Source organism: Methylobacterium frigidaeris, assembly GCF_022179185.1.
GTDB lineage: Bacteria > Pseudomonadota > Alphaproteobacteria > Rhizobiales > Beijerinckiaceae > Methylobacterium > Methylobacterium frigidaeris.
Window position 1 is genome coordinate 1 of record NZ_BPQJ01000046.1, and the last position, 53,191, is coordinate 53,191.

A 53,191-nucleotide genomic window follows, 5' to 3' on the forward strand; every position below is an offset into this window, starting at 1 on the left:
GGCCACGCGACATGGCGCACCTCCATCAGGAAGCACCCGACGATCCGCCCACCCGGATAAACTGTCAAACCTCTTCTAACTCAGACCACTAGGGCCGGCTGCTCCACGTCGCGGCCGAACCAGCCGCGATCGACGAGCTCCGCTCCAGCATTGCGGACGAGTTCCCCGCCGATGGCATAGGCCGCGTCTACCGCCATGCCACCCAGCGACTTCGACAATTTGAACGCCACGCCGCTCGCGGTTGCCATAGTGCCGAGAAATGAGCCGCTGGGTTTTTCGGTTGAAGCCACTCCGTTGTTCATTTCTAATTAATAAATCAATATTCGAGTGTTTCGGTTATGATCAAGATTATCATATGCTTGTTACATTGCAAAAAGAAATCGATTCTGGTGAGCGTCACTCGGGCGCAGCTACCTTTTTTGCAGAAGAGATTTCCTATGGATTTGTCGCAATTTCGCGTGCCACTGCAAGATATATTCTCGCTCGAGCATGCAACAATGGGGACGAAGATCCTCAGCGGCAGCGGATCGAAAAAGAGCTCGACGTCGGCTCGGCTGCTGGCCGAGACGAATGGCTTCGGCGGCATCGTGCTGTGCGCTAAGCCGGAGGAGCGCGCCATCTGGATCGAGCGGGCCAAAAACGCAGCTGGCTCCAATCGGCTGTCGTCTTCGACAATTCCGGCAAGCAGCGCTCCAAGTTTATGATATACACTTATCAGGACCCACACCATGGCAACCTCCCGCGTTCCGCAAAACGGGGGAGTATGCCATTCCTACTTGCCTCAGGTAAGATATTTTAAATTCGTACCTACAACCCTCTTTCGCATAAGAGCCTGTTTGCTTATGAGTATCTGTATTGGTGTCGCTCATAGGCCTGCATGAGCCTGTGGCAATTGGCGATACTGATGCTGTCCTCGGCCGCCGCTGGGCTTTGCTCCCAGTGGCGGGTCAGGCGGCGGTAGCGCGTCGAGAGCGTGCCGAACGTCGCCTCGATGCGCCAGCGCAGCGGAACCGGCTGGACGCCCTTGGCCTGCGCCTCACGGGTGGAGATCTGCACCTCGACGCCGTGACGGGCAGCCGCCTCGTCCATCCGTGCGCCGGTGTAGATCCCATCCGCCTTCACTCGCACTGGCGCCCAGCCCGCATCAGCCGCGCGGTCCAGCACCCAGCCTGCCGCCTGCGTGTCGTGGACGTTGGCGGCCGTCACCACCGCGGCCAGGACAAAGCCGCGCGAACACGTCAGCACGTGGCGTTTGATGCCCCGCACCTTCTTCTTGCCGTCGGTGCCGCGGATCCCCGCCTGCGGGCCCGACACGACGCTCTGCGAGTCCAGGATCACCGTCGAGGGCTCGGCGGGCCGGCCTCGTTGGGGACGCACCGCCCGCGTCAGCAGGGCAGCGACCTCCAACCAGATCCCGTCGGCGCGGAACCGGTCGTGCCAGGTGCGCACCGTCGCCCAGGGCCCGAAGTCGCTCGGCAGGTAGCGCCACGGACAGCCGGTCTTCTCCAGGTACAGGCAGGCGTTGACCATCTCGCGCAGATCGACTTTGAGCGGATCATAGCCCGACAGCATCGGCGCGATCAGCGCCCATTGCGCCTCCGTCAGGTCGCTCAGATAGCGACGCCCGTCGTCCTTGTAGAGATCGCGATCAGCTTGCGTCCACATCGGCTCCTCCTGCCGACCTCAACGCGCAACTGCGCCAGTCAGTCAAACAGGCTCTGAGTGGATTTTCTCAGAGAAGTTCGACTCGCCGGTCCCCAGGTGCAGCTTCCGACGAACCGGATACCGGTCGTCGAATGAGTGGCGGAGCTGAACCGGGCGCGCAATCGTCGACGGACTCACGCCTCTTCGAAGGCGGCGCGGGCCTCCGGCAGGTCCCAGATCCGCCCGATCGCCGCCGCGCCCTCGCGGATGATCGCTGCCTCGTCTCCCGCCAGATAGCGGCCCTGATCGACGAGGAGCCTCCCGTCCACCATCACCTGGACGATGTCGGCGCGGTTGGCCAGCGCGATCAGGGCGCGCAACGGATCGTGAAGCGGCTGCAGGTGCGGCTGGGTCATGTCCACCACCGTCAGGTCGGCGGCCGCGCCGGGCGCGATCACGCCGAGATCCGGGCGCCGGATCGCCGCGGCGGCCTGTCTCGTCACGGCATCGACGAGGGCGGCGGAGTCCGCGACCTCGGCCCGGCCGGCGGCGATCTTCGAGATCAGCGAGGCGGCGTTCAGCTCTCCCAGCAGGTCCATGTTGTAGCCGTCGGTGCCCACCAGGGTGCGGATGCCATGGGCGGCGAAGCGGCCGAAGGCGGCGGTGCGGCCGGCCCGGGCGAAAACCCGCGGGCAGTTCAGCACCGTGGCGCCCCGCGCCGCCATCAGGCGCAGATCGTCGTCGCTGCTGGCGATGCAGTGGGCCGCGAGCAGGTCCGGCGCCAGCAGGCCGAGCCAGTCGAGGTACTCGGCGGGGCTCCGCCCGTCGTGGCGCGCCCGGATGGTCGCGACCTCGTCGTCGCTCTGGGCGAGATGGGTGGTGATAGGCACGCCGAGCTCCCGCGCCCGGGCGGCGCAGGCGCGCAGCAGGTCCGGGCCGCAGGTGTCGGTGGCGTGCGGGCTCATGGCGAGGCGGATGCGCCCGTCCGCCCTGCCCTCCCAGCGGGCGTGGAGCGCGTCCCACGCGGCAAGGTCGGCCTCGCCGTCGTCGCCCCTGTAGGTGACGCGCCCGTCCGGGCCGGCCTTGGCGTCGGCGGTGGAGAACAGGTAGGGCGCGCCGTAGAAGCGCGGGCCCATCTCCTCGGCGGCCTCGAACATCTCGGGGATGCCGTTCCGGAACGGCTCCATCACCGTCGTCGCGCCCCCCTTGAGGAGTTGCAGGATGCCGAGCCGCGCGGCGGCCAGGCGCTCCTGCGGCGACAAAACCATCAACGCCGTCTTCGAGAGCGGCAGCAGCACCGTGTAGACGATGCTCTTCCCGCCTGTCCGCCCCCTTCCGTCCTCGGTGTGCGAACGGGCGATCGCCTCGCTGAAGCAATGGTTGTGCAGGTTGAGGAGGCCCGGCAGCACGAGGCGGCCCGGCCGGTCGTAGGTCTCGTCGGCCGCCGGCCGGTCCGGCGTGACCGCGGCGATGCGGCCGCCCTCGATCAGCACCCAGCGGTCGCGCTCGATGCGCGGCGCGCCGTCCCGGCGGGTCAGGAGCCAGGAGCCGAAGATCGCGACCGTGGTCACGCCGCCCTCTCTTGGTGCAGGAAGTTCCCGGCGATCGCCTCGCCGGTGGTGATCCAGAGGTCGGGGCATTCCTTGGCATAGGTCAGGAACTCGCGCAGCAGGCGCAGGCGCATCGGCCGGCCGCTGCACTGGGGATGCAGCACCGTCGTCACCATCGCACCCCAGTCGCGCACCTCGTCGAGCTCGTCCTTCCACAGCGAGAGGACGTGCTCCTTGGGAAAGATCGAGCGCGGGCTGAACCGGGTCGAGAGGCCGTGCATCCAGTCGTCGTAGCTCGCCGTCACCGGCAATTCGATCGGTCCGGGGGTGCCGTCGCGAAGGACGTGGCGATAGGGGCGCACGTCGTCGCGGAACGACGAGGTGTAGACGATGCCGTGCTTCACCAGGGTCCGCCGCAGGCCTTCCGTGAACTCGCCGTAGGGCGCGCGGTAGCCCGTCGGCACCACGCCGAGGCGGCGCTTCAGGGTCTCGAAGCCGCGCTCGATCTCCTCCTCCATGAAGGGCGCACCGGGATCGGGCATCAGGTGGTGGTAACCGTGATGGCCGATCTCGTGGCCAGCCCGCACGATCGCCTCGGCCATCGCCGGATAGGCATCGACCGCCCAGCCGGTGATGAAGAAGGTGCCCTTGAGGCCGAGCTGATCGAGGAGCTCGAGGAGCTTCGGCGTACCGACCCGGGCCTCGTAGGCGCCGTAGCTCATGGTGACCAGACGCTCGGCGTGACCCGCATCCTTGCTGGTCCAGGCGCTCTCGGCATCGACGTCGAAGGAGAGGAACATGGCCGAGCGGTACGGTGCCGGCCAGGGGTAGTCCGGAGCCGGCGGGGCGAGGTTGGCGGGCGTGAGCGGGATGCTGTCGAGGGCGGCGCGGTTCATGGGAGGTCTCGTGTGGGTGGCTTGCTTTAAGGGCTCTGGACACGGATTCCGGGGCGCCGGCTCGAAGGCGGTCGCGCCCGCTTTCCCGTTTGGCAGAGCTATACGGGGATAGAGGAGGCGCGGGATTGCTCCTCTCCCCGCGGGCGGAAGAGGGGATCCCGCGCTTTATGCTGTGCTGGATGTCCGACGATTGTCGGTTGACTACTTCGCCCCGTTGATCAGCGCCTTGTCGATGCCGTTCGCGGTGAGCTTCCACTTCTCCAGGAGCGCCTTGTACGTCCCGTCGGCGATCAGCGCGTCGAGGGCGCCGGCCATGGCTTGCTGCAGGCTGGTCTCCTTCACCGGGAGCGCGATGCCGGTGTACTGGAGGGCGATCGGGGTGCCGAGGGGCATGTAGGTGTTCGGCTCGAGCCCCATCACGTAGGGCAGCGTCTCGTTGCCCTGGACGGCGGCGTCGATGCGGCCCTGCTTGAGCTGGGTTCGGGCATCGGCCGAGCCCTCGGTTCCGACGAACACCACCGGGTTGTCCTTGCAGTTCTTATCGCTCCAGGCCGCGATCTCGCGCGGGAACGAGGTCCGCCGGCTCGCCCCGGCCTTCTTGCCGCAGAGCGAGTCCATGCTGGTGAACTCAGCCTCGCGGGCCTTGCGGACGAAGAATTGCGGCCCGCTGCGCAGGTAATCGACGAAGGTCGCGGTGTCGTGCCGGGTCGCGAGGTCGGTCATGCCGGAGAGGATCGCGTCGACCCGGCCGGTGGCGAGGGCCGGCATCATCTGGTCGAAGCTCGTCTCCTGCCAGGCGAGCTTGATCCCGAGCTTTTTCGCCAGGGCGTCGCCGAGATCGACGTCGAAGCCGGTGAGCTGGCCGGTCTCGGGGTTCTTGAACTCCATCGGCGGATAGTTCGGCACGATCGCGACCTTGAGCGTGCCGCTCTTGACCACCTCCGGCGGCAGGGCGGCTTTGGGCGCATCCTGCGCGGCGGCCACCGTGGCGGACAGGCTCATGAGACCAATCGCGATCAGGCGCTTCACCAAAACCTCCTCGTGAACTCTTGGAAAAACTCTCAGCCGATCACCGCCGAGAGGAAGCTGCGGGTGCGGGCCTCGCGCGGTCCGCCCAGAACCTCTGCCGGCGTGCCCGCCTCGACGATGCCGCCCTGGTCCATGTACACCACGGTGTCGGCGACCTCGCGGGCGAAGCCCAGCTCGTGGGTGACGACCATCATGGTCATCCCGGAGCGCGCGAGTTCGCGCATCACCGCCAGCACCTCGCCGACGAGCTCGGGATCGAGGGCCGAGGTCGGCTCGTCGAACAGCATCAGCTGCGGCTTCATGGCGAGCGCCCGCGCGATGGCGACGCGCTGCTGCTGCCCGCCGGAGAGCTGGGTCGGATAGTTGCCCGCCTTGGCGGCGAGGCCGACGCGGGCCAGCAGCGCCACCGCCTCGTCCCGCACCTCCGCCGGCCGGCGGCCCTGGACGTGGACCGGGCCCTCGACGACGTTCTCGAGCGCGGTCTTGTGCGGGAAGAGGTTGAAGCGCTGGAAGACCATGCCGGTCTTGAGGCGCTGGCGCGCCACTTCGCGCTCGCTCAAGGCGTGGAGCCGCCCGCCGGCTTCGCGCATGCCCAAGAGCTCGCCGTCGAGCCAGATGCCGCCGGCATCGATCCGGGTGAGCTGGTTGACGCAGCGGAGCAGCGTCGTCTTGCCCGAGCCGGAGGCACCGATCAGACACATCACCTCGCCCGCATGGACGTCGAGGGAGACGTCATCGAGGGCCTTGAAGGTGCCGAAGCTCTTCGAGACGCGGCGGAAGGCGACGAGGGGCGGCGCGCTCATCGGGTGATCCTCGCGGTGCCGCGGGAAAAGCGCCGCTCGAGCAGCATCTGCAAGGGCGTCAGGATCGAGACCACCAGTAGGTACCAGAGACCGGCGACGATCAGCAGCTCGATGACCCGGGAATTGGCGTAGTAGATGTTCTCGGCGGCGTGCAGCACCTCCGGGTACTGGATCACGCTGGCGAGCGAGGTCGCCTTGACCATCCCGATGAACTCGTTGCCGAGCGGCGGCAGCACCACCCGCATCGCTTGGGGCAGGATGATGCGGTAGAGCGCCTTCAGCCGGCCCATGCCGATCGCCTGCGCGGCCTCGTACTGCCCTGTATCGACCGACAGCAGGCCGGCGCGCATCACCTCCGAGGTGTAGGCGCCCTGGTTGATGCCGAGGCCCAGGAGCGCGGCGAGGAACGGCGTCATCACCTCGACCGACTTCGCCGACCACAGGCCCGGGATCCCGATCACCGGAAAGACCAGGGCCAGGTTGAACCAGAGCAGCAATTGCAGGATCAGCGGCGTGCCGCGAAACAGCCAGGTGTAGCCGGCGGCCACCCCCTTCAGCACCGGGTTGGGCGAGAGCCGCATGACCGCGACGACGAGGCCGAGCACGATGCCGAGGCTCATCGCCAGCACCGCCATCACCAGGGTGTTGACGATGCCGTGCAGGATCACCGGCACGGTGAAGAAGCGGCCGACGTAAGACCACTCGATCTGGCCTTCCGCGAAGGCGCGCCCGATCAACGCCAGGACGACGAGGATCAGGCCGGCGGCGGTCCAGCGGCCCCAGTGGGTTCGCCGGGCGGTGGGCAGGCCGGTGAGATCAGGAAAGCCCTCGGCCAGGGCGCGTCCGCTGCTCATTGGTCGCTCGCGTTCAGGAGGGGCTCGGGCACGGCATTGGCCGACAGGCCGTATCTGGCCAGAATCGTGCCGTAGGTTCCGTCCGCGATCATCGCCCGCAGGGTCGCGGTCAGGGTCTCGCGCAGGGCGGCATCCTCCTTGCGCACCATGATGCCCTGATAGCCATTGGTGAACGGCGCTCCGACCACCCGGTAGCGTCCCGCCTCAAGCCCTTGCGCGTAGGGCAGCGTCTCGCTGCCCTGGACCGCGGCGTCGATGCGGCCCTGCTTGAGCTGGTTGCGCACGTCGATGCTGTTCTCGCCCGGCGCGACGATCGCCGGTGGCCTGCCCGCGGTCGCGCAGGTCTTGGCGCTCCATTCCTCGATCTGGGCCGGGAACGAGGTGCTACGGGTGGTGCCGATCCGCTTGCCGCAGAGATCCGCCGGGACTTGCGCCGGGCTGCCGGCGAGGACGAAAAACTGGGCGCCGGTCGTCAGATAGTCGATGAAATCGGCCTTGTCCCGGCGCGAGGCGCGGTCCGAGATGCCGCTGATGACGAAGTCGGACCGGCCCGATTGCAGCGACAGGATCAGCTCGGCAAACGGCACCTCGCTCCAGGCGATGCCCACCCCGAGACGCTTCGCCATCTCGGCCGCGAGGTCGATGTCGAGGCCTTTGAGCGTGTTGGTCTCGGGGTCGCGGTACTCCATCGGTGCGTAGGTGGCGTTGACGGCGAGCCGCAGGGTACCGCGCGGGCGGATCTCCTCCGGCAGGGCGGCGGCGCGGCTCGCCGCGAGGGCAAGGCAGGCGATGAGGAGGGCGCGCCGCATCGCCGTCACTCCGCCGCGAGCGGCGCCGGCTCGACCACGCCGGCCCGCTCGGTGATCGGACCGTACTGCGCCGGCTGGCGGTGCTGGCCGAAGTTGAACATCTTGTCCTTGCCCTGGCGGCAGCTTTCGAGGTCGCACTCGGCCACCACCACCTCGTCGCCGAGGGTCTTGGCCTGGGCGACGATCCGCCCGTCCGGATCGACGATGCAGGAGCCGCCGATCAGGCCCGACCCGTCTTCATCTCCGGCCTTTGCCACCGCCACCGCCCAGGTGGCGTTCATGTAGGCGTTGGCCTGGGCGACCAGCGTCGAGTGGAAGGTGCGCAAGGCCGCGTCCTCGCTCGTGCCGCCATTGGGATCGTAGGCCGCCGAGTTGTAGCCGACGCAGACGAGCTCGGCCCCCTGCAACCCGAGCACCCGCCAAGCCTCGGGCCAGCGCCGGTCGTTGCAGATCATCATGCCCATGATCGCGCCGGCCCAGGCCTCGCCGGCCCGGAAGGCCGGGAAACCCGTGTTGCCGTAGGAGAAGTAGCGCTTCTCGAGCTGCTGAAAGCGTGCACCTGCTCGCGGCTCGACCGAGCCCGGCAGGTGGACCTTGCGGTAGCGCCCGAGGATCGACCCGTCCGGCTGGACCAGCACCGTGCTGTTGAAGCGTTCGCCCTCCGGCGTCAGCTCGGCGTAGCCGATGTTGAAGCCGACACCCAGCTCCCGGGCGCGATCGAACAGCGGCTGGACCGCAGGATTGGGCATCGCGCGCTCGAAATACCGGTCGAGCTCCTCGCCTTCGAGGAGCCAGCGCGGGAAGAACGTCGTGAAGGCGAGCTCGGGGAAGACCACGAGCGTCGCGCCGCGGGCTGCTGCGTCCTCGAGCAGGCGGATCAGCCGGTCGAGGGTGTGGGCACGGGAATCGGCGCGCTGGGTCGGCCCCATCTGGGCCGCGGCGACGGTGACGATACGAGACATCATGACCTCTGAGTGGGCATCATGCTTAAGCCACAAGCATTACGCTGTATTGGCCCACGTCCATGCCCCGATCATGCATATCCCTTACGCCTTCACAATCCTGACGCCTATGATAAATTCCACCTGACTATAAGATGGAGTGATAGTGAACCTGCGGCAGCTCGAGATCTTGCGGGCGGTGGTCCGGCATCGCACCACCCTGGCGGCGGCCGAGGAACTGGCCGTGTCGCAGCCGGCGGTGAGCAACGCCCTCAAGGCGATGGAGGCGCAGGTCGGCTTTCCGCTGTTCGACCGCATCAACAACCGGCTGTTTCCCACCGCCGAGGCGATGACGCTCTACCGGGAGAGCGAGGCGATCTTCGCGCTCCACGCCAAGCTCGAAGGCCGCGTGCGCGACCTGCGCGAGAACCGGCACGGGCACCTCGCCATCATGGCGACACCGCCGCTGGCCTACGGCCTGCTGCCACGGGCGCTCGCCGCCTTCGTGCGCCAGCGGCCGCAGACGCGGCTGTTCTTCGACGTGCGCCGCTACGAGGGGGTGATCGAGGGCGTGAGCAGCCGGGTCGCGGAGCTCGGCTTCGCGCTCGGCCTGTCGAACCACGTCGGCATCGCCCACGAGGTGGTGCACCGGGGCGAGATGGTCTGCGTCATGGCTCCCGACCATCCCCTGAGCCTGAGGGCGAGCATCACGCCGTCGGATCTCGCCCGCCACCCCTTTATCGGGCTGGAGCGCGGCACGCGCCTCGGCGAGGCTGTGCGGGATGCTTTCGCGCGGGCGGGCGTGCCGTTCGACGCCTCCGTGGAGGTGCGCTACTGCAACACCGCCTGCGTGCTCGCCGGGGCCGGCGTCGGCGTCGCGGTGGTCGACCCGTTCTCGCCCTCGCAGGGCGGTGCGCATCCGGTGGTGGTACGTCCCTTCGCACCGCGCACCCCGGTCGAGGCCTTCATGCTGTGGTCGGAGGCCGAGCCGCTGTCGCGCCTGGCGCGGGCGTTCCTGGCGGAGGTCCGGGCGGCGCGGGCCTCACCCTGACCCCGATGGCCGACGCCTTCACGCATTCCGGGGGGCCCGGGCTCGGAGCGCGAGCGGCGCCTTGAGTCCGCATGCGATCGCGCCGTTTTTCGCGGGATCCGAACGGAGATCGCGGCCTCAGCGTGACCCTTGGTGATCGGTGGGCCGGCGCGACGCGGCCGATCCGCGGCGCTTGCCGGAGGGCCGATCGGTATCCTGGGTGGCCAGTTGCTCCAGCGCCGCGTCGCGCGCGTGCTCCACGGAGGCCTTCATCAGCGCGCCGGCGCGGGCGCCGTCGCGGCCGCGCACGGCGTCGAGGATGGCGCCGATCTCCTCGAGGCTCGCGGCGATCCGCCCCGGCTTCGCCATGGCCCGGATGCGCAGGAAGTTGATCCGGGCGTTGAGCTGCCGGAGCAGGTCGCGGGCCACGTCGTGCCGGACCACGTCGACGAGGTGGTCGTTGAAGCGCAGCATCAGCGCGACGATCTCCGAGACCGCGTCGGTCGCGGCGGCCGCCCTCACCTGCGCGAAGATGCGCTCGAGATGCGCGATCTCGTCCCCGCTCGCGACCGCGGTGAAGCGCTCGATCAGCAAGGCCTCCAACAGGGCGCGGACCTCGTAGATCTCGGCCGCGTCCTTGCGGGTGAGCGCCATCACGGTCGGCCCCTTGCGGGGCTCGACCGAGACGAGGCGCTCCGCCTCCAGCCGGCGGATCATCTCGCGCACCGAGGCCCGGCTGATGCCGAGCGCTGCGCAGAGCTCGCGCTCGATGAGCCGCGCGCCGGGCGCGATCCGGCCCGCGATGATCGCGTCCCGCACCTCCTCGAAGGCGCGCTCGCGCACCAGCTGCGGCGGCGCGAGCGTGTCCAGCGCTCCGGCGATCATGCCCCCTCCTCGACCTGTGTCACGCGATAGCATGTCGGCGCGGCGCACGGCCATGCGCCACGAAACAGGCCCTCGACAGCCAGGGCGCTCTGCGCAATCTTGTCTGACAAGGAGACAAAAAGGCAGCATCTGCCGCTTCCCGCGGCAGGCCAGCCAGGCCCAACGAGACGGCTCCCCTGCAGGCGGTGCGTGTTCGCGCTTGGTGCACGGCTTGCAGAACCAGGGCGCTTGCCCGCCGGGGCCGGCCTGACAGCGGAGGAAGAGATGTCGCGAACGGCCATCAGCGCGCCGGCGGCCCGGCCGGTGCAGAAACCCGTATCCGTATCCGGGTCCGAGCTGACTTCCGATCACGCCCGCATCCGGCGCCGGGCGATCGTGTCCTGCGCCGTCGGCAACTTCGTGGAGCTGTTCGATTTCCTGATCTTCGGCCTGTTCGCGGCCCAGATCGGCGCCAACTTCTTTCCCGCCGGCGATCCCGTCGTGTCGCTGCTGTCGACCTTCGCCACCTACGGCGTCGGGTTCGTGATGCGGCCGGTCGGCGCGATCGTGATCGGGGCCTACGGCGACCAGCGCGGCCGCAAGGCGGCCCTGATCCTGACCGTCGGCCTGATGGCGACCGCGACGGCGCTGACGGGCCTGATCCCGTCCTACGCCACGATCGGCATCGCGGCGCCGCTCCTCCTCGTCGCCTGCCGCCTGGTCCAGGGCTTCTCGACCGGCGGCGAGTGGGGCGGGGCGGCCGCGTTCCTGGTCGAGTACGCCCCTCCGGGCCGGCGCGGCCTGATCGGCAGCATGCAGCAATTCAGCGTCGGCCTCGCGCTCATCGCCGGGACGCTGATGGCCGCGATCCTCAACTCGACCCTCGACCCCGCCGCCATGACGTCGTGGGGCTGGCGCATCCCCTTCATCTGCGGCTTCGTGCTGGCGCCGATCGGCCTCTATCTGCGCTCGAAGGTGTCCGAGACGCCCGCGTTCGACCGCGCGGTCGCGCAGGACGCGGTGGCCTCCCACCCGGTCCGCGACGCGCTGACGGTCTATCGCCGGCCGGTGCTGGCAGCCTTCGGCCTGTCGATCGTCGGCACGGTCGGCAACTACACCTTCAACATCTTCATGCCGAGCTTCGCCTCCGGGCAGCTCGGCATCGCGCCCGGCACCGCCTACACCTCCTCGGCCGTCGCGGCGGTCGTGCTGACGCTGTTCACGCCGGTGATGGGCCACCTCTCGGACCGGATCGGCCGCAAGGCGGTGCTGCTGATCTCGGCCCTCGGCTACGTCGTCCTCGGCTACCCGCTCTTCTCCCTCGTGGTGAGCCATCCGACCGGCCTCGGCCTCGTGCTGACGCAGTCGATCGCGGCCTTCCTGCTCGCGATGTATGCCGGCCCGCTCTGCGCCGTCCTGGCCGAGCTGTTCCCGACCCGGGTCCGGTTCACCGCGCTCTCGATCGGCTACAGCTTGGCGGTCACGATCTTCGGCGGATTCGCGCCCTTCATCGCCACCTTCCTGATCCGCGAGACCGGCAGCCCGCTCTCGCCGGCGCTCTTCGTCGTCGCCTCCGCGCTGATCAGCGCCGTGACGCTCCTCCTCATCAAGGATCCGACCAATGCTCCGCTCGATTGAGGCCGCGCCGGCGCATGAGGGCCGCTGCGATCCCGTCACGCTCGAGATCGTGCGCGGTGCCGTGCGGGCCGCCCAGTCCGAGATGGAGGCCCTGATCGAGCGCACCGCGATCTCGGCCTTCATCCGCGAGAAGAAGGACTTCTACACCGGCCTGTTCGACGCGGACGGCGTCATGGCGGTCGGCTCGAACGTGCCGATCTTCGGCGACATCACGAGCCCGGTCTTCCGCGACTTCCCGCCCGAGACGATGCGGGCGGGCGACCTGTACTGGTACAACGACTGCTACGGCTCGCGCGGCGCCGTCTCGCACTCGAACGACCAGGTGCTGCTCGCCCCCGTCTTCCGCGGCGGCCGGCTCTGCGCCTTCGTGATGGCCTGGGCGCATTTCGCCGATATCGGGGGCCTGCGCGCGGGCTCGATCAGCCCGGACGCGACCGACATCTTCCAGGAGGGCATCATCGTGCCTCCGACGAAGCTGATCGACGGCGGCCGGACCAACGAGGCGGCGCTGGCGATCTTCCACCGCAACTCCCGTTTCCCGGCCCAGAGCCTCGGCGACATGCGGGCCCTGATGGCGAGCGTCGATCTCGGCGTGCGGCGCGTCGGCGAGATCCTCGATCGATTCGGGCCGGACGTCGTGGCCGACGCACTCGCCCAGCTGCTGGCCCGCACCCGGGACCGCGTGCGCGAGAAGCTGGCCGCGACCTTCGCCTACGGCACTCACCGCTTCACCGACGCGATCGATTCCGACGGCCATGGCGGCGGTCCCTACCGGATGCGCTTCTCCCTCACCCGCGCCCAAGCCGAGGACGGCGAGGACCGCTTCGTCTTCGATGCCACCGAGACCGACGACCAGGCGCCGGGGCCGGTGAACTTCCTGATGAATCCCGGCGTCCCCGGCATGGCGCTCGGGCTCTACTATCTCGGCGGCGATCCGGCCCAGGTCTGCAACGCCGGCGGGCCGCAGGCGCTCGACGAGGTGCGCCTGCGCGAGGGCTCGCTGCTCTGGCCGCGCTTCCCGGCACCGCTCGGCATGCGGGGGCTCACGATGATGCGCGTGCTCGCCGGGCTGAACGGCCTCGTCAACGTCGCCGGCGGCGGGGCACCGGCGGCGCACTCGGCCTACGTCATCATCCTGATGCGCGGCACGTCCCGGACCGAGGCCGGGGAGCCCGAGCCGTTCCTGCTCTCGGACGGGATCGGCGTCGGCTACGGCGCGCGTCCTCACGCCGACGGGATCGACGCGGTCTACTTCGTCGCGCAGGAGAACTATCCCGTAGAGTTCCTAGAGACCGGCTACCCGGTCCGGCTGCGCGCCTACGGCATCGTGACGGATTCCGGCGGGGCGGGGCGCCACCGCGGCGGCTGCGGCATCGTGCGGGATTACGAGATCCTGGCCGACGAGGCGGTGCTGGCCCTGCGCATCGACGGCGTCGAGAACCCGCCCTGGGGGATCGGCGGCGGCATGGCGGGCGGCGTCGGCCGCGCCGTCGTCAATGCCGGCACGCCGCAGGAGCGTGTGCTCGCCCCGCTCTCGGACGGCAACCGGCTCAAGCGCGGCGATACTTTGCGCATCGAGACCGGCGGCGGCGGGGGTCACGGCCATCCGTTCGACCGGCCGGCCGAGGCCGTCCTGCAGGACGTGCTCGGCGGCTACGTCTCCGTGGGGGCGGCCGCGCGCCTCTACGGCGTGATGATCCGCGACGGCGCGCTCGACGAGACCGCCACCAGGATCGCCCGCGCCGCCCGCCCGGAGATCCGCGCCTTCCACCGTCACGAGTACGTCGATGCCCTCGTCTGAGTCTCAGCTCGCCGTCGCGGTCGATATCGGCGGCACCTTCACCGATATCGCGCTGCACGATCCCCGCTCCGGCCTCGTCTGGCGCGCCAAGACGCCGAGCGTGCCGGGCGACCCCTCCCGGGCCTTCATGACGGGCGTCGGCCTCGCGCTGGAGGAGGCAGGCTTCCCGGCCTCCCATCTCGGGCGCGTGCTGCACGGCACCACGGTCGCCACCAACATGATCCTGGAGGACAAGGGCGCGCGCGCCGCCCTCGTCACCACCGCGGGCTTCCGCCACGTGCTGGCGATCGGCCGGCAGGACATCCCGCGCCGGGCCAACCTCTATTCCTGGGTCAAGCCCGCCCGGCCGGTCCCCGCTTCCCGCGTCTTCGAGGTGCGCGAGCGGATCGGGCCCGGCGGCGCCGTGCTGGAGGACCTCGACGAGGCGAGCGTGCGCGCGGCCGCCGCGGCCTGCCGCGCCGCCGATGTCGAGGCGGTGGCGGTGTGCCTGCTGCACGCCTTCGCCAACCCCGATCACGAGCGGCGCGTGGCGGCGATCCTGCGCGAGGAACTGCCCGGCCTCGCGGTGACGGCCTCGACCGACGTGCTGCCGGTCGTGCGCGAGTACGAGCGCTCGCTCGCGACCGTGCTGAACGCCGTCGTGATGCCGGGCGTCTCGACCTACGTGTCGCGGCTGCAAGGACGGCTCGGCGAGGCCGGGATCGCCGCCCCGCTCCTCCTGATGCAGTCGAACGGCGGCGTCGCCGGCGCCGCCACGATCCGCCGCGCCCCCGCCCTCACCGCGCTGTCGGGGCCGGCCGCCGGCGTGGTCGGCGCGCGCGAGGTCGCGGCATCCTGCGGCATCCAGGACATCATCACGGTCGACCTCGGCGGGACCAGCGCCGACATCTGCCTGATCAAGGACGGCCGGATCGGCCTCACGCAAGCGGGCCATGTCGGCGAGTGGCCGCTGCCGCTGCCGATGGTCGACATGGTGACGATCGGCGCCGGCGGCGGCTCGATCGCCCGCGTCGCCGGCGGCACGCTGACCGTCGGGCCGCAGAGCGCCGGCGCCGATCCCGGCCCCGCCGCCTACGGCCGCGGCGGGCGGGAGGCGACGGTCACCGATGCCCATGTCGTGCTGGGCCACCTGCCGGAGAAGCTGCTCGGCGGCCGCATGGCGCTCGACCTCGCGGCCGCGCGCGAGGTCGTGGCGACGACCGTCGCCGAACCCCTCGGGCTCTCCCTCGAAGCGGCCGCGCGCGGCATCCTGGCGATCGCCGACAACCACATGGTGGGGGCCCTGCGTGTGGTCTCGGTCGAGCGCGGCCACGATCCCCGCGACTTCACGCTGGTGCCCTTCGGCGGCGCCGGGCCGCTTCATGGCTGCGCGCTCGCCGACCTGCTCGGCATCCGCCGCGTCCTGGTCCCGCCGGCGCCGGGGGTCCTCTGCGCCGACGGCCTGCTCGCCGCGGACCTCAAGGCCGAGTTCAGCCGCACCCTGCCTCGGGCCGGCCGGATCGACGTCGCGGTGGCCGAGGCGATCCTCGCCGAGCTGGGCGAGCAGGCCGAGGATTGGCTCGCAGCGGAAGGCGTGGCCGAGGTCGATCGTCGGCAAGTCCGGGTCGCGCTCCTGCGCTACCATGGCCAGGGCGGCGAGCTGGTGGTGCCGTGGTCGGGCGGTGCGGAGGACGTCCAGGCGGCTTTCGCGGCCGCGCACGACGCCCTCTACGGCTTCTCGCTCGACGCCCCGATCGAGCTCGTCACCTTGCGCGTCGAGGCGACGGGCCGGATGCCGCCGGCGCCGCGCGAGACCCTGCCGCCCGGGTCGGGCATCGTCCCGCGGGGCGAGCTGACCGTGCATCTCGAGACCGGACCGGCCAGCGTCCCGCTCCTCGACCGCGCCCTCTTCGGGGCCGGCGATCGTTTCGCGGGCCCGGCCGTCGTCGCGCAGCTCGACGCCACCACCCTGGTGCCGCCAGGCTGGCACGGCGAGGTGCACGCCTCGGGCGCCCTCCTTCTCACCCGGACAGACGAGCCCAGGGAGACCCGCACGTGACCGACACGCCCAGCCGAGACGAAGATCTCCGACAGGTCTTCGACCACATTGCGGCGAACGAGGATCGCTTCGTCGCGCGGGTGATGGACTATGTCCGCCACCCGAGCATCAGCGCGCAGAACATCGGCATTGCCGAGGTCGCCGGGCTCCTCGTCGATCACCTGATGGGCCTCGGCTTCTCGGCCGAGGCGATCGCGACCGCCGGTCACCCGATGGTGCTCGGTCGCCGGGACGAGGTGCCCGGCGCGCCGACGATCCTGCTCTACGGCCATTACGACGTGCAGCCGCCCGATCCGCTGGAGGCTTGGGCATCGCCGCCCTTCGAGCCGACGATCCGCGACGGCCGGATCTACGCCCGCGGCATCGGCGACAACAAGGGCCAGCACTTCGCCCAGCTGCTCGCGATCGAATCCCACCTCGCCGTGCACGGCCGCCTGCCCTGCAACGTCGTCGTGCTGCTCGAGGGCGAGGAGGAGATCGGCTCGCCGCACATCGCCGAGTTCGTCGCGGCGCATCGCGATCGCCTGAAGGCGGATCTCGTGGTGACCGCCGACGGCCCGATCCATCCGTCGGGCCGCCCGGTCCTGACCTACGGCGTACGCGGCATGGTCAATTTCGAGCTGCATTGCCGGCACGCTGCCCGAGACGTCCATTCGGGCAATTTCGGCGGCGTGGTGCCGAACCCGCTCTGGACCCTCGTCCACCTGCTCGGCACGATGAAGAACGCCGCCGGCGAGATCACGATTCCCGGCCTGCACGACCGCGTCGTCCCGCCCACCGACCAGGAGCGCGCAATCGCCGCCAAGCTGCCGCTCGATCCCGAAGCGATCAAGGCCGAACTCGGCCTCGACCGGCTCGACGCGCCGTTGGAGCGCAGCGTGGCGGAGCGCCTGATGTTCCGGCCGACGCTCACCATCAACGGCTTCCACGGCGGCTATGGCGGTCCCGGTTCGAAGACCGTGCTGCCCTGCGAGGCGACCGTGAAATGCGACATCCGCCTCGTCGAGGCGATGACGCCGGAGGACGTGCTCGACAAGGTCGAGGCCCACGTGCGCCGCCACGCGCCTGAAGTCACGCTCGTGCGCCAGCACGGCATGCTGCCGTCGAAGACGCCGGTCGATTCCCCCTTCGGCGCCGCCATCCGGCAGGCGGTACTCGCCGCCCAGGGGGTCGAGCCCTACGAGTATCCCTCGCTCGGCGGCAGCCTGCCCGACTACGTCTTCACCAAGATCCTCGGCGTGCCCGCCTTCGTGCTGCCCTACGCCAATGCCGACGAGGCCAACCACGCCCCGAACGAGAACCTGCGGCTCGACTGCTTCGTCAACGGCATCCGCACCGGTGCGGCGCTCCTCTCGGCCATCGCGGCGGCGAACCGTGAACCTGCCTGACGTGGCTTGCACGCTCCTCGGCATCGAAAGGGATGGACCATGGACCTGATCGTACGGCGCGCCCAGCTCCAGGACCGCCCCCGCGGCGAACTGGTGGATATCGGCATCGCGGGCGGCTTCATCGACGCCATCGCGCCCCGGATCGATGGGGACGCTCCCGTGTTCGACGCGGCCGGCCGGCTCACCTGCGCGGGCCTCGTCGAGACCCACATCCATCTCGACAAGTCGCGCCTCCTCGGCCGCTGCCCGGCCGAGCCCGGCCGCGCCATCAACCCGGTGCGCTACGTCGAGGCGTTCAAGCCCGACATCTCGGAGGACGACGTCTACGAACGCGCCGAGGCCACCTTGCGGGAATGCCTGCTGCACGGCACGACGCGCATCCGTACCCATGTCGAGATCGACCCGAAGATCGGGCTCAGGGGCTACGACGCCTTGGCGCGACTGTCCCGCGACTACGCCTGGGCGGTCGACCTTCAGCTCTGCGTCTTCCCGCAGGACGGGCTGACCAACGTCCCCGGCACGGATGAATTGCTCGTCGAGACGCTGGAGCGCGGCGCCCGGGTGATCGGCGGCGCCCCCCGCTACGATACCGACGCGCCGGCCCAGATCCGGCGCATCTTCGAGCTTGCCCGGGAGTACGATTGCGACGTCGACCTGCACCTCGATGTCGGGCCGACCGCCGACCATCTCGACGTCCACCTCGTGGCCGAGCTGACGGAAGCGTACGGCCTCGGCGGGCGCGTCGCGGTCGGCCACATGGCCAAGCTCTCGCTGATGCCGCCCGACGCCGTCGCGGCGGTGGCGCGGCGCCTCGCCGATGTCGGCGTGGCGGTCACGGTGCTGCCGGCGACCGACCTCTACCTGATGGGGCGCACTCACGATCACGCCGTGCCGCGCGGGGTCGCCGATGTCAACTTCCTGCTGGCGAAAGGAGTGAACTGCTCGCTGTCCTCGAACAACGTGCTGAACCCCGCCACGCCCTTCGGCGACTGCTCGCTGATCCGGATGGCGAACCTGCAGGCCAACGTCCTCCAGATCAGCCAGCCGGCCGATCTCTGCGACTGCTTCGACATGATCACGCGCCGCTCGGCGCGGCTCCTCAACGCGACCGATTACGGCGTCGCGGTCGGCAATCCGGCCGACCTCGTGGTGATCGACGCCGCCTCGCCCGAGGCCGCGATCGCCGAGATCCGCCGCCCTGTCGCGGCGTTCAAGCGCGGGCGGAAGACGATGGTGTGCGAGCCGGCGCAGCTGCTGACATAGGCCTCGGAGCGATCCGCCTCCCAGGGACACGCGACCGGCGCCGGGATGCACGAGACGACGCTCCGCGCCAGGGTCTAACAACGTGATTTTTCGTAGACCTGCCATGCAATAATGAGCATCTATGCTGGCCCGTTCATTGCGAAATACTCCGGCATTCGGACTGATGTTCCGGATACTCGGCCCCGTCGGCCTACACATGCAGAATTTATGATCGTCGTAACCGTGAAATACGGAGAGGGCACATGACAACGGTCAGCCTGGGCGCGGACAGTGCCGTCCAGAGCGAGAGCCAGCGCAGGCGGGCGATCGTCGCGGGCGTCATCGGCAACATCCTCGAATGGTACGATTTCGGGGTCTACGGCTACTTCGTGGCGACGATCTCGGCGCTGTTCTTCCCGACCAGCGACCCGCTCTCCTCGCTGCTCCTCACCTTCGGGGTCTTCGGCGTCGGCTTCGTGATGCGGCCGCTTGGTTCGATCGTCTTCGGCATCTACGGCGACCGCTACGGGCGGCGCGCCGCGCTGAGCCTGGTGATCTTCCTGATGGCGTTCTCGACGCTCGCCATCGGCCTCCTGCCGACCTACGACCAGATCGGCATCTGGGCGCCCCTGCTCCTCGTGCTCATCCGCCTGATCCAGGGCCTCTCGGCCGGCGGCGAGTGGGGCGGCTCGACCGCCTACCTCGTCGAGTTCGCGCCCGAAGGAAAGCGCGGCTTCATCGGCTCCTGGCAGCAGGTCAGCGTCGGCGCCGGCTTCCTTCTCGGCTCGCTCAGCGCGGCGCTGATCGCCGAGATCCTGTCGCCGGCCGACCTTGTCGCCTATGGCTGGCGCATCCCGTTCTTCATGGGCATCGCCGTCGGCCTCGTCGGCGCCTACCTGCGCTGGAGCCTGGACGACACGCCGGCCTTCGTCGAGATCGAGGAGAAGAACGAAGTTGCCAAGAATCCGCTCGTCGAGGCCTTCACGACGGAGCGCAAGGCCACCTTCACGATCTTCGGGCTGACGCTGCACAACACCGTCTCGTACTACATCCCGATCGTCTACATGACGAACTACATCCGCACGGCGGGCGGCCTGACGGCGAGCGCGGCGATGTGGATCGGCACCGCGTGCCTGACGGTCTTCGTCGTCCTGATCCCGATCTGGGGGGCGCTGTCGGACCGGGTCGGGCGCAAGCCGCTCATGCTCCTGTCCTCGGGCGGCTACATCATCCTGTCCTTCCCGCTGCTCATGATGGCCTCCTCGGGCAGCGTCGCGCTGGCCTTCGCGGCGCAGCTCATCATGATCGTGTTCCTGTCGTTCTTCTCCGGCCCCTGCCCGGCCGTGTACTCGGAGCTGTTTCCGACCCGCGTGCGCTACACGGCGCTCTCGGTCGGCTACAACACCGCGGTGGCGATCTTCGGGGGCTTCGCGCCCTTCATCTGCACCTGGCTGATCCAGCTCACCGGCAGCACGCTGGCGCCGGGCTACTACATGGTCGCGGCGGCGGTGATCACCTTCCTGGTGACCCTGCGCATCCGCGAGACCGCCTTCGAGCCCCTGCGATAGGACTTGAACCATGACCGACATGAGCAAGCTCGAGCCGTGGCAATGGCCGGAGGCGCAGTGGCGCCACCTCGTCGGGCAGGTCCGCGCCGGGCGCAGCTACCGTCCGGCCTCCTGGAAGAACGGCGCCCGCTGCGCGGTCGCCCTGTCCTTCGACAGCGACCACGAGACGAACGAGCTGCGCGACGGCGGAAAGTCGATCGGGCGGATGAGCTGGGGCCAGTACGGCAACCGCATCGGCATCCCGCGCGTCCTGGCGCTGCTCGACCGGTACGACGTCAAGGCGACGTTCTACGTGCCGGCGGTGGCGGCGCTGCTCTACGAGGACGAGCAGCGCCGCATCGTCGCCGAGGGCCACGAGATCGGCATCCACGGCTGGATCCACGAGCTGAACTCGATCCTGCCCTACGAGGCGGAGCGCGACCTGATGTTTCGCTCGACCGACACGCTGGAGCGCATCACCGGCGTGCGGCCGGTGGGCCTGCGGACGCCGTCCTGGGATTTCAGCCCCAACACTCTGAAGATCGAGACCGAGCTCGGGCTCCTCTACGATTCCTCGCTGATGGCCGACGAGGATTGCTACGAGCTCGAGCTCCACGGCGAGAAGACCGGCATCGTCGAAGTACCGGTGGAGTGGATCCGCGACGACGCGGTCTACTTCATGATGAACCGCTTCCAGTCGCTGCGGCCCTACACGCCGCCGGCCGACGTGCTCGACATCTTCACGCGCGAGTTCGACGCGGCCTACGAGGCGGGCGGGCTGTTCCAGCTGACGATGCACCCGCACATCATCACGCCGCGCTCGCGCATCTGGATCCTCGAGGAGCTGATCCGCCACGCCAAGGCGAAGGACGTGTGGTTCGCCACCCACGCCGAGGTCGCGGCCTACGCCCGGGAGCACGCGGCCTGATGCGGATCCGGCTCGACGGCCGCGTCGCCCTCGTCACCGGGGCGGCGCAAGGAATCGGCCAGGCGATCGCGCGCTCCTTGCGGGAGGCGGGCGCGCGCATCCACCTGACCGATCTCGACGCGGACGGCTTGGCGGTGGCGGGCGAGAACCTGCAGGCGCGGACCCACCCTTGCGACCTCGCCGATCGGGCCGCAGCGCACGCGCTCGTCGCGCGCATCCTCGCCGAGGAAGGCCGGCTCGACATCCTGGCTCTCGCCGCCGGCGGCGTGCGCGGCCAGGTCGGCCGGCCGATCGAGGAGGTCACGGAGGAGGATTGGCACCGCCTGTTCCAGGCCAATGTCGACGGCGCGTTCTGGCTCGCGCAAGGAGCCGCGCCGCATTTCCGGCAGAGCGGCTGGGGCCGCATCGTGGCGGTCGCCTCGAGCGCGGGCCTGCGCCCGAGCCTCACCGGCATCCACGCCTATACGGCGTCGAAGCACGCCCTCGTCGGCACGGTCCGCCAGCTCTCCTGGGAACTCGGGCCGCACGGCACGACCGTGAACGCGGTGGCGCCAGGGCTGATCCTGACGAACCCCGCCACCCACGCGCAGTGGGAGGCGTATGGTCCCGAGGGGCAGCAGCGCCTGCTGGATTCGCTGCACACCCGCCGCCTCGGCAAGGCCGAGGACGTCGCGGCGGCGGTCATGTTCCTCGCCAGCGAGCAGGCCGGCTGGATCACCGGGCAGGTGATCCCGGTGGATGGGGGGCGGCTGTAGGCCCCTTCCGCCACGACCGACGCACGAAGCCGATACGAGAGTCCCGATGAGCGGCACCGACCCGACGCAAGACGTCATCGCGATCGCCGGCCTGACGCGGCCGGCCAAGATCCGGATCGATCCCTGGGGCATCTGCCACCTGCGGGCCGAGAGCCTGGACGACCTGTTCTTCCTGCAGGGGTTCAACGCCGCCCGCGACCGGCTCTGGCAGATCGACCTCTGGCGCAAGCGGGGGCTCGGGCGGCTCGCGGCCGATTTCGGACCCGGCTACCTCGCGCAGGACCGCGCCTCCCGCGCCTTCCTCTACCGCGGCGACATGGCGGCCGAGTGGACGAGCTACGCCCCGGACGCCCGCGCGATCGTCGAGGCCTTCACCCGCGGCATCAACGCCTACGTGGCACTGACGCGGCGCGAGCCGGAGCGCCTGCCGGACGAGTTCCGGCTCTTCGGTACCGAGCCCGCCCTCTGGGCGCCCGAGGACGTCGTGCGCATCCGCAGCCACGGCCTCACGCGCAACGCCCTCTCGGAGATCCTGCGTGCCAACGTGGCGTCCCGCTACGGCGACGCGACCGACCTCCTGCGCAAGAACCTGGAGCCGCGGGTCACACCGGGCAATCCCGGCGGTCTCGACCTCTCGCAGATCCCGGTCGCCGCGCTCGACCTCTTCAAGCTCGGGACGGCCGGCGTCCTGTTCACGAAGGAGCGCCTCGCCGCCTCCCTCGCTGACGCCGAGGCCTGGACCCGCGTCACCGATCTCGGCGAGGTCGTGCGCGATGCGGCCTGGGAGGGCTCGAACAACTGGGCCGTCGCCGGCACGCGCACGGCGACCGGCCGCCCGATCCTGGCGGGCGATCCCCACCGCGCCCACGCCGTGCCGTCGTTGCGCTACCTCGTGCACCTGAGCGCGCCGGGCTTCGACGCGATCGGCGCCGGCGAGCCCGCCGTGCCCGGACTCTGCATGGGGCATAACGGCGAGGCGGCCTTCGCCATCACGATCTTCGGTGCCGACCAGGAGGACCTCTACGTCTACGAGACGAAGCCGGGTGATCCGGACCGCTACCGCTACGAGGGCGAGTGGGTGCCGATGACGATCGTCGAGGAGACGGTCGCCGTGAAGGGGGCGCCGGACCAGGCCTTGCGCCTGCGCTTCACCCGGCACGGCCCGGTCATCCACGCCGATCCGGCCGGGAACCGCGCCATCGCGCTGCGCTCGGTGTGGTTCGAGCCGGGCTCGGCCGCCTACCTCGCCAGCCTGTCGACCATGCGGGCGCGAACGCTGCCCGAGTACCGCGCGGCGGCGAAGCGCTGGGGCGCGCCCTCGCTCAATCACGTCTACGCCGACACGGGCGGCACGATCGCCTGGTTCCCGGCCGGCTACACCCCGAACCGGCCGAACTGGGACGGCCTGCTGCCGGTCCCGGGCGATGGCCGCTTCGAATGGGCAGGCTTCCACGACCTCGACGCCATGCCGCGGCTGGAGAACCCGCCCGAGGGCTTCGTCGCCAGCGCCAACGAGGCGAACATGCCAGCCGACTGGCCGCACGCCGAGAGGCAGGTCGGCTACGAGTGGCTGGAGGGAAGCCGCGCCCGCCGCATCCGCGCGGTGCTGTCGGGCGCCGCCGGCCACGCCATCGCCGATTCGGCCGCGTTGCAGACGGATGTCGTCTCGATGCCCGCGCGGCGGCTGAGCCCGCTGCTGGAGCGCCTTCCGGGATCGGGCCCAGCCGGGCCGGGGCGCGCGCTGCTTCTCTCCTGGGACGGCAGGCTGACGATCGATTCGGGCGCCGGGCTCCTCTCCGAACTCTGGTGGACGCGCCACCTGAAGCCCGCCCTGTTCGCCCTCCTGATCGACGACCCGGCCGTGCGCACCCTCATGCTGCCGGGCGACGTCGAGGGCATCCTGCAGGCCCTGGAGGCGCCCGACTCCCGTTTCGGCGACGATCCCGTGGCAGCACGCGACGGGCTGCTGGCCGAGACCCTGGCGGCGGCCTTCGCGGAGGCGAGTGCACGCTACGGCGGGGACCCCGCGCGCTGGCGCTGGGGCGACCTGCACCATGGCTTCTTCGAGCACGCGGCGAGCCCGGCCGCCGATGCGGATCTGCGCAGCACGCTCGATGTCGGGCCGCTGGAGAAGCCCGGCAGCGCCTCGACGGTGATGCACGCCGCCTATCGGAGCGCCGATTTCCGCGTCACCAACGGGGCCTCGGTCCGCTTCGTCATCGACGTGGGCGACTGGGACAACAGCGTGTGCATCAACGCCCCTGGCCAGTCCGGCGACCCGCGCTCACCGCATTACCGCGACCTCGCACCCCTCTGGGCCAGGGGCGACTACGTGCCGATGCTCTACAGCCGGGGGGCTGTCGACGCGGCGAGCGTGGTCACGATCCGGCTGGTGCCGGAGGATCGGCCCTGATCGGGCACGAGGTCGAAACTCAAGGCAGCGCGGTGTGACGCGCCGCTTTCGGCCCTCGCCAGCCGCTCCATGCAGCGCGATAGCGTGATTCGACGACTGGATGATAGCGCCCCCGACGAGCGCGACCTTGCCGTCCCGCATGCCCATGATGGGTCGATCCGTCGATCAAGTGTTCAGGGTCGCCGAACCGAAAGTGGCGTGGCCTTTGGAGATGACGAGCGGCTCGCGGGCCGGAACGCTGGCGCGGAACGAGCCGTCCCGCCATATTTTTCCCGCGAATGGTCTCGCCCGGTTAGACAGGCGCGGAGAACCGCATCGCCGCGAGCCGGGCGAGGGCGGAGGCATGGTGCTCGTCGACGACGAGACGATCACCGCTTGAGCGCAGGTCCTCCTGTCGATCCTGCCGGCGTCCGAGGCCGCGTCCTTGGCGTTGCGGTTCGCCCGGTCGATCCGCAACACCAGGACCCCGCCGGTCTTCGTCGATTGCAACGCGGTCAGCGTCCCGCGGGCGCGCGAGATGGAGGGCGTCGATCCGCTTGTTCTGGGTGGCCTCGCTCAGCGTCCCGCGGGCGCGCGAGATGGAGGCCGTGGTCGCCACGGCCGGCGCCGCGTTCATGGATGGGGTCCGCGTCGGGCTGCCGCTGCGGGAGAACGACCCCGGTCCGGCCTTCTACGTCTCCGGTAGAGCGTGCCGCGATCTGCTCGGCCTCGGCGAATACGGCCTCGACATGCGCTGTATCGACGGACCGGTCGGGGCGGCCTCGGGGCCGGCGATGCCCCCCGCGCGCCGAACTTGCCGCGAGCCAGCCGCAGATGCTGGCGCGCTACGAGAAGACCCTGCCGGACATGTTCGGCAAGGCCTTTCGCTCGCTCCACCGGTGCCAGCAGGCCCCGAAGATAGGCCCCCGCCCGCCGGCGCGGCGCGGCCCGCCCAAATCGGGCGGCGATCCGTTCCAGAACCTCATCGAGGCCCTGCGCCCAGTCCGCCACATCCGCTCGCGTCACCCTCGTCATGGCACACCTCCACCATGGCAACACACAATCCCGGTTGTAGTATTAGAGCATTTCTCTTTCAGGTAGAAATGGTGCCGGTCATGGCTGAGGTTGCGTCGTAGCCGGCTGCTGCGATGATGCGGCGGCACTCTCGCGGTTTGAAGGAGCGCAGGACCCGCCGGATCGCCTGGTGTAGCGCCGCCTCGCTTCGCGGCGCCGCCTTGCGCAGCAGCGCCTTGATCTTGGCAAACACGCGCTCGATCGGGTTGAAGTCCGGCGAGTATTTCGGCAGGTACAGGAGCCGCGCTCCCACCGCAGCGAGTGCCTCGCGGACCCCGGCCACCTTGTGGGCCGACAGATTGTCCAGGATCACCGTGTCGCCCGGCCGCAGGGCTGGCGCCAGCACCTGTTCCACAAGGTCCTGACGCCGTGGACGCCGCGTCGAGTGGTCACCGCCTCACCTCCCGCTCCAACCAGGCTCCGCTCTCGGCGACCACAGATGTGGATATCCGATACTTACGTAATTGCACTATTGATCTTTGGTATGTAGATCAATGCGGGAGCCTTATAAACGGCATAGCCGCGGAAGGCGAGAATGATACGAGTCATGACACGTTGGAATCGGTCGAGTATCCACATAGCGACAGAGATATCGTCCTAGGGCTGCTGCCAGTGCATTTTCGCTCCGGGATGAAATCAACAAAACTGCCGATATATTTTGAATATTATTTGCATTAACTCATATAATATTTCGGAAAAAGCCTTAACAAAGATAAATATCGCACCATTGTTTGATTTTAATATGCAAAAATCAATATTTTATAAGTCTACCGCAGCGCTCGTCAATATGATTTCTGCCGCAATCATTATTCCGGATATTAATCAAGATAATTTAAATCAAATTATAAGTAAAATCTGGCTATGCAATCGCACGAAAATCTGAAAAACTTCGTCCTCACCTGCTCTAGAGATTTTAGTCTTGGACCGAAGAAGACATGTCTGGGAACGATTTGCACGTCTGCCAAACAGCCGAATGGCTCGAGATGGCTCAAATCGTTCGAGCGAGCACGGTATTGGGCCGCTCGCCCGAGCAGCTCCGGCGTAAGGCCAAGATCTCTTGGCCTGCGTGACGGTGTTGGAAGGCTGGTTAAGAATTTCAGTGCGTAGCGCCCTCGAGCCTATGCGCCACAGTGTCGGGCACGATGACCTCGGCCCAGTCAGCCACGATCCCCTCGTCGGCCTGCCGCTGCGGCAGGCCTCCCAAGATCAATTCATGGAACCGGGACATTCGTGCAGATGACCGCCTTGCTCGCTCCGCTGGCCCTTGCCGATGACATCGAGGCGCAGGCCGCCTGTCCAATTCCGGCTGTCGACGCCGGCCTCGATCCGGTGCCGCTCGTCGTCGATCTCGACAGAACGCTCCTGCGCACGAACCTTGTCCATGAGGCAATCCTCGCGATCCTGCGTCATGACGCCCTCGCGATCTTTCGGCTGCTCGGCTGGCTGCTGGGCGGCCGTGCTGCGTTCCGACGCCGAGTCCTCGCGCACCCGGCACTCGACGTTGCGACGCTGCCGGTCGACGAGACTCTGCTTGCCGACCTGACGGTTCGGAAGGCCTCGGGACGCATGATCGTCCTGGCGACGACGCTTGATCCGGCCCTCGCTCACCGGCTGGCACAGCGCTTCTCCCTGGTAGACGGCGTGATCACCACCGGGGATGCGGCGGATTCCTCGGCGGCTCGGGCCGCACGCCTCGCCGAGCAGTTGCCCCAAGGCTTCGACTACGTGGGGTCGGCCGGCGGGGACCTGCCCATCTGGGCTGCGGCGCGCCGCGCCATCGTCGCGGAGGCCCGGCCGGACCTCGTCGAGACCCTGCGCGCCCTCGGACGGCCCGTGGAGAAGATCGGCGCGGCTGCCGCCTCGTCGCGCGCCCGCGCATTGCTCAAGGGCCTGCGCCTGCACCAATGGGCCAAGAACGCCCTAGTCGCCGTACCGCTCGTGCTCGGCGGCAGGGCCGGCGAGCCCGAGGCCTGGCTGGCGGCGTCGGCCGCCTTCCTGGCGCTGGGCCTGATCGCCTCTGCGACCTACCTCCTCAACGACCTCTGGGACCTGCCGCACGACCGGGCGCACTGGACGAAGCGCAACCGGCCGCTCGCCAGCGGTCGTCTGTCGCTGGGCCTCGCCCTGTGCGCCGTCGCCGTGGGGCTGACGGTCGGGCTAGGCTTGGCCGCCTCGGTCAGGCCGGCGGTGCTGGCCGGCGTGCTCGCCTATCTCGCCCTGACCCTCGCCTACTCGCTCGCGCTGAAGCGGGTCCCGATGCTCGACGCGCTGACGCTCGGCAGCCTGTTCACCATGCGCCTCGTCATTGGCGTGGCCGCGGTCGCCGTGGTGTGGTCGCCCTGGCTCCTCACCTTCTCGATGTTCCTGTTCACCTCGCTCTCCTTCGCCAAGCGTCACACGGAGCTGCGAGGCGCGGTGAAGCGGATGCGCAGCGGCAAGCTCTCCGGCCGCGGCTACCACACGGCCGACGAGCCGGTGGTGCTCGCCTTCGGCATCGCGGCGGGGCTCGCCAGCATCGTGATCTTCATCCTCTACCTCGCCAACGAGGCCTTCCGGCACGCAGCCCTGGCGGCCCCGTTCCTGCTCTGGAGCTTCCCGCCAATTCTGGCGCTGTTCATGAGTCGGGTCTGGCTGCTCGCGGGCCGGGACGAGCTCAACGACGATCCGGTGGCCTTCGCGATCCGCGACCGGACAAGCCTGGGACTCGCCGGCACGGCCGCCGCCGCCTTCGCGCTCGCCGCCTTCGGCGTCCCGGGCATCGCCGTATGATCGATCATCCCGCCTTCCGCTTCCTCATCGCAGGCGGCTCGGCCGCCGCGGTCAACTGGCTGGCGCGCCTCATGCTCTCTCAGGTGCTGCCGTTCGGGACGGCCCTGATCCTCGCGCAAGGCGTCGGCATGGCGGCGGGGTTCTGGCTCTACCGCGTCTTCGTGTTCCAGGCCGCGAACGGCTCCCTGCGCCGCCAGCTCGCCGCCTTCCTGGCCGTCAACGCGGTGAGCGCCGGCATCGTCCTCATGGCGAGTCTCGCGGCCGCCGCGGTGCTCGCGCGGGGCCTCGGCCTCGCCGTCCCCTTCGCCGAAGGGATCGGCCACGCTTTCGGCATCGGGGTCGGGGCGGTCGCGAACTATGTCGGCCACCGCCTCCTCACCTTCCCCGGGCCGGCGGACCTGAATGCCGCCCGCTGACCTGGAACCGCCAGACGATGAGGCCGCGATGACCCTCGACACCCCGCTCAGCCTGCCCGCCGGGAGATCCGGCCGATTTCCGATCCCGGGCCGGGCCGACCTCCAGGCGCGGGCCGCGCGCATCCGGGAGAGTGTCGCGGGCGGCCTGCGCAGCGACACCCTGGCCCTCTCCGCGGTCGGGGCGATCGTCTCGGTCGCGCTGACGGGCTTCGTGCTCGGCGCGTCGAACAACATCTTCCATCTGCCGATCGTGGCGGGCCTGCCGGACGAGCCGCAGTTCCGCGCCGACGCCTTCGTCCAGTCCTTGCGTTTCTTCGCCTCCGGCATCTGGCTTCTGCTGCGCGGCTCGGCTGCGCAGGTCGACACCTACGGCCTGTTCCTCGCCCTCCACCTCCTCTCCCGGTTCCTCACGATCCTGGGACTGCTGCTCTGTGCCGGACTGCTCGGAGTGCGCAGCCGAAACCAGAAGATCGTCTTCACCGCCCTGGTCTGTCTCGCGCCGATGCTGCGCGGCGTATCCTATGCTGGAGCAGGCGGCCTGTTCCTGAACGTGTTCACGCATTCGGAGATTGCCAACGGCCTCTCGCTGCTGATGATCTGGTGCCTTGCCACGGGCCGGGTCACGGCTGGCCTTGCGCTCAACGGGCTGGTGTTCTTCGTCAACGCCTTCGTCGCGGTGTGGAACGTCGTACCGGTCGCGCTGCTCTGCGGCTTCAGCCTCGCGACCGGCCGCATCGACCGGGTACGGCTGGCCCGTTCCGCGGGGCTCGGCCTCGCCCTGGCGAGCCTCCCGGCCCTTCCCGTCATCCTCAACGTTCTCGCCAATCCGGGCTTCGGCCGGCCTGCAGGTTTCGACTACCCGACCTTCCTGCGCGAGTTCTACCCGCACCACTTCTTGATCGGGGAGATCCCGGCCGGGCAGATCGTCTCGGTCGCGGCCCTGCTGCTCCTCGCCAATCTCAGCCTCTGGCGGATGCGCCGCCGGGCCGAGCCCTTCCTGCTCGTCCTGTGGGGCTACATGGCAGTCTACGCGCTGGGCATGGTGGCACCTCTGCTCACGGGTAGCCCTGCCGTTCTCAACCTGCACCTCCTGCGCGTCAGCACCTTCTTTCATCTGCTGGCGGCGCTCGGCAGCCTCGCGCTGCTGACGCGGATGCTGCACCGGCGCAGACCGCTTCACGCGCGGGCGACGGCCTTCCTGCTGTTCTGCCTCCTCTGCACGGTGCGGCCCCTCACCCTGCTGGCCCCCGTGCTGCTCCTGCCGCACCGTCCGCCGCGGTTCTGGCGGCGTCTCTTCCAGGAGCGCGCGCTGCCGCAGCGAGCAGCGCGGGCGGCGGGCCTGGCGATGCTCGTCGGCGTCGCCGCCCTGATCGCAGGGCTGACGGTGAAGAGTTGGGGGCACAACCGCAGGCTCTCCTCCGTCGCCGCGGAATGGGAGACCGTCGGCCTCTGGGCCCGGAGCAGCACGGCGCCGGACGCGATCTTCCTGGTGCCGGTCGCCGGCTCGCCGGACTTTGCCGAGGCGCTGAAGGGCGTCCCGCGGGAGGTCCACGAGGCCGGCACCTCGCGCTTCGAGTTCGCCGCACACCGCCGGGTGTGGGTTGATTTCGGCCGAGGCGCCGCCGTCATGTGGCAGCCTGCCTATTACGCAGAGTGGCGTCGCCGTACGCGGGCGGTCGCGGCCCTCGGCACGGTCGCGGAGCGCAGGGCCTACGCCGCGGCGAACGGCATCGCCTACCTCGTCGAGCGTTGCGCGCCGGGAGACCGGCTGGATAGCCTGCCGGACCTCGCCTTCCGGACGCGAAACCTCTGCGTCCTCCCGGCCGTATCCGGGGCGCAGGTCCCAGCGGCCGGACCGGGAGCGGGCTGAGCGCCGGACCGGTGAGCCAGGAGCTTGCTGCAAAGCCGGGTTCATGGCGCGGACGGGATCTGCTGTCCCGCTCTCACGCACCGGCCTCAGCGGGAAGCCCGCTTTCGGCTTGCCCCGCCTCGTCTCATCAACCGGCCGACCCCGGCCGGAACTCCTCCCGCCGCCTCAAAGCCCCCTGCTGCCGGCACCGCTCCCACTCCGGACCACTTCAAGGGGCCCAGACCGTGCTGCGCCTGGCCTCCCGGTCCGCGTCCCGCCCAGCTCCAGCCCATCGCACGATCCGGCCGATCGGATGCGGATCCTACCCGCTCAGCGCCCGCGCCGCCTCGATCGCCAGCGGCGCGAACCGCTTGCGAAACTCGTCGGGCGTCCACTCGCTGAGGGAACCGGCGATGTGGACCGCACCGAGGGGCCGGCCCGGACCCGCGAGCACGGCCGCGCTGAGCACGACCTCACCGATCAGCGCCTCCTCGGTGGCGTAGGCATAGCCGTCGCGGCGCGCCTCCTTCACCTTGCGCCAGATCCTCGCCGGCTCGAGCAGCGTCTTGGGCGTCAGCGGCTTGCGGTCCGAGCGCGCCAGGATGTCGTCGACGGCCTCGTCCGGCAATTGCGCCAGGCAGGCGCGCCCGCCGGAGGAGGCGAAGGTCGGCACGCGCCGGCCGGCGAGCGTGGCATAGAACGTCTCGCGCTTGCTCTGCAGCCGCACCGCGTAGATCGTGGTGAGATCGTCGAAGAGGCTGAGATCGACGCGCTCGTTGGCGGCCTTGCGCAGCTCGACGAGGACCGGCATCGCCCGCTCGATGAGCGGGTTCGCGCGCAGATAGTCGAAGGATCGGTCGAGGATGCGCCGCCCCGGGACGAGGCCGCCGTCGCGGCCGCGCTCGAGATAGCCGCGGCTGAGCAGTGTCTGCGCGATGCGCTGGGCCGCGCTCTTGTTCGTCCCGGCGGCCTGCGCGAGCTCGCCGAGCGACATCGGCCGCGGGCTGGCGGCGAAGGCTTCGAGCACGTCGAGCGCACGCGCCACCGATTGCAGGAACAACCGGTCGTCGACCCCGCCGCTCCGCGGCGGCGCTTCGCCGTCTCCCTCGTCGTCCATCCCCATGCGCCCGGCCGCCCCTCGCGTCAGCGGCCGTTCTACACCACCAGGGGCCCGCGAAAACAAGACGGCCGTATCGTCAGGCGATGTGACGCAGCGTCCGGTCCGCCCGGGCCGCGAGCCACGGGACGTCCTGCCGGACGCTACGGCACGATCCTGGCCCGTTCCAGCCGCCCTTACCCGCGCACCGGAAAGACGCGCGGCGACAGCTCCTCCAGGCTGCGCCCGGCCCAGTCGCGGCTCGGCGCGCCGGCGATGACCTCGGCCTGGCCGCGCCGCAGCATCGCGATGTCCTCGGCGATATCGAAGGTCGTCACCTCGCCGTCGCGCACGACCTGGACGCCGTCGACGTAGACGTCGCGCACCGCGCGGTCGTTGGCCGAGTAGATCAGGCTGCGCAACGGCTCGTAATCGGGCTGCATGTAGGGGTTGCTCATGTCGATCACCGCGAAGTCGGCCTTGCAGCCGGGCGCGAGCCGGCCGAGATCCGGCCGCCGGATCAGGTCGGCGCCGCCGCTCGTCGCGGCCGAGAAGGCCTGGGCGGTGGTTGCGGCGGTGTAGCTGCCCGCCCGGATGCGGCCGGCGTAGCAGGTCATGCGCAGTTCATCGAGCATGTTGTGCGGGAAGCTGTCGGTGCCGATCCCGCAGGGAATGCCCGCCTCCATATATCGGCCGAGCGAGTTCAGCGCGATGCCGCGGCGCGCGAAGACGACGGGGCAATGCGCGACGCCGGCGCCGCTGTCGCGCAGCCGCTCGAAGTCGTTCGCGTGCGGGAAATGCAACCAGGGATGGTCGTTGAGGAAGATGCCGTGGCCGATGACGAGGTCGGGCCCGAGCGCGCCGATCTTGTCGAGCCAGCCGATCGGCGTCTCGCCGGTGCGGCGCAGGATTTCCTGGAACTCGACGATGCTCTGCGCGGCGTGGATCTGGATCGGCTGGCCGCGGTCGCGGGCGGCGGCCAGCGCCTCGAGGATCTGGCCCTCCGTCACCGTGTCGATCTGCGCCGGGCAGAGCAGGCCCGAGATGCGGCCGCTCGGGTGGCGGCCGGCCTCGTCCATCAGGTCGATCGCCTCGCGCAGAAGGCGGTCGCCACGGGCCGGATCGAGGTCGTACTCGACCGAGTGGCCGTTGGTCGTCTTCCAGGGCCCGGAGCGGAACATCGCCCAGAGCACGGCCCGGATGCCGGTCTCGGCATAGTGCTCCGGCCAGTCGGGGGTCGGCTGGCCGAGGTCGCAGATCGTCGTGACGCCGCTCTTCAGAAGCTCCGAGACGGCGACGCGCCGGGCGTGCTTGGCGTAGCCCGGCCCGATGTTGAAGACCGGCATGAACTCGTAGAGCGAGCTCTGGCCGAGCTTGGCGCTGCCGAGCTCCTCGAGCATGCCCTTCCAGCCGGGTTCGTGTCCGGGATGCGAGTGGATGTCGACGAAGCCCGGGATCAGCATCAGCCCGGCGCCGTCGATCTCGCGCGTCACCGGGCCGTCATACCCCTTGCCCGAGGAACTCTGGCCGACGAAGACGACGTCCTTGCCCGCGAAGGCGAGATCGGCGTTCCGCAGGTAGATATGGGAGCCGGCCTCGGCATCCCAGGCGACGATCCAGTCGCAGTTCCGGTAGAGCGTCGCTCCGGCGGGCTCGGTCACGGTCCCCTCCCCTTCTCTCGTCTCTCTTGGTCAGATCGCTTCGCTCAGGCGGCTTCGCCGCCGCGGTCGTAGACGATGGCACCGCCGCGGATGGCGAGGTCGCAGCGCGTGTCGGACAGGATCTCCTCCGGCACGGCGCTCGTCATGTCGCGCGAGAACACCGCGATGTCGGCGGCCAGTCCCGGCACGAGGCGGCCGCGATGCCCCTCGGCCTTGTTCACGTATGCGCCCAGCGCCGTATAGGCGTGCAGCGCCTCGGCGATGGACAGCCGCTCAGGTCCGCCGATGACGGTACCGCGCGAGGTCTTGCGGGTGAGCATCGTGTAGAGGTTCGGAAACGGGTCGATGTCGCAGACCGGCGCGTCGCTGGAGGCCGCCGCCGCGAGGCCGCGGTCGAGCCAGGTCTTCATCGGGTAGGAGGCGGCCGCCCGCTTCTCGCCCAGCACCGAGACGTAGAGGTCGCCGAAATCGTAGATGAAGACCGGCTGCGGCACCGGCTCGACGCCGAGTCGCACCATGCGGTCGATCTGCGCCGGGCTGTTGAAGCCGCAATGCTCGATGCGGTGGCGCCGTGCCGGATCGGGCATGGCGACGAGGGCCTTCTCGAAGGCGTTCAGCGTCTGCTCGATCGCGGCGTCGCCGATCGCGTGAACGGCGAGCTGGTAGCCCTTGGCGTGATAATCCGCGACGAAGGCATCCATCTCGGGGTCGGTCAGCAGCGACAGCCCGACGGTCTCCGGCTCGCCGAGATAGGGCTGCGACATGGCGGCAGTGCGCCCGCCGGCGCTGCCGTCGGTGAAGATCTTGACCGGCCCGACCCGCACCATGTCGTCGCCCGTGCCGGTGATCACGCCGTCGGCGAAAGCCTGCTCGACGATGCCGCCGGGCCCGCCGAGCAGACAGAGGTTCACCCGCACCGGCAGGCGCCCGCTGCGCTGGGCGTTTCGGTAGGCGGCGACCTCGCGGTAGCCCGCCCGCATGCCGACGCCGGCATCCATGACGCTGGTGATGCCATAGGACAGGCACGCCTCGCCCGCCCGCTTGATCGCCGCGACGAGGTCCTCGTCCGTGGGATTGGGCAGCACGGCCTTCAACCGGTCGCGGCCGGTCTCGGCGAGGAGCCCGGTCAGGCGGCCGTTCTGCTGCTCGATCGCGCCGCCCTGCGGCACCGGCGTCGATTCGTCGATGCCGGCGAGCCTGAGCGCCATCGAGTTGGCGATCGTCACGTGCCCGCAGGCGCGCACGAGGGAGACCGGGTGGTCGGGCGCGACGGCGTCGAGCTCCTCGCGGAACGGATGCCGCTTCACGTCGAGCTCGAACTGGTCGTAGCCGCGCGCCAGGATCCAGCGGCCCGGCGGCAGGGCCCGGGCCCGCTCGCGGATCTTGCCGAGGAGCGCATCGAGGGTGCGGGCCGCCGCCGGCGTCACGTCGATGTCCAGCATGCCGAGCCCGTAGGGCAGGAGGTGCATGTGGGCGTCGTAGAGGCCCGGCGTCGCGAGCCGGCCGCGGAGGTCGACGACCCGCGTCCCCGGCCCGATCAGCGGAGCGAGCTCGGCCGCGGTGCCGGTCGCCAGCACCTTGCCGGCCCAGAGCGCGACGGCCTCGGCCATGCCCTCCTCAAGGCCGCAGAAGACGCGGCCGTTGGTCAGGATCGTATCGGCTTTCGGAAGCGCCGCCATCTGTCTCTCTGCCTTCTGTCGGGTCAGGCCGCTGTCGTTTCGGCCGCGATCATGGCGGCGCGCTTCTGCTCGTAGAGCGCCAGCCGGGCCTGCAGCCGCTCGTGGCGGGCGCCCCCACCGAAGCGGGCGAAAGCCGGGATCGTCTCGGCGAAGTGGCACGCCGCTTCGTGCTGAGGACCGATCGTCCGCAAGCCCGGCGCCTCCTCGCGGCAGCGCGCCTGCGCGAAGCCGCAGCGGGTGTGGAAGCGGCAGCCGGCGGGGGGGGTCATCGGGCTCGGCACGTCGCCGCCGAGCGTCGGGCGCGAATGACGCTGGGCAGGGTCCGGCACCGGCGCGGCGGCGAGCAGCGCCTGCGTGTAGGGGTGGCGCGGCTGGGCGTAGAGCACCTTCGCCGGGGCGGTCTCGACGACCTGGCCGAGATACATGACGGCCACCCGGTCGGCCATGTGCTTCACCACCGCCAGTCCGTGCGAGATGAACAGGTAGGCGAGGCCGAACTCCGCCTGCAGGTCCTTCAGCAGGTTCACCACCTGCGCCTGGATCGAGACGTCGAGGGCCGAGACCGGCTCGTCGCAGACGATCAATCGGGGCTTCAGCGCGAGGGCGCGGGCGATGCCGATGCGCTGGCGCTGCCCGCCGGAGAATTCGTGCGGGAAGCGGTCGGCGTGATAGCTCGCGAGGCCGACGAGGCCGAGGAGCTCGCGCACCCGCGCGGCGCGGGAGGCGGCATCGCCGATGCCATGGACCAGCATCGGCTCCGCCAGGATCTCCTCGACGGCCATGCGCGGGTTGAGGCTCGCGAACGGATCCTGGAAGATCACCTGCATCTGCCGGCGCAGGGGCTTCAACGCCGAGCGGCCGTCATGGGTGACGTCGCGGCCGTCGAAGCGGATCGCGCCGGCGCTCGGCTCGATCAGCCGCAGCGCGAGCCGCGCGAGCGTGGACTTGCCGCAGCCGCTCTCGCCCACCACCGCCAGCGTCTCGCCGGCCGCGATGCGCAGCGACACGCCGTCGACCGCCCGCACGGCGCCGACCTGACGGCGCAGGACGAGGCCCCTATGCACCGGGTAGTGCTTGCGGACGTCGTCGAGCTCGAGGAGCGGCACCGTCATCCGTTCGCCTCCACGGGAGCCTTCCAGCAGGCGACGGTGTGGCCCGGCGCGATATCCGCCGGCGGCGGGTAGCCTGAGCGGCACTCCTCCCCGGCGAAGGGGCAGCGCGGGTTGAACCGGCACCCCGCGGGCAGCGCGAAGGGCGGCGGCACGGTGCCGCCGATCACGACGAGCCGGTCGCGCTCGTCCTCCATCCGCGGCATCGAGCCCATCAGCCCGATCGTGTAGGGGTGCTGGGGATCGTCGAAGATCGCGGCGACCGGGGCGCGCTCGACGACGCGGCCGGCATACATCACCGCCACCTCGTCGGCGACCTGGGCGACCACGCCGAGATCGTGCGTGATCAGGATGATCGACATGCCGGTCTCGGCCTGCAACTCGCGCAGGAGGTCGAGGATCTGCGCCTGGATCGTCACGTCGAGAGCCGTCGTCGGCTCGTCGGCGATGAGCAGCGCCGGGCGGCAGGCCAGCGCCATGGCGAGCATCACGCGCTGGCGCATGCCGCCGGAGAGCTGGTGCGGGTACTCGTCGAAGCGCCGTTCGGGCGCCGGGATCCGCACCTGTCGCAGAGCGGCGATCGCCGCCTCCTTGAGCGCCCGGGCGGGCAGCCTCTCGTGTCCCGCCAGGGCCTCGACGATCTGGTAGCCGATCGTGTGGACCGGATTCAGGCTCGTCATCGGCTCCTGGAAGATCATGGCGATGCGGCTGCCGCGCAGGCGCCGAAACTCGCCGGGTGCCAGCCCGACGAGCTCGCGCCCCTCGAGACGGATCGAGCCCCCCGTCACCCGCCCGGGCGCGGGCACGAGCCCCATCAGGGAGAGCGACAGCATGCTCTTGCCGCAGCCGCTCTCGCCGACGATGCCAAGCGTGCGCCCGGGCGGCACCGAGAGCGAGACGCCGTCGACCGGACGGATCGCGCCGCGCGGGGTCGCGAAGGTTGTGACGAGGTCGCGGACCTCGAGGATCGGCGCCAGGTCCGGTGCGGCGGCGCCGCGCGGCGGGGCCGTCGGGTGGTCCGCGCTCAGGGTCGGGCGGGCGGCGGCGAGAGGCAAGGCCGCCCCCCTAGCGCTTCAGGCTCAGGTCGAGGCCCTTGTAGAGGCCGGCGCCGTACAGCCCGTGCGGCCGCACGCCCTCGACGCGGTCGCCCGACACGACCCACATCTGCCGCGTGACGAGCGGGATCCAGACGTTGGCCGCGGTGAGGAGCCGCTGCGTCTCGGCATTCGCCTCCTTACGCTTGGCGGGGTCGGTCGCGGTGGCGGCCGCGTCGATGAGCTGGTCGGTCTTCTCGTCCTTCCAGTTCATGCGGTTCGGCGTCGGCGCCTGCGTGCTCTTGAAGTAGAGGTTCAGCGCCTCGGTCGCGGTCCCGTACGGATAGGACAGCATGAAGGCGTCGAATTCCTGCGTCGCGAGCTTGCCCCAGGCGACGGTCGCGTCCCAGAGCTGGATCCGCATGTCGATGCCGACCTTGCGCAGGTCCGCCTGCATGGCCTCGGAGATGCGCGGGTTCTGGTCGTCCCGGATGCCATAGACCACGAACGTGGCCTTCTGCCCGTCCTTGACGCGGATGCCGTCCGGCCCGGGGGTCCAGCCGGCCTCGTCGAGGACCTTGGCGGCGCCGGCCGGGTCGAAGGCCGGCATCATCGCGGCCGCCTTGGCGTCGTAGTCGAGCACGGTCGGGCTCAGGAGCGAGTGCAGCGGCGTGCCGCGGCCGAAATAGATGGCCTTGACGATCGCATCCTTGTTGACCGCCATGTTGGCGGCGCGGCGGATCGCCGGATCGCTCGAGACCGGCTTGTTGACCCGGAAGGCGAAGAAGACGTCGTAGATGTAGTCTTTCTGCTGCTGCACCTTCAGGCCCGGCACGCGCTGCATCGTGTCGATCGAGAACAGCGGCGGGTAGTAGGTGATGTCGGCCTGGCGCGCCTGCATGGCGGCCATGAGGGTGTTGGCCTCGGGCACCACCTTCCAGATGATCTGGTCGATCTCGGGCTTCGGGTTCTTGTAGATCGGCGGACCCCAATTGTAATGGGGGTTCTTCTTCAGCACGAGGTCCTGGCGCGGCGTCCAGCTGACCCAGCAATACGGCCCGGTGGCGTTGAAGCCCTGGACGCCGAAATTCTGCCCGAGCTTCTCGACCGTGTTCTTGTCGACGACCGAGCCGAAGGACTGCGTGAGCTGGTACAGGAGGTCGCTGAACGGCTCCTGCAGCTCGTAGACGACCGTGTGGTCGTCGGTGGCACGGATGTCCTTCACCTTGCCGGCGCGGCTGGCGACCGGCGAGCGGGTGGCCGGATCGATCCAGCGCTTGAGCGAGTAGACCACGTCCTCGGCGGTCATCGGCCGGCCGTCGCAGAACTTCACGTCCTGGCGCAGGTCGAACGTGTAGGTCCGGCCGTCCGCGGATGCGGTCCAGGACTTCGCCAGCAGCGGCTTCACCGTCTTCATGTCGAAGTCGAGGCTGACCAGCGTGTCGGCCAGCATGAACAGCACCTCGGAGGCCGAGGTCGCGGTCGAGCGCACGGGATCGTAGCGGTCGGCATCGATGACGCGCAGGATGGTCAGCGGCGCCTTCGTCTGGGCAAGCGCCGGGACGAGACCGAGCAGGGAGAGGCCGGCCGCCAGAGCGGTCCGCGCGAGCATCGTCATCAGAAAAAATCCTCTCGAATCGTCAGCGGCGCATCCGGGGGTCGAGGGCGTCGCGCAGGCCGTCGCCGAGCACGTTGAAGGCGAGCACGACGACGAAGATCAGCAGGCTCGGCAGGACCGAGACGTGGGGTGCGAAGAACAGGAAGTTGCGCCCGTCCGACGCCATGGCGCCGAGCTCGGCCGTCGGCGGCTGCGCGCCGAGCCCGATGAAGGACAGGAGCGAGCCGAGCAGGATCACCTGGCCGAAGCGCAGGGTGACGAAGACGAAGATCGGCGACAGGCAGTTGAGCAGGACGTACTTGGTCAGGATGCGAGCATCGCCCATGCCGAGCGCGCGGGCGGCCTCGATGTAATCCTGCTGCAGCACCACGATCGCGGCCCCGCGCACGACCCGTGCCATGAGCGGGATGGTGGCGATCGAGAGCGCGACGAGGACGGCGGTGAGGCCGGGCCCGACGATCGCCGTCAGCGCGAGGCCGAACAAGATCGCTGGGAACGACAGGAGCACGTCCATCAGGCGCATCAGGAGCCCGGAGAGGCGCGGGTAATAGGCCGCCGCGAAGCCGACGAGGCCGCCGAGGCCGCAGCCGATGACGACGGCGACGAGGCTCATCATGAGCGTCATCCGCAGGCCGAACAGCAGGCGGGTGACCATGTCGCGCCCCTGCCCGTCGGTGCCGAGGAGGAAGCCGTCCCCCGGAGCCTTGAGCGTGTTGGCGAGGTCGCCGGCGTAAGGATCGGTCGGTGCGAGCCAGGGCGCGAAGAGCGCCGCCAGCACGAGCAGCACGACGACGACCAGGGCCACCGCGCTCGCAGGCTCGCGCAGGAGGAAGCGCACGACCGAGGGGCGCGCCGTCACCGCGAAGGCGGCGTGCGGGCTCGCCTCGGGCGTGAGCGCGACGGGGTTGCTCATCGGGCCTCCCGGATGCGGGGATCGAGGAAGGCGTAGAGCATGTCGACGACCAGGTTGATCAGGATGAAGCCGGCCGAGAGCACGATGATGGTGCCCTGCGCCATCGGCGCGTCGCTCGACAGGATCGCGCCCACCGCCAGCCGCCCGATGCCGGGCCAGCTGAAGATCGTCTCGACCACCACCGCGCCGCCGAGCAGGAAGCCGATCTGCAGCCCGATCAGGGTGACGACCGGGATCAGCGCGTTGCGCAGGGCGTGCCGCAGCACGACGGCCCGCTCCGTCAGGCCCTTCGCACGGGCGGTGCGGACGTGGTCGGCCCCGAGGACGTCGAGGACGGAGCTGCGCGTCATGCGGGCGACCGGCCCGACGAAGACGCCGCCGAGCGTCACCGCCGGCAGGATCACGCCCTGGATGCCCTCGAGCGTCCAGAGCGGCCCGGTGCGGCCGGTGAAGGGCAGGAGCTGCCAGTGGAAGCCGAGGAGCCAGACGAGACCGAGGCCGAGCAGGAAGACCGGCACCGACACGCCGGCCACCGAGGCCGCCACGACCAGCCGGTCGGGCCAGCGGCCGCGCCAGTAGGCGCCGACCGTGCCGAGCAGGATGCCGAGCGGCACCGACCAGATCAGCGACGCGAGCATCAGTTCGAGCGTCGGCCCGATCGTGTTCCCGAGCTCCTCGATCACCGGCATGTTGTTGATGATCGAGACGCCGAGATCACCCCGCAGCAGGCGCCCGAGATAGATCAGGAACTGGATCCAGAGCGGCTGGTCGAGGCCGAGATCGCGCCGGATCGCCTCGATGACGTCCTGCGTCGCCGTCGGTCCGGCCCGGACCACCGCCGGATCGTTGGGCACGACCTGCATCAAGAGGAAGCCGACGAGCAGCACGCCGAGCAGGACGGGAACGGCGAGGAGCAGCCGTTGCACGACGTTGCGGAGCATCGGCGCCTAGCCTCGCCGTGCCCGGGCCGGCCGGCGCCGGCTGCTCCGAGGCGCCGCAGGACCTCCTTCGGCCCGCATGCCGATCGCTGCCGTTTCGTCCTCAAGCCCTGTCAAATGAGCCCTCCCGCGAGTGGCCTAATCCGTCGAGGAACCTGCAAGGTCTAGGCCAGGATAACAGCGAACGGCCCCGTTACAAGCCGTTCGTCGCGCAGAACGCTCCATTCGTATCGCCAGGAGATACACCCGCGCTTGAGCATGCCAGTCCCTGCTCCCGCCGCCGATCGACGACGTGAGCACGGGCCATCTCGACCCGCGAGGCACGGTGCAGTGCAGCCGCCGATCCATCAGTCGCGTCCGATCAGTGTGTCATCTAAGACCCGCTTCATAGGCTCTCTGACACGGCGCATGACGAGGACCACGGCGGCGGCGAGGACGAGGACGGCGAGCGCGGAGGATGCGGTCGCCTCGTGATCGCGTGCCAGCCTGCGGCAGCGGCCGATCCAGCCCAGGGATGCGCGCGACCACCCAGCGTCTCGGCTGCACCGCATAGCCCCTCCGCCCCTCCTCGGGCTCGGCGATCTCGACGGTGGCCGTGCCGATCCGCTCGCCCCGGGTAGGCGCGGTCGGCAAAGCAGGGGGCGAGGCACGCGGGAGGGCAACGCCGCCATGGCTGTCATGCAGGTCAGGCGGCGAGATCGCGGCCATCAGCAGGCGGCCGTCGGTATCGGTCAGGGCATGGTGCTTGCGGCCGACGACGCGCGTGGCGGGATCGTAGCCGCGCTCACCCACGACCCCGACGCCCGTCGCTCACGCAACCGCTAAGCTCGCGGCCCCGTTCTGGAACGGGGCCCAAGCGGACGAAACGTTGGCCTGCCGATGCAAGTCTCTTAGATCCCGCCCGCGAGGTAGCCTCCATCAACGTTCAACACCGTCCCCGTGGTGAAGCTCGCGGCCGGAGACGCCAGGTAGAGGGCCGCTCCGACAAGTTCCTGCAATTCGCCGAAGCGGCCGGCGGGCGAGCGTGTCAGCGCCGCGTCCTTGCGCGCCTGAGGCATCTTCTCCCGGTTCAGCTCGGTCATGAAGAAGCCGGGCGAGATCGCGTTGACCCGCACGCCATGGGGCGCCCATTCGGCGGCGAGTGAGGCGGTGAGCCCGATGATGCCATGCTTGGCGACCGCGTAGGGGCAGGCATTCGGCCAGCCGCGATGCGCCGCGAGCGAGGCGACATTGAGGATCGTTCCGGAGCCCCGCGCCACCATCGCCCGCCCGAAGGCCTGGCAGGCGTGAAACACGCTGGTGAGGTTCGTGGCGATCACCTGCGCGAACTCGTCCGGCGTGAAGTCGAGGGCGGGCTTGATGATCGTCATGCCCTGGCAGTTCATCAGCACGTCGACGGTGCCGAGATCCGCCAGCACCCCCTCGGCCAACGCCTGCACGGCGCCCGGATCCGTCACGTCGGCCTCGTAGGCGCGCGCCGCGGGGCAGACGGCTTCGAGGCGCGCCAGGGCCGCCCGGAGCTTGCCCGGACGGCGTGCCGCGATGGCGACCCGGGCGCCCTCGCGCGCGAAGCCGTGGGCGACGGCCTCGCCGATGCCGCTGGAGCCGCCAATCACCAGGGCCGTCATCCCGGAGAGCGACAGGGAGGTCGAGCCGACGGGGAGCATGGGATCAATCCTTGATTGCGGAACCGGCGAAGCCCTGCACGAGGTAGCGCTGCAGGAGGACGTAGAGGCACGAGGGGATCGCGGTCGCGACCAGGGTGGCCGCCATGATCTGCGCCCACTCCACCCGGAACTGGCCGAACATCTTGAGCACGCCGAGGGTCATCGGCTGCCGGGCCTGGTCCTGGATCAGGCACAAGGCCCACAGCACGTCGCCCCAGGCGAGCAGGAACGCGAAGGTCACGGTCGCCACGAGACCCGGCATCACGTTCGGCAGGATGACCTTCGTGAGCACCTGCAACCGCGAGGCGCCGTCGAGCATCGCCGCCTGGTCGATCTCGGGCGGGATCGTGTCGATGTAGCCCTTCAGCATCCAGACGCTGAACGGGAGCGTGATCGTCGAGAGCGCGAGGACGAGGCCGAGCCGCGTGTCGTAGAGGCCCGCGCGGCTCAGGAGCTCGAAGTAGGGTCCCACCAGGAGAACGCCCGGCAGCATCTGGCTGGTGAGGAGAATGGCCATCAGGGCGAGCTTGCCCCGGAAGGCGAAGCGCGAGAAGCCGTAGGCCGCGAACACTCCGACGAGCGACGAGATCAGGGCCGTGCCCGAGGAGGTGATCAGGCTGTTCAGGAAGTAGACCGGGAAGCCCTCCTGCTGCCAGATCTTGGCGTAGGCCTCCACCGTGGCCTGCCGCGGCCAGAGCGTCGCCGGGAAGTCGATCACCTCGAGCGGCGGCTTCAGCGACGACGAGACCACCCAGTAGAAGGGAGCGAGGTTGTAGAGGAGCATCAGCCCCAGGATCAGGGCCACGAAGGGCCGCCGCGGGCGGGTCATCGTCAGGCGTTCCTCGACATCGTCACCCGCAGGTACGGGATCGCGACGATCAGCATCGTCACCGCCAGCACGACGGCCATGGCCGAGGCGTAGGCCGGGTTGAAGAATTCGAAGTACTGGCGGAAGGTCAGTGTGGAGACGAGCTGCGTCGCGTCGCCCGGCCCGCCGCCGGTCATGCCGTAGACGGTGCCGAACAGCCGCGCCTCCCAGATCACGTCGAGCACCAGGGCGACGATGACCATGTTGCGCAAGGCCGGCAGCGTCACGTAGCGGAAGGATTGCCACGCCCCGGCCCCGTCGATCGCCGCCGCCTCGTAGAGGTGGGCCGGAATGGCCTGAAGGCCGGCCAGCAGGATCAGCATGACGAACGGATAGCCGCGCCAGACCTCGGCGGTGACGACGCCGAAGAAGGCGAGCGACGGCGAGCCCAGCCAGTCCACCGGCTGGTCGACGGCGCCGAGCCGCAGCAGGATCGCGTTCGCCATCCCCGGCAGGGTGTCGAAGACGAAGCGCCAGATGATGCCGCTGATCACGTCCGGCACGGTCCAGGGCAGGATCGCCGCGACCCGGAACAGCCACTTCGCCGGCAGGTCCGCGTTCAGCGCCAGGGCGACCGCGAGCCCGATGGTGAGGTGGAGCGACACGACGAGCCCGACATAGAGCGCGGTCGTTGACAGCGTCGTGGCGAACTGGGGATCGGTCGCGAGCTGCCTGTAGGCGTCGAGGGAAAAGCCCGGCTCGCGCACCCACACCAGGTTGAAGCTCTGGAGCACCGCCGTCACGGCCGGGAGGCCGAGGACCGCGAGCAGCAGCAGGATCGCCGGCCCGACGAAGAGGAAGGGGAGCCAGCGCTCCCGGCGGTCGGCGCCGGGGGCGTCCTCGCCCGATGATGGCCGCATCGCGCGCCTCAGGTCTTGCGCTGCAGGATCGTCTCGACCTGCCGGTGCGCGTCGGCGAGGGCCTGGTCCGGCGTCTTCGTCCGCGTGACGGCGGCGTGCAGGCTCTGACGGAAGGTCTCGTTGATCTCCGGCCATTGCGGGATCAGCGGCATGAAGGCGGCGTGGTCGAGCTCCTGCGTCATCAGCCGGGCCGAGGCGCTCTCCTGGATCCTCGGGAACTCCGCGTTGATCGCGCGCCGGGGCGACAGGAGGTTGTTGTCGAGGTACCACTTCTCCGCGCGCTGCCGGTCGGTGAGGAAGCGCACCAGCCGCCAGGCCGCCTCGGCGTTCGGCGTCTTCGGGTTGATGTGCAGGGACTTCATGTTGAGCGTGGTGCGGATGTGGTTCGCGCCCGCCTGCTTCATCGGCACCGGGGCGACCTGGAGGGTGTTCCAGGCGTCGAGGTCCTTGTTCATCTCGGCGGTGATCGGGTAGGCCCAGGCGGCCTCGAAGGCCATGCCGATCCGCCGCGTCGCCAGGAACTGGCGGGCCGCGTTCGCGTCGACCTGCAGCACCCCGGGCGGCATCACCTTGTCGTCGTTGATGAGCCCGACCACGTAGCCGAACGCCTCGCGCGCCGCCGGCTCGTCGAGGCGAGAGCGGGTGTAGTCGGGGCTGAGGATGTCCCCGCCGAAGCCGCGCAGGACCACGGGGAAGCGCAGGTCGAAGCCGCCCTGGCCGAGCACCATCGTGGTGCCCCAGCGGTCGACCGGGCCTCCGGGCTTGCTCGGCCCCGTCAGCCGCTTCGCGGCGTCGCGGAACGCCTCCCAGGTTCCCGGCGCATTCGCGACCCCGACGCTCTCCAGCATCGGCTTGTTGTAGAACAGGACGATCGGCACGTAGGTCTGCGGCGCGCCGAACACGCCGCCCTTCTCGCCCACCACCTTGATCGTCGGCTCGTAGAACTGGCTCGCCCAGGCGGCCGCGCCCCCCTCCTTCTCGAGGAACGGGGTCAGGTCCAGGAGCCAGCCCTCGCGGATGAACTGCTTGACCGGGTTGGAGTCGAGGGCGAACACGTCGGGCCCGCGGCCGCCGCGGAAGGCCGTGGCGTAGCGCACGTCGCGCTGGCCGTAGGCCACCGGCTCGGGCCGGATCTTCACGTCCGGGTTCTCGCTCTCAAACCGGGCGAAGGCCTCGGCGAGGGACCGGCCCCAGACCGGCTCCGCAAGGTGCCAGTCGGAATAGGTCAGCGTGACCGGAGCGGCCGCCCGCGCGACGACCGGCGCCGCCAGCGCACCGGCTGCGACGCCGAGCGCGTGCCGGCGTGTCAGCGTCCGTGGGTGTCTCATCGCGTCCTCCCTGGACTTGTCGCGCTGGACGCCCGATCGAACGCCGCAGCCGCTGCGCGCCCGGCTTCTTTGGCCGGTGCATACATTGTCCATTCGCATCTCAGCAGAGCGCGCCGGCGCTGACAAGCACTAACACGCCGGTGCGAGGCGTCGCGGGGACCGGATCATCCGGCGGCCGGGCGAGGATCGGGCATCCGCAGCGCGTATTGGCCGGCGAGGGTGGCGAGGGCGGCCAGCGTCGTCGGATCGACCGGGACGCCGTCACGGTCCCGCCGCTCGGCCTCGGCCCATTCGCGGTCGCCGGGCGCCATGACTGGACCGCCCGCGACCGGCGAGCCGCGCAGGGCCGCGAGGTAGCGCACCATTCCGGCGCGGAACACGCCCGGATCGACGAAGGCGGCGGGCCGCAGGGCGAGCACGAAGGCGCCCATCTCCCGCGGCCGCGTGAAGTCCGGGCCGGCCATCGGGGCGATCTCGTGGCTCAGGCGCATGCCGGACAGAGCCGCGCTGAGGATCTCGGCGAGGCCCGCGAGGCCGGCGCCCTTGAAGCCGAAGGCGGCGCCGAGGGGAGCGAGCATCTCGGCCCGCTCCGCATCCGTCGTGTCGCGCCCCTCGGCGTCCGATGCGGTGGCGGCCGGGAGCGCCGTTCCGAGGCTGCGGTAGAGCAGCACGCGATTGTACGGGATCGCACTCGTCGCCATGTCGAGGAGCCACGGGCGACCGCCCTCGACCGGGACCGCGACGGCGAGCGGATTGGTGCCGTGGAACCGCTCCGCGCCGTCATGCAGGCGCACGACGCTGTCCGAGTTGCAGGTCGCGAAACCGATGCAGCCCGCCTCCGCGGCGGCGAGGGCGAAGGCGCCCGCCGCTCCGAAATGCGACGAGTTGCGGATGGTCACGGCGCCGATGCCGTGCCGGCCCGCGAGTTCGGCGGCCCGCGCCATCGCCGCGTAGGTGGCGCGCGCGCCCTGCGCGTGGTCGGCGTCGAGCCGCGCCACGGCCCCGTCCTCCTCGAAGCGCAGGCGCGGGCGGCCGTTCACCCGGCCGCCCGCGATCGCGGCCGCGTAGTGCGGCAGGAGCCGGATGCCATGGCTGTCGACGCCGAGGAGCGAGGCGTGAGCCATCGCCCGCGTGGCGGCGGCGGCGCTCTCCTCATCGGCGCCGGCCGCCGCCAGCACGGCCTGCGCGAAGGCCGCCAGATCCGGCATGGCGAAGAGCGGGGCGGCGGGTGCCCCGGGAACTGGCTCCCCGCTCATCGCCGCTCTCCCCCACCCGAGGCCGGGTGGCCTCCCGCAACGGGGCAGCCCGCAAGACGACCGACCATCCGACCCTCCCAATCAATGTCCAGTGCATACATTCAACATCGCCATCACACCGCACCGAGGGGTTCTTGGCAATCCTCCCCGGGCCGGCGAAGCTGGACGGAGGGGGCCAGGCGCGGGAGCACGCCCATCACTGCGAACGACGATGCCCGGCGGCGTGACGCCCCGGGTGCGGGCGGGGGAGCCGCGCGGCTCCACAGCCAAGCCTTCGACGTCCTGGCGGAGCGCGTCCGCACGGGCCGGCTCCCGGCCGGCACACGCCTGCTCGAGTCGCGCGTCGCCGCCGAGTTCGGGGTCAGCCGCGCCCCGGTGCGCCAGGCGCTGGCCGCCCTCGCCGAGACCGGTCTCGTCTCCCGCGGCGAGGGCCGCGGCTACGTCGTCCGCGCCGTCGAGGCCGGGTCGGGTTCCGCGCCCGCCGCGCCGCCGCCCGTCCGGCTCTCCTCGACGGCGAGCTGGGAGCGGATCTACGGCGAGGTCGAGCTGAACATCGTCTCGCGCACGGCGCTGTGTGGATGGCGGGTGGTCGAGGCCGACCTCGCCAAGCACCATGGCGTCAGCCGCACCGTCGCCCGCGAAGTGGTCGCGCGCCTCCACCAGCGCGGCGTGATCCGCAGGGACGAGCGGTCGCGCTGGTACGCCCCGGGCCTGACGCCGGGCTACGTCGCCGAGCTCTACGAGTTGCGCTGGACACTCGAGCCGCTCGCGCTCGCCAAGGCGGCGCCCCTGGTGCCGCGCGACGTCGTGGCCGGTGCCCGGAACCGGATCGAGGCGGCGGTCGCGCAGGCCGACGCGCTGGACGGCCCCGCCCTCGACGCCCTCGAGGCGGACCTGCACGGCGACATCCTGGGCTACTGTCCGCAGCGCGCGCTCCTCGACGCCGTCCGCCTCTACCAGTCGCTCTTGGTGGCCCACAGCTTCCTCTATCGCTGGAACCCGGCGCCCTACCCGACCGAACCGTTCCTGCCGGAGCACCGGCAGATCCTGCGCGCCCTCGACGCGGGCGACACCGCCCACGCGGCTGTCGCGCTCGAGGCTCATCTGCGCGCCTCGCTGGGGCGCGCGAATGCACGGCTCCAGGCGGTCAAGTGCGGATCGCGGCCGGAGCCCCTCCCGTACCTCAAGCCACTTCCGGGATGACATCTCCCGGGAGCGGTGTGCCCGGGGCTTCGATCAGGCCTGAATAGGGAGGGTTCCGGTTTTGCAAGCCCCCCGGCAGAGGAGCGAAACTCTGAGGAGGAACAAGTACGACGAAGACGAGATCGCTATCACGCGCGAGCGGAACGTGGAGGTGACAGAGTTGGTGGGCAGTGCCGCTCCGGGACTGGCCGACACTCGTCGTGGCACAAGGCCATGGTTGCGATGTCACGCCCGAACTCGCGCAGGTGCGGAACCAGCGCCCCCTCGGCTTGCAGGTCGAGAAATTGCGCTTGAGCAAGTTGCACCGTCGACCGCCCTCGACTCTTATCGAGCAATCGGAAATGACGCAGCCCGGTTCAACGTTTTCCGGTATGTAATACCCGGCCATGTGAAGGATCGTCTCTTTCGTCAGCACGTCATGACGTCGTGCCGGACGCTCGCGGCGATTCCCGCGGCCGCGAATGCCGTAAATTCCACGCCCGGCCAAATCCTGCGGCTCACAGGATGCCCCAGGCCCGATAGCGTTCTCGCCCCGTGAGCTCGCGCAGCCCAAGGTCTGCCACGAGGGTTTGGGCGGCGCGCGGCGTCACGCCGAGTTCGTCCGCGATCGTTCCTGCGGAGACGAGAGCCCGGGCGAGCACGAGGTCGACCAGGCGCGGCAGGCTGGAACTCTCCCGCCTGCCCCTCACCTTCAGCAGCAAGGCGTCCCGCGCCACCATCCAGCGGTCGTGATCCCGCATCCCCTGCTCGGCACCCGCGGTGATAGCGCCGAGTACGGCGAGCCAGCGGGACTGCGGATCGCGCACGAGCCGGCGGTCGCAGGGCACGCGGCGCGCGGCGCTGGCGAGGGCGGGCAGATGGTGGCGCGCCTTGCCCCGGGCACGCAGGAGATCGGCTGCAAGCAGCGATCCGAGCCAGGCGCGATGCTGGAGCGGCTCGAGGGTGGTCCAGGCATCGTAGGCGATGGTGGCGGCGAGGACCGGCGGCAGAGTGCGGGTGTCGGCGACGACGTCGCGCCATGCAGCGAGACGGCCGGTCTCGCCCCAAGCCGGATCGTAGGAGAAGCGATTTTTCTCTCGCCGCCCCGGTGTCGGCGAGAACGCGGCTGGAGCGAGCGATCAGGGCGTCGATGCCGGCGAGTTCGGCTGAGAAAACCTCGTCGACGTCCGCGAGATCCTCCTCCCCGTCCGCGGCGTCGACGGGCGGCCCGGCTGGCGACGGCACCCCTTCCTGGTCTCCTGCACCATCCGGATCCTCGACGAGGGTGGGGAGACCAGCCGGGCTGGCGGCGGAGAGCTTCAATTCCAGCTTCGCCACCAACCTGTCGGCCGAACTCGGTGCCAACTGGCTGGTGCGGTACATGGACGGCCAACTCGCGCGCCAGCCGACGCGGGCGCAGATGGAGGCGGAGATCGCCCGCATGCGGACGTGGCGGCAGACGGAGCGTCCCTCCGCGAAGGGCTATGGCGGCCTGTGCATCGCGCGGTACCACAATCGCCACTTCGCCAGCCTGCTGGCCGATATCGGCGTGCCGACCCGCGAGGCGAACCCCATCACGGCGTTGTTCGCGCCCCTCCGGCCGCCGGTCTACGCCGATCTGCTCGCCCGCGCCCCCGCCTACCAGGCCAGCGAGGTCGCCAAGCCCGGCCTGACGCTCGGCCTGCGGGCCGTCGGGACGCCGCACGCGGCCTGAGACGGCCCGCCGGACCGGCCGCCGCGCGCCTCGGGTCGCGGCGCCCGGACCGTCGACGAGGAGGGACCGGCGGGCGGCCGGTCAGCGCCGGCGTTGGCGCAACGTCTGGGACGGGGCCTCGCCGAAGCGGTCGCGATAGGCCGCCGCGGCGCGCCCGAGATGGCCGAGCCCGACGCTAAGGGCGAGGTCGCCCACCTTCGCCTCCGGGTCGGAGGCGAGGATCAGGGCGCGCCACCGGTCGAGGCGCTGGGCCAGGATGAAGTCGGAGATCGTGCTGTCGCGGAACTGGCGGAAGCCTTCTTGAAGCGAGCGCATGCTGCTCCCGGCCTTCTCGGCGAGATGCGGCAGGCTCAAGACGGAATCCAGATGCGCCCGGATGTACTCCTCGGCCCGGCGGACATGCGCCGGTGCCACCGAGACGCGCTGTGACGACGTCAGGGCTCCCCCTCCCCCGCCCCGCTCGAGCATGTGCCCGACGATGAGCGTGACGAAGGCGGAGGCGAGCTCCCGCTCGACTGGGCCGGGGGCCGGGGGCCGACCGTCGCCGGCTCTCGGCGAGGTGCTGGAGCAGCCGGGCCTGAGACAGGATCGCGGCGCCGCGGGGCTGCGCGAGATCGATGGCCGGATCGAAGTCGAACGGGCGCGGGATCCGGTCGAGCACCCGGACGACGTGCTCCTCCAGCAATCCTCGCGGCACCAGGACGATGAGCTTCTCGCAACCCGTCTCCCACACCATGCGGGTCGGGCAGGCCGTCGAGAGCAGGGTGGCGCGGTCGACGTCGGCGAGGACCTCATGCGGGCCGGTGCGCACCAGCGCCGAACCCGCGAGCGGGATCTGGAGCAGGAAGAAGCGGTCGAGGCAGCCGGGATCGATCTCGACCCGCGTGCCGTAGGAGACGAAGTTGATCGTCAGGCCGCCGAAGGCCGCGGAATGGTGCCGCGCCTCGAACCGCGAGGCGCCGCCGGGTCCGGAGAGGATCAGGCCGTGCGGGCAGAAGATCCGCCCGATCTGCTCGCGCGCCAGGTCGGGATCCCGCGTGGCCACGAGGGCGTAGCGCGCCAGCGGCGGGGCGGGTCCCACGGGAGGGTGCGGATCGGATGGCTGCTCGTCGTCCATGGCCCAACCGGTCGTCCAGGCCCGAGACGTGGAGAATGCCTGTGGCGGCAAAACCTGCACAAGGCCCGATCGCTGCCGGCACTCCGTTTCCTGCGCAAAGTGGATAACGCAAACGTTTGGCGGATAGCCCGAGACCGCACAAGGCTTGAGTATTCGACAGCATAGGCGCAGAACAAACCGCGCCACTATGGTCAAAAAATCAGCACAGCGAGGAAATGATGAGCGAAAATGGACCGCTCCCTGCACGTATCACAAGGGCAGGCGAGGGCATCGACGGAACGGTCTGGAACATCCTCGGCCATACCTACTACTTGAAGGCGAACTGCGACAGCGCCTTCTCCTTCGAGACTTACGACCCGCCGGGAACCTTCGTGCCGCCGCACGTCCACCCGACGCAGGACGAGTTCATCTACGTCCTGGAAGGGACCTTCGATCTCTACCTCGACGGGGAATGGCTCAAGGCCAGGGCCGGCGACCTGGTCTGCATGCCGATGGGTGTGGTCTCGACCCAGGCCGGACAGGCCCTGCACGCGAACTTCGCCAGCGAATACAGCGTGACGAAGGAGCTGAAGCTCGGCGTCAACGGGTACTGGCTGCAGCAGATCAGCGACACCCTTGCCAACGGCGTCGCGGTGCCCGGCCGGCGCGAGCGCGTCTTCGCCCTCGGTCCGGGGGCGCTGCTGGCGCTGAACAAGGACAATTTCCTGTTCTTCAACGCCTATCACGAGTTCGGCGCGCAGAGCCGTCCGGAAGGCCAGCGCTACACGGTGCGCTGGGTCGGGCATTTCGATTGACCCGCAGGACGGGGCTTCCCGGCCCGTCTCGCGCCCGGTGGGCTCGGCGACGGACTGCGAGCCGCCCGGACGTCTGTCCAACGGATCTCCCCTCCCCTCTCCTCCGAGAAGCGGCAACGCTGGTCGTTGAGGAGCATCACCTCCGAGACCCGGCCGAGCGCGAGAGCGCGCTGCTGCCGGTCACCTTCGCGTCGGGAGGGCGGCGCCGGGCCGAAGTGGCGGGATGGCGGACCTGCTGCGCGATCCCGACCGCCCTCGTCGCTCGCCGTGGCAGCCTCGGCGCAGCGGGAGTTTGGTCGGGTGCACCCGGTCTGAGGCTGCGGCCGAGGCACGGGTCCAGATCAGCCTGCGAGCGTCTCGCGTCGCACCACGTCCCGATCTTCGGCCAATGCCGCTGGGTTGGCCGCTCTCCTCCCGAGCGCCCCCGTCGTTGCGGCATCGGCGGTCGAGGTGGCCACGAGGTTCTGGCGTTGTACGACACTCAATGAGCGAGGTCCTGGCAGGAACGGGAGGGCGCGCGAAGCGGTCGGCATCGCGCTCCAGGCCCGCACCATCGAGGACGAGATCCGCGCCTGACGACGTCCTACGCGCGGCTCGCGATCCGCGAGCCATGTGACAGCACCCGGCTCAGGCTGGCGGCGGCCTTCTCCAGGCTGGCGATGCGAACCGGAAGATCGTCGTTGAACACGCGCTGGACCGGCCCGGTCAGGCCGACGCTGTAGAGGATCGATCCGTCGTCGAGCCGCACCGGAAAGCCGAGGGCCCCGAGTCCCTCGTCGATCTCCGAGATGCAGGTGGCGTAGCCCTTCGTGCGGACCTCGGCGTACTCATCCAGGATCGTGTCGCGCGTCGTCCGGGTCTGGGTCGTCAGAGCGATGAGATCACGCTCCAACGCCTTCTCGATCAGAGCCGGCTCCTGGAAAGCCAGGATGGCCTTCGCGGTGGCCGCGGCGTGCGGCGGCATCTCTAGGCCGGGCTGGACGTAGCTCCGCCACTGCACCTCCGGCGAGACGCTGAAGACGACTCGCACCCCGTGCCCGACGAGGCGCGTCAGGTAGCAGGTTTCGCCTCTCTCCGCCGTGAGCGCCTCGAGGGCCGGACGCGCCAGCGCGATGATCCAGGAATCCTCGGCCGACATGTGCAGCAGCCGGACCAGCCGGGTGCCGAGGCTGTAGGTCCGATGTCGGCCTCCGCCCTCGACGAGCCCGGCCCGCAGGAGGCCTGCTAGGAGCCGGTGGGCGCTGGTCTTCGGCATGTCGAGCAGCGTGCAGACGTCGCTCATCGTGATCGCGCCGGGAAAGCTCGCGACCAGTTCGAGAACCGTCATGTAGCGATCGAGCGGCCCAGCCCCCTGTCCCTCCTCGCCGCCGGTCTCGGCTGCGCGCCCCGCCCCGGTCGGTGAAGCTGAATCGGGCACAATGCCTACCGTTTGTCGCGAAATGCCCGCCGAAGCGCGGTTGACAATCCCCCGTGCCATCGTACCCTCAAAACCGGAATACGGAACTAATTCCCGTTTATCGGAACTTATAGGCCGAATTCTCGGCCTTGTGAAGCGCCCGGAGGTCGAAACATGGCTCGGACACGCAGGACCACGCTCGCTCTCGCGGCCGCCGCGTTGCTGGCCGCCGGGGCGGCTAGGGCGGCCGAGGAGCCGATCGCCGTCGGCGCGACCGTGCCGACCACGGGACCTCTCTCCCTCACGGGCAAGCTCTATTTCAACACGCTGACGATGGCGGCGGAGGACATCAACAAGGCCGGCGGGATCAAGGGGCGCCCGATCAGGCTCGTGATCGAGGATGCGGGCGCGTCGAACAGCACCGCCGTGTCGGCCTTCGTGAAGCTCGCGCAGGAGACGAAGCCGCCGTTCGCCTTCCTGACGAGCTACTCGACCCAGAACCTCGCCGTCGCCCCGGAGGTCGCCAAGGCGGCGATCCCGGTGATGTATGCCGGCGGCGCCGACGCGGTCGCCGAGAACGGCAATCCGTGGATGTTCCGCATCCGGCCGACCGACAGCCTGGCGGCCCAGGCGATGGTCCGGTTCATGACGAGGCTGTGTGAAAACGCCCCGATCTGCTAAGCTTGCACCGATCTGAGGAGGTC

44 protein-coding genes and 5 pseudogenes are annotated in these 53,191 nt (G+C 70.0%); 18 read left to right on the forward strand and 31 right to left on the reverse strand.

Annotated features, from left to right (window positions below):
- Positions 1-80: 80 nt before the first annotated feature.
- Positions 81-290, reverse strand: coding sequence for a hypothetical protein (locus MFF64_RS29600; RefSeq protein ID WP_238193084.1), 210 nt, complete (start codon positions 288-290; stop codon positions 81-83).
- Between the two features lie 48 nt (positions 291-338).
- On the opposite strand from MFF64_RS29600, the gene MFF64_RS29605 reads away from it, so the two are divergent.
- On the forward strand, positions 339-704 hold the full coding sequence (locus MFF64_RS29605; protein ID WP_238193085.1) for a hypothetical protein: 366 nt from the start codon (positions 339-341) through the stop codon (positions 702-704).
- A 136-nt stretch (positions 705-840) separates the two neighbouring features.
- Here MFF64_RS29605 and MFF64_RS29610 read toward each other — a convergent pair whose 3' ends face one another.
- The 8 genes from MFF64_RS29610 to MFF64_RS29645 all read right to left on the reverse strand — a co-directional run bounded on the left by MFF64_RS29610 (position 841) and on the right by MFF64_RS29645 (position 8,547).
- Positions 841-1,665, reverse strand: a complete 825-nt coding sequence (locus MFF64_RS29610) for an IS5 family transposase (RefSeq protein ID WP_238193086.1) — start codon at positions 1,663-1,665, stop codon at positions 841-843.
- Between the two features lie 173 nt (positions 1,666-1,838).
- Entirely contained in the window at positions 1,839-3,215 is a 1,377-nt protein-coding gene (locus MFF64_RS29615) for an amidohydrolase family protein (protein WP_238193087.1), read from the reverse strand.
- Positions 3,212-4,090 (reverse strand): polysaccharide deacetylase family protein, encoded by an 879-nt coding sequence (locus tag MFF64_RS29620; protein WP_099899772.1) that lies wholly within the window; start codon positions 4,088-4,090, stop codon positions 3,212-3,214. The genes MFF64_RS29615 and MFF64_RS29620 overlap by 4 nt, the downstream gene beginning before the upstream one ends.
- A 201-nt stretch (positions 4,091-4,291) precedes the next feature.
- Positions 4,292-5,092 (reverse strand): ABC transporter substrate-binding protein, encoded by an 801-nt coding sequence (locus MFF64_RS29625; RefSeq protein ID WP_099899785.1) that lies wholly within the window; start codon positions 5,090-5,092, stop codon positions 4,292-4,294.
- Positions 5,093-5,151: 59 nt separating this feature from the next.
- On the reverse strand, positions 5,152-5,922 hold the full coding sequence (locus tag MFF64_RS29630; protein WP_099899774.1) for an amino acid ABC transporter ATP-binding protein: 771 nt from the start codon (positions 5,920-5,922) through the stop codon (positions 5,152-5,154).
- The gene (locus tag MFF64_RS29635) at positions 5,919-6,776 is read right to left on the reverse strand and encodes an amino acid ABC transporter permease (RefSeq protein WP_099899776.1); all 858 of its coding nucleotides are present in this window, start codon (positions 6,774-6,776) and stop codon (positions 5,919-5,921) included. The genes MFF64_RS29630 and MFF64_RS29635 overlap by 4 nt, the downstream gene beginning before the upstream one ends.
- Positions 6,773-7,594: an ABC transporter substrate-binding protein gene (locus MFF64_RS29640; RefSeq protein ID WP_425324300.1), complete on the reverse strand. Its 822-nt coding sequence runs from the start codon at positions 7,592-7,594 to the stop codon at positions 6,773-6,775. Before MFF64_RS29640 ends, MFF64_RS29635 begins: the two co-directional genes overlap by 4 nt.
- Positions 7,591-8,547, reverse strand: a complete 957-nt coding sequence (locus MFF64_RS29645) for an N-carbamoyl-D-amino-acid hydrolase (RefSeq protein WP_099899787.1) — start codon at positions 8,545-8,547, stop codon at positions 7,591-7,593. Before MFF64_RS29645 ends, MFF64_RS29640 begins: the two co-directional genes overlap by 4 nt.
- A 145-nt stretch (positions 8,548-8,692) precedes the next feature.
- On the opposite strand from MFF64_RS29645, the gene MFF64_RS29650 reads away from it, so the two are divergent.
- A complete protein-coding gene (locus MFF64_RS29650; RefSeq protein ID WP_099899780.1) occupies positions 8,693-9,577 on the forward strand; it encodes a LysR family transcriptional regulator in 885 nt (294 codons plus the stop codon).
- Positions 9,578-9,694: 117 nt separating this feature from the next.
- Here the strand turns inward: MFF64_RS29650 and MFF64_RS29655 are convergent, their stop codons facing one another.
- The gene (locus MFF64_RS29655) at positions 9,695-10,441 is read right to left on the reverse strand and encodes a GntR family transcriptional regulator (protein ID WP_238193088.1); all 747 of its coding nucleotides are present in this window, start codon (positions 10,439-10,441) and stop codon (positions 9,695-9,697) included.
- A gap of 264 nt (positions 10,442-10,705) precedes the next feature.
- Between MFF64_RS29655 and MFF64_RS29660 the strand changes: the two genes are divergently transcribed.
- The 9 genes from MFF64_RS29660 (at position 10,706) to MFF64_RS29700 (ending at position 24,170) form a co-directional block, all read left to right on the forward strand.
- Positions 10,706-12,058, forward strand: a complete 1,353-nt coding sequence (locus tag MFF64_RS29660) for an MFS transporter (RefSeq protein WP_238193089.1) — start codon at positions 10,706-10,708, stop codon at positions 12,056-12,058.
- Positions 12,042-13,859: a hydantoinase B/oxoprolinase family protein gene (locus MFF64_RS29665; protein WP_238193090.1), complete on the forward strand. Its 1,818-nt coding sequence runs from the start codon at positions 12,042-12,044 to the stop codon at positions 13,857-13,859. The genes MFF64_RS29660 and MFF64_RS29665 overlap by 17 nt, the downstream gene beginning before the upstream one ends.
- On the forward strand, positions 13,846-15,897 hold the full coding sequence (locus MFF64_RS29670; RefSeq protein ID WP_238193091.1) for a hydantoinase/oxoprolinase family protein: 2,052 nt from the start codon (positions 13,846-13,848) through the stop codon (positions 15,895-15,897). Before MFF64_RS29665 ends, MFF64_RS29670 begins: the two co-directional genes overlap by 14 nt.
- The gene (locus MFF64_RS29675; protein WP_238193092.1) at positions 15,894-17,285 is read left to right on the forward strand and encodes a M20/M25/M40 family metallo-hydrolase; all 1,392 of its coding nucleotides are present in this window, start codon (positions 15,894-15,896) and stop codon (positions 17,283-17,285) included. Before MFF64_RS29670 ends, MFF64_RS29675 begins: the two co-directional genes overlap by 4 nt.
- Before the next feature lie 39 nt (positions 17,286-17,324).
- The gene (locus tag MFF64_RS29680) at positions 17,325-18,548 is read left to right on the forward strand and encodes an amidohydrolase family protein (RefSeq protein ID WP_238193093.1); all 1,224 of its coding nucleotides are present in this window, start codon (positions 17,325-17,327) and stop codon (positions 18,546-18,548) included.
- A 242-nt stretch (positions 18,549-18,790) separates the two neighbouring features.
- Positions 18,791-20,095 carry an MFS transporter gene (locus MFF64_RS29685; RefSeq protein ID WP_238193094.1) on the forward strand — a complete coding sequence of 435 codons (1,305 nt, stop codon included), beginning with the start codon at positions 18,791-18,793 and terminating at the stop codon, positions 20,093-20,095.
- Between the two features lie 10 nt (positions 20,096-20,105).
- On the forward strand, positions 20,106-21,002 hold the full coding sequence (locus tag MFF64_RS29690; RefSeq protein WP_099901718.1) for a polysaccharide deacetylase family protein: 897 nt from the start codon (positions 20,106-20,108) through the stop codon (positions 21,000-21,002).
- A complete protein-coding gene (locus tag MFF64_RS29695) occupies positions 21,002-21,757 on the forward strand; it encodes an SDR family NAD(P)-dependent oxidoreductase (protein WP_238193095.1) in 756 nt (251 codons plus the stop codon). Before MFF64_RS29690 ends, MFF64_RS29695 begins: the two co-directional genes overlap by 1 nt.
- A 46-nt stretch (positions 21,758-21,803) precedes the next feature.
- On the forward strand, positions 21,804-24,170 hold the full coding sequence (locus tag MFF64_RS29700; RefSeq protein ID WP_238193096.1) for a penicillin acylase family protein: 2,367 nt from the start codon (positions 21,804-21,806) through the stop codon (positions 24,168-24,170).
- Positions 24,171-24,462: 292 nt separating this feature from the next.
- Here MFF64_RS29700 and MFF64_RS29705 read toward each other — a convergent pair whose 3' ends face one another.
- From MFF64_RS29705 to MFF64_RS29715, 3 genes and pseudogenes are all read right to left on the reverse strand, one after another.
- Complete coding sequence (locus MFF64_RS29705) at positions 24,463-24,786, reverse strand: hypothetical protein (protein WP_238193097.1); 324 nt, start codon at positions 24,784-24,786, stop codon at positions 24,463-24,465.
- A 242-nt stretch (positions 24,787-25,028) separates the two neighbouring features.
- Positions 25,029-25,205, reverse strand: a pseudogene (locus MFF64_RS29710) (IS701 family transposase); the annotation flags it as partial.
- A gap of 37 nt (positions 25,206-25,242) precedes the next feature.
- A pseudogene (locus MFF64_RS29715) lies at positions 25,243-25,593 on the reverse strand (transposase); the annotation flags it as partial.
- Between the two features lie 866 nt (positions 25,594-26,459).
- Between MFF64_RS29715 and MFF64_RS29720 the strand changes: the two are divergent.
- From MFF64_RS29720 to MFF64_RS29730, 3 genes are read left to right on the forward strand one after another with little or no spacing between them, the layout of a single operon-like run.
- Positions 26,460-27,992: a UbiA family prenyltransferase gene (locus tag MFF64_RS29720; RefSeq protein WP_238193098.1), complete on the forward strand. Its 1,533-nt coding sequence runs from the start codon at positions 26,460-26,462 to the stop codon at positions 27,990-27,992.
- Positions 27,989-28,408, forward strand: a complete 420-nt coding sequence (locus MFF64_RS29725; protein ID WP_099900445.1) for a GtrA family protein — start codon at positions 27,989-27,991, stop codon at positions 28,406-28,408. The genes MFF64_RS29720 and MFF64_RS29725 overlap by 4 nt, the downstream gene beginning before the upstream one ends.
- Positions 28,409-28,436: 28 nt before the next feature.
- Complete coding sequence (locus MFF64_RS29730) at positions 28,437-30,278, forward strand: DUF6798 domain-containing protein (RefSeq protein ID WP_238193099.1); 1,842 nt, start codon at positions 28,437-28,439, stop codon at positions 30,276-30,278.
- Positions 30,279-30,579: 301 nt separating this feature from the next.
- On the opposite strand, the gene MFF64_RS29735 is transcribed toward MFF64_RS29730, so the two are convergent.
- The 14 genes and pseudogenes from MFF64_RS29735 to MFF64_RS29800 all read right to left on the reverse strand — a co-directional run bounded on the left by MFF64_RS29735 (position 30,580) and on the right by MFF64_RS29800 (position 46,284).
- Positions 30,580-31,374: an IclR family transcriptional regulator gene (locus MFF64_RS29735; protein ID WP_309296471.1), complete on the reverse strand. Its 795-nt coding sequence runs from the start codon at positions 31,372-31,374 to the stop codon at positions 30,580-30,582.
- A gap of 176 nt (positions 31,375-31,550) precedes the next feature.
- Positions 31,551-33,014 carry an amidohydrolase family protein gene (locus MFF64_RS29740; RefSeq protein WP_238193101.1) on the reverse strand — a complete coding sequence of 488 codons (1,464 nt, stop codon included), beginning with the start codon at positions 33,012-33,014 and terminating at the stop codon, positions 31,551-31,553.
- A 44-nt stretch (positions 33,015-33,058) separates the two neighbouring features.
- Positions 33,059-34,693, reverse strand: a complete 1,635-nt coding sequence (locus tag MFF64_RS29745; RefSeq protein WP_238193102.1) for an amidohydrolase — start codon at positions 34,691-34,693, stop codon at positions 33,059-33,061.
- A 23-nt stretch (positions 34,694-34,716) separates the two neighbouring features.
- Positions 34,717-35,805 carry an ABC transporter ATP-binding protein gene (locus tag MFF64_RS29750; RefSeq protein WP_099903176.1) on the reverse strand — a complete coding sequence of 363 codons (1,089 nt, stop codon included), beginning with the start codon at positions 35,803-35,805 and terminating at the stop codon, positions 34,717-34,719.
- Positions 35,802-36,779, reverse strand: a complete 978-nt coding sequence (locus MFF64_RS29755) for an ABC transporter ATP-binding protein (RefSeq protein ID WP_099903178.1) — start codon at positions 36,777-36,779, stop codon at positions 35,802-35,804. The genes MFF64_RS29750 and MFF64_RS29755 overlap by 4 nt, the downstream gene beginning before the upstream one ends.
- Positions 36,780-36,867: 88 nt before the next feature.
- Positions 36,868-38,454 (reverse strand): ABC transporter substrate-binding protein, encoded by a 1,587-nt coding sequence (locus tag MFF64_RS29760; RefSeq protein WP_238193103.1) that lies wholly within the window; start codon positions 38,452-38,454, stop codon positions 36,868-36,870.
- Positions 38,455-38,476: 22 nt separating this feature from the next.
- The gene (locus MFF64_RS29765; protein WP_099902387.1) at positions 38,477-39,367 is read right to left on the reverse strand and encodes an ABC transporter permease; all 891 of its coding nucleotides are present in this window, start codon (positions 39,365-39,367) and stop codon (positions 38,477-38,479) included.
- Positions 39,364-40,308 carry an ABC transporter permease gene (locus MFF64_RS29770; RefSeq protein WP_238193104.1) on the reverse strand — a complete coding sequence of 315 codons (945 nt, stop codon included), beginning with the start codon at positions 40,306-40,308 and terminating at the stop codon, positions 39,364-39,366. Before MFF64_RS29770 ends, MFF64_RS29765 begins: the two co-directional genes overlap by 4 nt.
- Positions 40,309-40,652: 344 nt before the next feature.
- A pseudogene (locus MFF64_RS29775) lies at positions 40,653-41,109 on the reverse strand (transposase family protein); the annotation flags it as partial.
- Between the two features lie 86 nt (positions 41,110-41,195).
- On the reverse strand, positions 41,196-41,972 hold the full coding sequence (locus MFF64_RS29780) for an SDR family NAD(P)-dependent oxidoreductase (RefSeq protein ID WP_238193105.1): 777 nt from the start codon (positions 41,970-41,972) through the stop codon (positions 41,196-41,198).
- A 4-nt stretch (positions 41,973-41,976) separates the two neighbouring features.
- The gene (locus tag MFF64_RS29785; RefSeq protein WP_238193106.1) at positions 41,977-42,801 is read right to left on the reverse strand and encodes a carbohydrate ABC transporter permease; all 825 of its coding nucleotides are present in this window, start codon (positions 42,799-42,801) and stop codon (positions 41,977-41,979) included.
- A gap of 2 nt (positions 42,802-42,803) precedes the next feature.
- Complete coding sequence (locus MFF64_RS29790; RefSeq protein WP_238193107.1) at positions 42,804-43,700, reverse strand: carbohydrate ABC transporter permease; 897 nt, start codon at positions 43,698-43,700, stop codon at positions 42,804-42,806.
- Positions 43,701-43,708: 8 nt separating this feature from the next.
- Positions 43,709-45,028: an ABC transporter substrate-binding protein gene (locus tag MFF64_RS29795; RefSeq protein WP_238193108.1), complete on the reverse strand. Its 1,320-nt coding sequence runs from the start codon at positions 45,026-45,028 to the stop codon at positions 43,709-43,711.
- Between the two features lie 164 nt (positions 45,029-45,192).
- The gene (locus tag MFF64_RS29800; RefSeq protein ID WP_238193109.1) at positions 45,193-46,284 is read right to left on the reverse strand and encodes an Ldh family oxidoreductase; all 1,092 of its coding nucleotides are present in this window, start codon (positions 46,282-46,284) and stop codon (positions 45,193-45,195) included.
- A 195-nt stretch (positions 46,285-46,479) separates the two neighbouring features.
- On the opposite strand from MFF64_RS29800, the gene MFF64_RS29805 reads away from it, so the two are divergent.
- Positions 46,480-47,487, forward strand: coding sequence for a GntR family transcriptional regulator (locus tag MFF64_RS29805; RefSeq protein ID WP_438823104.1), 1,008 nt, complete (start codon positions 46,480-46,482; stop codon positions 47,485-47,487).
- Positions 47,488-47,984: 497 nt separating this feature from the next.
- Here MFF64_RS29805 and MFF64_RS37915 read toward each other — a convergent pair.
- Positions 47,985-48,557 (reverse strand): annotated as a pseudogene (locus MFF64_RS37915) (DUF1612 domain-containing protein); the annotation flags it as partial.
- Positions 48,558-48,751: 194 nt separating this feature from the next.
- Here MFF64_RS37915 and MFF64_RS29820 point away from each other — a divergent pair.
- The gene (locus MFF64_RS29820) at positions 48,752-49,180 is read left to right on the forward strand and encodes a hypothetical protein (protein WP_207768009.1); all 429 of its coding nucleotides are present in this window, start codon (positions 48,752-48,754) and stop codon (positions 49,178-49,180) included.
- An 81-nt stretch (positions 49,181-49,261) separates the two neighbouring features.
- Here the strand turns inward: MFF64_RS29820 and MFF64_RS29825 are convergent, their stop codons facing one another.
- Positions 49,262-49,594: a helix-turn-helix domain-containing protein gene (locus tag MFF64_RS29825; protein ID WP_238193111.1), complete on the reverse strand. Its 333-nt coding sequence runs from the start codon at positions 49,592-49,594 to the stop codon at positions 49,262-49,264.
- A 154-nt stretch (positions 49,595-49,748) separates the two neighbouring features.
- Positions 49,749-50,297 (reverse strand): annotated as a pseudogene (locus MFF64_RS38225) (cupin domain-containing protein); the annotation flags it as partial.
- Positions 50,298-50,515: 218 nt separating this feature from the next.
- Here MFF64_RS38225 and MFF64_RS38660 point away from each other — a divergent pair.
- Entirely contained in the window at positions 50,516-51,091 is a 576-nt protein-coding gene (locus MFF64_RS38660; RefSeq protein ID WP_099901409.1) for a transporter, read from the forward strand.
- A 583-nt stretch (positions 51,092-51,674) separates the two neighbouring features.
- On the opposite strand, the gene MFF64_RS29845 is transcribed toward MFF64_RS38660, so the two are convergent.
- The gene (locus tag MFF64_RS29845; RefSeq protein ID WP_238193113.1) at positions 51,675-52,418 is read right to left on the reverse strand and encodes an IclR family transcriptional regulator; all 744 of its coding nucleotides are present in this window, start codon (positions 52,416-52,418) and stop codon (positions 51,675-51,677) included.
- A 243-nt stretch (positions 52,419-52,661) separates the two neighbouring features.
- Between MFF64_RS29845 and MFF64_RS29850 the strand changes: the two genes are divergently transcribed.
- Positions 52,662-53,168: an ABC transporter substrate-binding protein gene (locus MFF64_RS29850; protein WP_238193114.1), complete on the forward strand. Its 507-nt coding sequence runs from the start codon at positions 52,662-52,664 to the stop codon at positions 53,166-53,168.
- Positions 53,169-53,191: the final 23 nt, after the last annotated feature.

What these genes read in the sequence shown, in the direction of transcription:
- MFF64_RS29605 (WP_238193085.1), top strand. Translation starts at nt 339, where the DNA reads ATGATCAAGATTATCATATGCTTGTTACATTGCAAAAAGAAATCGATT.
- MFF64_RS29610 (WP_238193086.1), bottom strand. Translation starts at nt 1,665, where the DNA reads ATGTGGACGCAAGCTGATCGCGATCTCTACAAGGACGACGGGCGTCGC.
- MFF64_RS29620 (WP_099899772.1), bottom strand. Translation starts at nt 4,090, where the DNA reads ATGAACCGCGCCGCCCTCGACAGCATCCCGCTCACGCCCGCCAACCTC.
- MFF64_RS29625 (WP_099899785.1), bottom strand. Translation starts at nt 5,092, where the DNA reads ATGAGCCTGTCCGCCACGGTGGCCGCCGCGCAGGATGCGCCCAAAGCC.
- MFF64_RS29630 (WP_099899774.1), bottom strand. Translation starts at nt 5,922, where the DNA reads ATGAGCGCGCCGCCCCTCGTCGCCTTCCGCCGCGTCTCGAAGAGCTTC.
- MFF64_RS29635 (WP_099899776.1), bottom strand. Translation starts at nt 6,776, where the DNA reads ATGAGCAGCGGACGCGCCCTGGCCGAGGGCTTTCCTGATCTCACCGGC.
- MFF64_RS29645 (WP_099899787.1), bottom strand. Translation starts at nt 8,547, where the DNA reads ATGTCTCGTATCGTCACCGTCGCCGCGGCCCAGATGGGGCCGACCCAG.
- MFF64_RS29655 (WP_238193088.1), bottom strand. Translation starts at nt 10,441, where the DNA reads ATGATCGCCGGAGCGCTGGACACGCTCGCGCCGCCGCAGCTGGTGCGC.
- MFF64_RS29660 (WP_238193089.1), top strand. Translation starts at nt 10,706, where the DNA reads ATGTCGCGAACGGCCATCAGCGCGCCGGCGGCCCGGCCGGTGCAGAAA.
- MFF64_RS29665 (WP_238193090.1), top strand. Translation starts at nt 12,042, where the DNA reads ATGCTCCGCTCGATTGAGGCCGCGCCGGCGCATGAGGGCCGCTGCGAT.
- MFF64_RS29670 (WP_238193091.1), top strand. Translation starts at nt 13,846, where the DNA reads ATGCCCTCGTCTGAGTCTCAGCTCGCCGTCGCGGTCGATATCGGCGGC.
- MFF64_RS29680 (WP_238193093.1), top strand. Translation starts at nt 17,325, where the DNA reads ATGGACCTGATCGTACGGCGCGCCCAGCTCCAGGACCGCCCCCGCGGC.
- MFF64_RS29685 (WP_238193094.1), top strand. Translation starts at nt 18,791, where the DNA reads ATGACAACGGTCAGCCTGGGCGCGGACAGTGCCGTCCAGAGCGAGAGC.
- MFF64_RS29690 (WP_099901718.1), top strand. Translation starts at nt 20,106, where the DNA reads ATGACCGACATGAGCAAGCTCGAGCCGTGGCAATGGCCGGAGGCGCAG.
- MFF64_RS29695 (WP_238193095.1), top strand. Translation starts at nt 21,002, where the DNA reads ATGCGGATCCGGCTCGACGGCCGCGTCGCCCTCGTCACCGGGGCGGCG.
- MFF64_RS29700 (WP_238193096.1), top strand. Translation starts at nt 21,804, where the DNA reads ATGAGCGGCACCGACCCGACGCAAGACGTCATCGCGATCGCCGGCCTG.
- MFF64_RS29705 (WP_238193097.1), bottom strand. Translation starts at nt 24,786, where the DNA reads ATGAACGCGGCGCCGGCCGTGGCGACCACGGCCTCCATCTCGCGCGCC.
- MFF64_RS29720 (WP_238193098.1), top strand. Translation starts at nt 26,460, where the DNA reads ATGACCGCCTTGCTCGCTCCGCTGGCCCTTGCCGATGACATCGAGGCG.
- MFF64_RS29725 (WP_099900445.1), top strand. Translation starts at nt 27,989, where the DNA reads ATGATCGATCATCCCGCCTTCCGCTTCCTCATCGCAGGCGGCTCGGCC.
- MFF64_RS29730 (WP_238193099.1), top strand. Translation starts at nt 28,437, where the DNA reads ATGACCCTCGACACCCCGCTCAGCCTGCCCGCCGGGAGATCCGGCCGA.
- MFF64_RS29735 (WP_309296471.1), bottom strand. Translation starts at nt 31,374, where the DNA reads ATGGACGACGAGGGAGACGGCGAAGCGCCGCCGCGGAGCGGCGGGGTC.
- MFF64_RS29745 (WP_238193102.1), bottom strand. Translation starts at nt 34,693, where the DNA reads ATGGCGGCGCTTCCGAAAGCCGATACGATCCTGACCAACGGCCGCGTC.
- MFF64_RS29750 (WP_099903176.1), bottom strand. Translation starts at nt 35,805, where the DNA reads ATGACGGTGCCGCTCCTCGAGCTCGACGACGTCCGCAAGCACTACCCG.
- MFF64_RS29760 (WP_238193103.1), bottom strand. Translation starts at nt 38,454, where the DNA reads ATGACGATGCTCGCGCGGACCGCTCTGGCGGCCGGCCTCTCCCTGCTC.
- MFF64_RS29765 (WP_099902387.1), bottom strand. Translation starts at nt 39,367, where the DNA reads ATGAGCAACCCCGTCGCGCTCACGCCCGAGGCGAGCCCGCACGCCGCC.
- MFF64_RS29770 (WP_238193104.1), bottom strand. Translation starts at nt 40,308, where the DNA reads ATGCTCCGCAACGTCGTGCAACGGCTGCTCCTCGCCGTTCCCGTCCTG.
- MFF64_RS29780 (WP_238193105.1), bottom strand. Translation starts at nt 41,972, where the DNA reads ATGCTCCCCGTCGGCTCGACCTCCCTGTCGCTCTCCGGGATGACGGCC.
- MFF64_RS29785 (WP_238193106.1), bottom strand. Translation starts at nt 42,801, where the DNA reads ATGACCCGCCCGCGGCGGCCCTTCGTGGCCCTGATCCTGGGGCTGATG.
- MFF64_RS29790 (WP_238193107.1), bottom strand. Translation starts at nt 43,700, where the DNA reads ATGCGGCCATCATCGGGCGAGGACGCCCCCGGCGCCGACCGCCGGGAG.
- MFF64_RS29795 (WP_238193108.1), bottom strand. Translation starts at nt 45,028, where the DNA reads ATGAGACACCCACGGACGCTGACACGCCGGCACGCGCTCGGCGTCGCA.
- MFF64_RS29800 (WP_238193109.1), bottom strand. Translation starts at nt 46,284, where the DNA reads ATGAGCGGGGAGCCAGTTCCCGGGGCACCCGCCGCCCCGCTCTTCGCC.
- MFF64_RS38660 (WP_099901409.1), top strand. Translation starts at nt 50,516, where the DNA reads ATGAGCGAAAATGGACCGCTCCCTGCACGTATCACAAGGGCAGGCGAG.
- MFF64_RS29845 (WP_238193113.1), bottom strand. Translation starts at nt 52,418, where the DNA reads ATGACGGTTCTCGAACTGGTCGCGAGCTTTCCCGGCGCGATCACGATG.
- MFF64_RS29850 (WP_238193114.1), top strand. Translation starts at nt 52,662, where the DNA reads ATGGCTCGGACACGCAGGACCACGCTCGCTCTCGCGGCCGCCGCGTTG.